The following is a 40,520-nucleotide window of genomic DNA, read 5'->3' as shown; positions in this document are numbered from 1 at the left end:
GTGTAAATAGCAACAAATATTGCGAAAACAGTCAAATGTCAAAACCTCAAGTCCTTTCGAATCGTGAATCCCGTGGATTTTCTGATATTTGATGAAATTCGGCTCATTTTTCGCATAAACACTTTTCTATTTCCGAGCTGATTGATGCTTGAAAACTTTTATTGGCGAAGTTCACAACTTTATTAGCGAAAATCGGATTTTATTGGCGAACTGGAAATTACGTGAGTTTATTTCCAGTTTTCGCTGAGTATATCTCCACAAAAAAAGACTCCCAACCAATGGTTGAGAGTCTTTGAAGCGTAAAAATTAACGCTTTGAGAACTGAGGTGCACGACGAGCGCCTTTAAGACCGTATTTCTTACGTTCTTTCATACGAGCGTCACGAGTTAATAGTCCTGCACGCTTAAGTGCTGGACGGAATTCTGGGTCAGCTTGAAGTAACGCACGAGCGATACCGTGGCGGATTGCGCCAGCTTGACCAGTGTATCCACCGCCATTTACGTTTACAAGAATATCGTAGCTTCCTACAGTTTCAGTAGCAACAAGTGGCTGCTTAACTACTTCACGTAATGCTGCGAATGGGATATAGTTTTCAATTTCACGATCGTTGATTGTAATTTTTCCAGTGCCTGGTACTAAACGAACTCGTGCAACGGAGCTCTTACGACGACCAGTACCGATATATTGAACCTGTGCCAAGTCAATTACCTCCTTATTAATTATCCGCGAAGTTCGTAAACTTCAGGTTGTTGTGCTTGATGTGGATGCTCGTTACCAGCATATACATGAAGCTTTCTGAACATTTGGCGTCCAAGAGAGTTCTTTGGAAGCATACCTTTGATTGCAAGTTCAAGCATCTTTTCAGCGTAGTTCGTACGCATTTCAAGAGCAGTTCTTTGCTTCAAACCACCTGGGTGCATTGTGTGGCGGTAGTAGATTTTGTCAGTAAGTTTCTTACCTGTAAGTTCAATCTTAGAAGCATTGATAATGATGACATTGTCACCAGTGTCAACATGTGGTGTGAAAGTTGGTTTATGTTTACCACGTAGAATAGCTGCAACTTCAGTTGAAAGGCGACCAAGAGTCTTGCCTGCAGCGTCAACTACGTACCATTTACGCTCGATATTGTTGGCATTTGCCATAAACGTTGTACGCATGAGTTTCCCTCCTAAATAGTCAAAAAAAATCATTTTCATTTGTGGTATATTTTCAAACACGATAAAGCTCTTCCGGGGCTGATCGTGGGTTTAAAATACATACATATGATATATTAACCTGTGGTTGAGAGATTGTCAACACCAGGAATAGTTGTCATAATGATTTTTTCAAATTTATTTCCTATTTTCTAATGAATCGTCTTCATAGAAAACCTTCCAAAGATACAATCCGTGCCCAGGCGCTGTCTTGCCCGCCAGTGTGCGGTCTTTTTTTTCAAGGAGCTCAGGAATCGAATCTGCTGATCTCCTGCCTGTGCCGATCTCCAGAAGCGTACCTACGAGAATCCTTACCATGTTGTACAGGAAGCCGTCCCCGACAAACCTGAAGACAAACTGGCCGTTCTCTTCGAAAAAATCTATTTCCTTCAATGTCCGGACCCTATCCTCAACTTCAGTTTTAGCAGAGCAAAAACTAGTAAAATCATGAGTCCCGAGCAAATGTTCGCTAGCCTCCCTCATCACCTCTAAATCAAGGCTAAAAGGAAACTGATACGCAAAGTTCCTTTGGAACGGATCTCGATGTTTTGATAGCAGCATAAAGTATCGATATTCTTTGCTGACAGCGTTAAAGCGCGCATGGAAATCAGCTGCCGCCAATTCAACAGTATGAATGGCAATATCAGCAGGCAGCAAGGAATTAAGCGCAATCTGCCACCTGACAGGCTCAATTTCAAGCATTGTATCAAAATGGATAACCTGACCTCGCGCATGCACTCCCGCGTCTGTACGGCCCGATGCGCTTATTCTGATGCTTGTACCCTTATTAAGCTTCTCAAGAGCCTTTTCAATTTCTCCCTGGACCGTCCTTTTGCCAGGCTGTACCTGATAGCCGGAAAACGTCGTGCCATCGTATGAAATTGTACATTTTAATCGCGGCATGTTAATACCCTACCCTCTTAATACAATCAATAGAATCGTGACGAGCGCCAAAAATAGAATCATGCTCGTATCAGCAGTTCCCCACTTAAGCTGGCGATACTTTGTCCGGCCTTCCCCGCCTTTGTAGCCTCTTGCCTCCATGGCGACAGCAAGCTCCTCAGCCCGCTTGAATGAGCTGATGAACAGCGGGATCAATAACGGTACAATTGCTTTGATTCTCTCTTTGACCGGGCCGCTGTTATACTCGACGCCCCTTGCCGTCTGGGCCTTCATGATTTTGTCTGTTTCCTGCATGAGCGTAGGAATGAATCTCAATGAAATGGACATCATCAAAGCCAGTTCATGAACAGGGAAGTTCACTTTTTTCAAAGGATTAAGCAAAGTTTCCAAGCCATCTGTTATTTCAATCGGTGTCGTGGTCAGTGTTAAAAGTGAAGTGATAAGAATAAGCAGGAAAAAGCGCAATGAAATAAAAATCCCTTGTCTGATTCCTTCTTCATAGATTTTCAGCCAGCCTAAATCTAAAACGAGCTCTCCACCCTTTGTCATAAAAACATGCAGTAGGAATGTGAAGACTACTAGCAGTAAAATGGGTTTTAACCCACCGTAAAGGAATCGCGCTGGTATTTTTGACATACCTACCATCAAAAGCGTATAAATTGCTAAAACACCATAAGTCCATGCGTTATTTGCAATGAAAACAACACAAACAAAAAGAAATACAATGATCAGCTTCGAACGGGGATCCATCCGATGTAAAATTGACTCTCCTGGCACATATCGGCCAAAGATCATGTTCTCCATCATTTCTGGCTGCCCCCTTCCAATAAGCCCGCTACCATCTCGGCTAACTCATCCTCAGAAAGGCTAATCCGGCTGAACTTAGTCTGAAAGGCTTTTTCAATCCTTAACTGCAGACCTACTACCTCAGGAACATCCAAACCTAAATCAATCAGTGCCTGCGGATTTGAGAAAATCTCTTCAGGTGTCCCTTTTGTAAACACCTTCCCTTGATGCATGACAACAATCTTATCGGCATAACGCGCAGCGTCTTCCATGCTATGTGTTACCAGGATCGTAGATAGATTTTTCTTTTTATGAAGTGTATAAAATAAGTCCATAATTTCTTTTCTGCCCCGAGGATCAAGTCCTGCGGTCGGCTCGTCCAATACGATAACCTCAGGTTCCATCGCCAATACCCCAGCAATCGCAACGCGGCGCATTTGGCCGCCAGAGAGGTCGAATGGGGATTTTTCAAGAATGTCTTCAGACAGACCGACCAGCTGAATGGCTGACCTCGCACGTTCTTTGGCTTCGATCTCTGAAACACCAAAGTTCATCGGTCCAAAGCAAATATCCTTTTCCACTGTTTCTTCAAATAGCTGGTGTTCAGGGAACTGAAAAACAATTCCAACCTTTTCACGAACACCCTTTAAATTCTTTTCTTTTCGGTTCGCCTTAATCTCCCTGCTGCCAATCAGTACAGATCCTTTTGTCGGCTTCAGGAGAGCGTTCAAATGCTGCAGTACGGTAGACTTCCCTGACCCAGTATGCCCTATGATCGCCAAATACGTTCCTGAAGGAATGTCGATGGATACGTCAGAAACGGCAAGACGTTCGAAAGGAGAATTAGCCTGGTAACGATATTCTACATTTTTGAGTGAGATGTCCATAATTCCGTCACCAGCTCTTCTTCAGTTAAATATGATTTTGATAGCCCAATTCCTTTTTCCCGCAATAATTTGCTCATTTTAACGGGGAACGGAATATCCAGGCCAAGTTTGATTAATTCTTCATCCATCTGAAAAATTTCTTCGGGTGTTCCTTCACGATACAGCTTCCCTTTATTCATGACGAGGATTCTGTCAGCCTTGGCTGCTTCCTCAAGATCATGTGTAATCGAAATGACCGTAATATTTTCCCGGCTTTTTAATTCACGTACGGTTTCAATGACCTCTGCACGGCCTCGAGGGTCCAGCATTGAGGTAGCCTCATCAAGGATGATGATTGAAGGCTGCAGGGCAAGTACACCTGCAATCGCTACACGCTGTTTTTGGCCGCCGGACAGATGGTGCGGCTCTTGATTTAGAAAGGTTCCCATTTTGACTTTTTCAAGTGAATTTTGGACGCGCTCCACCATTAATTCTCTTGGCACGCCGTGATTTTCCAGACCAAAAGCCACATCATCCTGAACAGTTGTTCCAACGAACTGGTTATCAGGATTTTGAAAAACCATTCCGACATTCTTCCGTATATCCCAGACTGTGTCCTCCGAAAGAGTAATACCGCATACGGATATTGAACCTTCCTGTGGAAATTGCAGACCATTTAACAATTTGGCAAGGGTCGACTTACCCGAACCATTATGTCCTACGATGGCCAGCCATTCCCCTTCAAATATATCAAAACTGACATTATTTAAGGCAGGAGTATTTTGTCCATCATAGCTAAAAGATACATCTTGGATGCTAACAAGGAGCTTTTTCATCTCCGTCCTCCTCTCAACTCTTCTTAACTAGCTCTTCTCTAATTTATTGCGTCCACATTTATATAAAAAGTTTTAGAATATAAAAAAAGCCTGCACCTCTTCCCGGGCGGAAACGTTCCGCGAATTGCTGGGGTCCTTAAAGGACTGGGAAGAAGTGCATGAGCTAGACGAGACAGGCAGGAAAAGCTCCGCGAGTGAATCTGGCATCAGATCCTCGCAGCAGGACGTCAATTGCATCCTGGCGTTCCTGACCTAATGGACAGTGAGCAATCCCTCTTTTAATGCCTGCTCATCATAACGCTCGTTTTGGCTTGTGCTGCTTTTTTCAGTTTTCGAAGTGTAAGAAAAAAAGGGGATGAAACAAGTTTGTATAAACTGTCCATCGCCCTTGCCCGAGTGTTTAAAGATATTAAACTAACTCGATAATTACCATTGGCGCACCGTCACCGCGGCGAGGTCCAAGTTTCATAATACGAGTGTATCCACCTTGGCGCTCAGCATAGCGTGGAGCGATGTCAGCGAATAATTTTTGAACTGCATCTTGGTTTGTTTCAGCGTTTGCAACTTCGTTACGAACCCAAGCAGATGCTTGACGGCGAGCATGAAGATCTCCGCGCTTCCCAAGAGTAATCATTTTTTCAACAACTGAACGAAGCTCTTTAGCACGTGTTTCAGTAGTTTCAATACGCTCATTGATAATCAAATCTGTTGTTAAGTCACGTAGCATTGCTTTACGCTGAGCACTTGTGCGTCCTAACTTTCTGTATCCCATGAGTGTTTCCCTCCTTTGTTGAAGTCATAAGCTGGCATTTTCAGTCTGACAGCAAAATGCCTAGTTAATCTGCAATTAACTAGTCATCTTTACGTAAGCCTAAGCCTAGCTCTTCTAGTTTTGCTTTTACTTCTTCTAATGATTTTCTGCCTAGGTTACGAACCTTCATCATATCTTCTTCTGTCTTATGAGCAAGCTCTTGGACAGTGTTGATTCCAGCGCGCTTCAAGCAGTTATATGAACGAACAGAAAGGTCTAGTTCTTCAATAGTCATTTCAAGAACTTTTTCTTTTTGATCTTCTTCTTTTTCAACCATGATTTCAGCATTTTGAGCTTCATCAGTCAAACCGACAAAGATATTCAAATGCTCAGTCAGGATCTTAGCACCGAGTGCAATAGCTTCCTTAGGACCTGTGCTGCCATCTGTCCATACGTCAAATACCAGCTTGTCATAATTCGTCATTTGCCCTACGCGAGTGTTTTCTACCTGATATGATACACGTGAAACCGGTGTGAAGATTGAGTCGATTGGAATAACTCCGATCGGCTGGTCTTCCCGCTTGTTTTGAACAGCAGGAGTATAACCACGGCCTCTTCGAGCAGTCAAACGCATACGCAATGATCCCTTATTGGAAAGAGTCGCGATGTGAAGATCTGGATTTAAGATTTCAACATCACTGTCATGCGTGATACCAGCTGCTGTAACAGGACCTTCTCCCTGTAAATCGATTTCTAGTGTCTTCTCTTCATCAGAGTAGATTTTCAATGCTAATTTCTTAACATTTAAAATGATTGATGTAACATCTTCTACGACGCCTTCAATTGTTGAGAACTCATGAAGTACTCCATCGATTTGAATCGATGTAACAGCTGCACCTGGGAGTGAGGATAATAGGATACGACGTAAGGAGTTACCCAAAGTTGTACCATATCCACGCTCAAGCGGTTCTACGACAAACTTGCCGTACTTGGCATCATCGCTGATCTCAACCGTTTCGATTTTTGGTTTTTCTATTTCGATCATCAAATATACCCTCCTTCAAAACGTCGAAACCCCGGCTGGTTATTCACCACACCGAAAGTCCCCCATGTATACGTTCCCGTTTGTGCACAACAACTGGATTAATGATTTCTGTATACTAGAAAATATTTGTATCATATCCCATTATAGACAGGACTACAAATTCTATACAGAAAAATTAAACACGGCGACGTTTTGGCGGGCGGCAGCCGTTATGTGGAACTGGAGTTACATCTTTGATCGCTGTAACTTCAAGACCTGCTGCTTGTAAAGCACGGATAGCTGCTTCACGGCCAGCACCTGGTCCTTTAACAGTTACCTCTAAAGTTTTCAAACCATGTTCCATAGAAGTTTTAGCTGCAGTTTCTGCTGCCATTTGTGCTGCAAATGGAGTGGATTTACGTGAACCCTTGAAACCAAGTGAACCAGCACTAGACCATGATAATGCATTACCATGTACGTCTGTAATTGTTACGATTGTATTGTTAAAAGTTGAACGAATATGCGCAATTCCTGCTTCAATATTCTTTTTGACGCGGCGTTTGCGTGTATTAGTTTTACGAGCCATTTAAATGTTACCCTCCTTTACGGATTATTTTTTCTTGTTAGCTACAGTCTTACGAGGACCTTTACGAGTACGTGCGTTGTTCTTCGTGTTTTGTCCGCGAACAGGCAATCCACGACGATGACGCAAGCCACGGAATGAACCGATTTCCATTAGACGTTTGATGTTTAATGAAACCTCACGGCGAAGGTCACCTTCAACCTTTAATTTATCGATAAGATCACGAATCTTAGTAAGTTCTTCTTCAGTAAGATCGCGAACACGAGTGTCTTCAGAAACACCAGCTTCAGCAAGTACTTTTTCAGCAGTTGGTCTGCCGATTCCGAAAATGTATGTTAAAGAAATAACTACACGCTTTTCACGTGGAATATCTACACCAGCAATACGTGCCATCTAGATGCGCACCTCCTTTTTTATTAACCTTGTTTTTGTTTATGTTTAGGGTTTTCACAGATCACCATAACTTTGCCTTTTCTGCGAATAACTTTACACTTTTCGCAGATTGGCTTAACAGATGGTCTCACTTTCATTACTCTAACCTCCTTGATAGTACGGAGTCACGGTTTATTTAAAGCGGTAGGTAATTCTTCCGCGAGTCAAATCATATGGAGAAAGCTCAACTGTTACTTTATCTCCAGGCAGGATCCGAATAAAGTGCATTCTGATTTTGCCGGAAACATGAGCCAACACTGTATGACCATTCTCTAATTCTACCTTAAACATTGCATTAGGCAAAGTTTCAGTTACTGTGCCTTCAATTTCAATTACATCATCTTTCGCCATAAACTGGTCTCCCTTCTTAATTCAAATACGTATTTAAAATCTTATGCCCCGCGTTAGCGAAGCTTAGCTTTCCATTTTTGCCACGGCCTATACAGCAATGCAATTAAGATAATTGCTGAGAAAAATACTCAACCTTATGATTATATCATAAAGCTGGCATCCCGTCCGCATAGAAATTACATTTTGGCCTATTTTAAGACTAAAAACAGAATCAGGTGTCCGAACACTTCGATCAAGCTTTAGTTAATATCTCAAAGCCAGTTTCAGTGATCGCGATTGTATGCTCAAAGTGAGCACACACTTTACCGTCAACCGTTACGACAGTCCAATCATCGGCTAACGTTTTCACATAGCGGCTTCCTGCATTCACCATCGGTTCTACACATAGAACCATTCCAGGCCTCAGCCTTGGACCCTTGTTAGGAGGGCCGTAATGAGGAATTTGCGGGTCCTCATGCAATTCTTGCCCAATTCCATGGCCTACATACTCGCGAACAATAGAAAAACTTTCAGATTCCACATACGTTTGAATAGCATGGGAGATGTTCGAAAGATGTTCTCCTGGCTTGGCTTCTTTCAAGCCCCTGAACAAAGCCTCTTCCGTCACGTCTAAAAGACGCTGAGCTTCTTCATCAATCTTGCCTACCGGATAAGTCCAAGCAGAGTCCCCGTGGTATCCGTTGTACTTCGCACCGATATCGATACTGATGATGTCGCCTTCTCTGAGAACCCGTTCACCAGGAATCCCGTGAACTAGTTCGTTATTGACAGATGCACAGATGCTGCCGCGAAAACCATTATAACCTTTAAAAGAAGGAGTAGCACCTTGTTTGCGGATAAAATCTTCGGCAATGGCATCCAATTCTTTAGTTGTAATGCCAGGAGCAACATGCTTCTTCAACTCCTGGTGAGTCAACGCTACAATGCGACCTGCTTCTCGCATAATTTCTATTTCACGAGGGGTTTTACAAATGATCATTAATATAAGCCCCCAAGCAATTCTTCGATATCAGCGAACACTTTATCAATATCCTGCTGACCGTTGATATTGCGTAAGTAACCTTTATCCTCATAGAAGTTTAACAGAGGCTTTGTTTGCTGGATATTAACATCCAGGCGATTTTGAACTGTTTCGGCATTATCATCAGCACGCTGATAAAGTTCTCCGCCACAACGGTCGCATACGCCTTCCTCAGAAGGTGGGTTGAACACGAGGTGGTAAGTAGCCCCACAGTTTTTACAAATCCTGCGTCCGGTTAAACGCTCCATTAGTATACTTTGATCTACATCAATATTGATGACAAAATCTATTTTTTTATCAAGATCAGCAAGCATAGTGTCCAGTGCCTCAGCCTGGGCAACAGTGCGCGGGAATCCATCTAAAAGGAAACCTTTGCCACAGTCATCCTTGCTTAAGCGCTCACGGACGATCCCAATTGTTACTTCATCAGGAACTAGCTCTCCCTTGTCCATAAACGATTTTGCTTTTAATCCAAGTTCCGTTCCTTCTTTGATAGCTGCACGGAACATATCTCCTGTTGAGATATGAGGGATGTTGTATTTCACAACAATTTTATCGGCTTGCGTGCCCTTACCGGCACCCGGAAGCCCCATCAGAACCAAATTCACAAGATTTCCCCCCTCAGTCTCTATTTAAAGATTCAGGGAACTTAGGGTCCCCTAAATCTTATTTAATAAAGCCTTTATAGTGGCGTTTTACAAGCTGAGCTTCAAGCTGCTTCATTGTTTCAAGCGCAACGCCGACAACAATCAGCAAACTTGTTCCGCCAATCTGTACTGATTGAGGCAGACCAGCAAATTTAATGAATAATACTGGCAGCACAGAGATTACTGATAGGAAGATCGCGCCAACCAAAGTCAGGCGATACAGAACCTTAGTCAAGTATTCTTGTGTGTTTTTGCCAGGACGGATGCCTGGGACATATCCACCTTGCTTCTTCAAGTTTTCAGCAACCTGTTCAGGATTCACCTGGATGAACGCATAGAAATACGTGAACGCAATGATCAGAGCCACATACACGACCATACCGATCGGCTGTGTATAATCGAACGTCTTCTGAATCCAAAGTGTAACATCATTGGTGCCGAAGAACTGAGCGATTGTCGGAGGTGTAACGACAAACGAGATTGCGAAGATAACCGGGATAACACCAGCTGCATTCACTTTCAATGGAAGGTGAGTGTTCTGGCCGCCAACCGAATTATTTCCTGCACTCATACGTTTAGCGTACTGAATAGGTATTTTACGTGTTGCCTGCTGAATGAAAATGACACCAACGATAATAGCGATAACAGCTATCAGAATTAACAGGACAGTAACAATGCGAAGGAACAACGCATCACCTGCATCTTCAAATTGCTGAGCATAAATCTGGTTTGCCATAGTCGGAATTCCAGCAGCAATACCTGCAAAGATAATGATTGAGATACCGTTTCCTACTCCCTTTGCCGTGATCTGCTCCCCTAACCACATTAAGAATGCAGTTCCGGCAGTCAAGACCGTAGCGATCAGCAAGTAAGTTCCGATACCTGAGCTTTGGATTAATAATCCGCCAGCCATATTATTAAAGCCATAAGACATACCGAGGGCCTGGATAAAACCAAGAACGATCGTGAAATAGCGAGTAAACTGAGCTAATTTACGGCGTCCGACTTCTCCTTGTTTGGACCATTCGGTAAACTTAGGCACAACATCCATCTGTAATAGTTGAATGATGATAGAAGCGGTGATGTAAGGCATGATTCCCATTGCGAAAATGGAGAAATTCTTCAGCGCACCGCCGCCAAATGTATTTAGCACTCCGAAAACACTCATGTCATCTTGTGCTCTTAAAATATCTGCATTTACGTTCGGAACAGGAATAAATGAGCCGAAACGAAATACAATCAACATTAAAAGGGTGAAGAAGATTTTATTTCTAATTTCACCCACGCGCATAAAATTGGAGATTGTCTGGAACATTAAATCACCTCAGTTTGACCGCCAGCAGCTTCGATAGCTTCTTTGGCTGTTGAGGAGAACTTATGAGCTTTAACAGTTAGTTTCTTGTCTAAGCTTCCTTTAGCAAGTACTTTCACACCTGCTAATTCTTTCTTAACAAGACCTGTTTCGATTAAAAGTTCTGGAGTCACTTCAGTTCCATCTTCGAATACGTTTAGAGCATCAAGGTTAACGACTGCATATTCTTTGCGGTTGATGTTTGTGAAACCGCGTTTTGGCAAGCGTCGGAATAAAGGAGTTTGACCACCTTCAAAACCAAGGCGAACACCGCCGCCAGAACGTGCGTTTTGACCTTTATGACCCTTACCAGCAGTTTTACCTTGACCAGAACCGATACCACGTCCAAGACGTTTACGTTCTTTACGAGAACCTTCTGCAGGCTTTAATTCATGAAGTTTCATGTTGGCACCTCCTTATTTTAAAGAAGAATATAATTATTTTTCGTTTACTGTAACAAGATGAGAAACTTTGTTGATCATGCCACGGATTGCTGCATTATCAGCTTGCTCAACTGTTTGGTTCATTTTACGTAAACCAAGAGCCTTAACTGTTTCGCGCTGATCTTGCGGACGGCCGATCAAGCTGCGAGTGAGGGTAATTTCTAATTTGTTAGCCATTTGATTTCCCTCCTTATCCTAACAGTTCTTCCACAGATTTACCGCGTAACTTTGCTACGTCTTCTGCACGCTTAAGTTGTTTTAATCCGTCAAGAGTTGCACGAACCATATTAATTGGTGTGTTTGTTCCTAATGATTTAGAAAGGATGTCAGCAACACCAGCTAATTCTAGAACCGCACGAACTGGTCCGCCAGCGATAACTCCTGTACCTTCAGAAGCAGGCTTCAGAAGGATTTCACCAGCACCAAAGTGTCCGATAACCTGGTGTGGAATTGTAGTACCAACCATAGGTACTTGGATTAGGTTCTTCTTCGCATCTTCGATAGCTTTGCGAATCGCTTCAGGTACTTCTTGTGCTTTACCAGTACCCATGCCGACATTACCGTTTTTATCTCCTACTACTACAAGAGCAGAAAAACGGAAACGGCGTCCACCTTTAACAACTTTCGCAACACGGTTAATCGTAACTACGCGTTCTTCAAGTTCAAGTTTGTTTGGATCAATACGACGCATCTTTTTGTGTCCCTCCTTTTTTTATTAAAATTCTAAGCCGTTTTCACGAGCAGCATCAGCAAGAGCCTGAACGCGGCCATGATAGAGGTATCCGCCTCGGTCAAATACTACAGATTTGTAACCTTTTTCAACAGCACGCTTAGCGATAAGTTCACCAATTGTCTTAGCTGCTTCAAGGTTATTGCCTTCAACATTAACTTCTTTATCTAAAGTAGAAGCACTTGCTAAAGTTACTCCCTTTACATCGTCAATTAATTGAGCGTAAATGTGCTTGTTAGAACGGAACACATTTAGACGAGGACGAGCTTCAGTTCCGCTAAGTTTCGCACGAACACGACCATGTCTTTTACGGCGAGTAGCGTTTTTATCAGCCTTCGTAATCATTTACGTCACTCCTTTCGTTAACCTATGCGGCCTTACTTACCTGTTTTACCTTCTTTACGGCGTACAAATTCGCCTTCATAACGAATACCTTTACCTTTGTAAGGCTCTGGCGGACGTACGTCACGGATGTTAGCAGCTAATGCGCCAACACGCTCTTTGTCAGTTCCTTTTACAATAATCTTAGTGTTTGCAGGAACTTCGACCTCGATGCCAGTTTCTGGCTCGATTTCTACTGGATGAGAATAACCTACGCTAAGTACAAGCTTGTTGCCTTGCTTAGAAGCACGGTAACCAACACCTACTAGCTCAAGAGTTCTTTCAAATCCTTTAGATACACCTTCAACCATGTTCGCAAGGACTGCGCGAGTCGTTCCATGCAATGCACGGTGTTCCTTTGCGTCAGATGGACGAGAGATATTGATTACGTTATCTTCAACCTTAATTTCGATATCAGCGTGAAAAGTACGAGACAATTCACCTTTTGGTCCTTTAACTGTTACGTGATTATTATCAAGAGTAACAGTTACACCAGCTGGAATTTCAATTGGTTTTTTACCTACGCGTGACATTTGTTGCACCTCCATTCATTCAGAAAATCTATTACCAAACGTATGCTAAAACTTCTCCGCCAACTTGCTTTGCGCGAGCTTCTTTGTCAGTTAAAACGCCGTTTGAAGTTGAAACAAGAGCAATACCTAAACCGTTAAGTACCTTAGGTACTTCAGTTGATTTTGCATAAACGCGAAGTCCTGGCTTGCTGATTCTCTTAAGACCAGTAATAACACGCTCGTTGTTAGCACCGTACTTCAAGAAGATACGGATGATACCTTGTTTGTTATCTTCGATATATTCAACGTCACGTACGAAGCCTTCACGCTTAAGGATCTCAGCGATTTCTTTCTTCATGTTAGAAGCAGGTACTTCTAATTTTTCGTGACGTACCATATTCGCATTACGAATACGAGTAAGCAAATCTGCAATCGGATCTGTCATGACCATTTAATTTACCTCCTTCCAGAGCTTTCAGTTTTACCAGCTAGCTTTTTTCACACCAGGAATTTGTCCTTTGTATGCTAATTCACGGAAACAAATACGGCAAAGCTTAAATTTACGGTATACAGAGTGCGGACGGCCGCAGCGCTCACAGCGAGTGTACTCTTGTACTTTATATTTAGGCGTGCGTTTTTGTTTCGCAATCATTGATTTCTTAGCCACGTTTTCGCCTCCCTCTTATTAGAGATTACTTTTGAAATGGCATTCCGAATTGTGTTAATAGTTCACGAGCTTCTTCATCAGTGTTAGCAGTCGTTACAATAACAATGTCCATGCCACGAACTTTATTTACTTTATCGTAATCAATTTCAGGGAAGATCAATTGTTCTTTAACACCAAGTGTGTAGTTACCGCGTCCGTCGAAAGACTTTTTAGAGATACCGCGGAAGTCACGTACACGTGGTAAAGAAACTGAAATTAACTTGTCGATGAATTCGTACATGCGCTCTCCGCGAAGAGTTACTTTCGCGCCGATTGGCATACCTTCACGAAGGCGGAAACCAGCGATTGATTTCTTAGCGCGAGTCACGACTGGCTTTTGGCCTGTGATTGTTGCTAATTCTTCAACTGCAGTATCAAGAGCTTTAGCATTGGCAACAGCTTCACCAACACCCATGTTGATTACGATCTTTTCAAGCTTTGGTACTTCCATAATTGATTTATAGTTGAATTTGCTCATTAGAGCAGGAGTCATTTCCTTGTTGAACTTTTCTTTTAGGCGGTTCATCGATTGTACCTCCCTTCTTCAATAGACTATTTATCTAGAACTTCACCGGATTTTTTAGCAACGCGTACCTTCTTGCCGTTTTCAACTGTGTAACCAACTCGGGTCGGCTTACCAGACTTCGCATCGATAGGCATTACGTTTGATACATGGATTGGTGCTTCCTGGTTAAGGATTCCACCCTGTGGATTAACTTGTGAAGGCTTAGCGTGCTTTTTCACGATGTTGATTCCTTCAACAAGAACACGGCTTTGCTTAGGAAAAGCTTCAAGGATGATCCCTGTTTTGCCTTTGTCCTTACCAGAGATGACCATTACTTTGTCACCTTTTTTTACATGCATCTGTGTGCACCTCCTTAAAGGCATTTGAAATAGATTATAGTACTTCTGGTGCTAATGAAACGATTTTCATGAAGTTGTTTTCACGAAGCTCACGTGCAACCGGTCCAAAGATACGAGTTCCACGAGGACCTTTATCATCACGGATGATTACACAAGCATTCTCGTCAAATTTGATGTATGAACCGTCTGTACGGCGCATACCAGTCTTTGTACGAACAATTACTGCTTTAACAACGTCACCTTTTTTAACAACGCCACCTGGTGTTGCTTGTTTCACTGTGCAGACGATAATATCACCAATATTAGCAGTCTTACGGCCAGAACCGCCTAGAACTTTAATAGTTAGTACTTCACGAGCACCTGAATTATCAGCAACTTTTAAACGTGTTTCCTGTTGGATCATGCGAGTAACCTCCCTTCGGAATAAACCTTAATCCGAACAATTAGATAATAACAGCTTTTTCCACCACTTCTACAAGGCGGAAACGTTTTGTGGCAGATAGCGGACGAGTTTCCATGATACGTACTACGTCGCCGATTTTTGCCTCATTTTGCTCATCATGAGCTTTGAATTTCTTAGAGTATTTAACACGCTTGCCGTATAAAGGATGCTTTTTGTATGTTTCAACAAGAACAGTGACAGTTTTGTCCATCTTATCAGAAACTACGCGTCCAGTATAAACTTTGCGTTGGTTGCGTTCACTCATTGTGAGAACCTCCTCTCAATTATCTGTTAACGCCGATCTCTCGTTCACGAATTACAGTTTTCATGCGAGCAATCGCTTTGCGTACTTCACGAATGCGAGCTGTGTTTTCAAGTTGTCCAGTCGCTAATTGAAAGCGCAGGTTGAAAAGCTCTTCTTTTAAAGATTTAACTTTTTGTTCAATTTCAGCAGTGGTAAGGTCACGAAGGTCATTAGCTTTCATTAGATTCACCACCAATTTCTTCTCGTTTAACAAACTTACACTTGATCGGAAGCTTGTGTGCAGCAAGGCGTAATGCTTCGCGTGCGACTTCTTCAGAAACGCCAGCGATTTCGAACATTATTTTGCCTGGTTTAACAACTGCTACCCAGCCTTCAGGTGAACCTTTACCGGAACCCATTCGGACTTCAAGAGGCTTTGCAGTATATGGCTTGTGAGGGAAAATTTTGATCCAAACTTTTCCTCCACGTTTCATGTAACGAGTCATCGCGATACGAGCAGATTCGATCTGGCGGTTTGTGATCCAAGAAGCTTCTAAAGCTTGAAGGCCAAATTCACCAAATGTTACTTCTGCGCCGCCTTTCGCTTTTCCGCGCATTTTTCCGCGGTGCTCACGACGATATTTAACGCGTTTAGGCAATAACATATTATTTGCCTCCTTCCTCAGATTTCTTCTTTGTAGGAAGGACCTCTCCACGGTAAATCCATACTTTTACGCCAAGTTTTCCGTAAGTTGTATCTGCTTCAGCAGTAGCGTAATCGATATCAGCACGAAGAGTATGAAGTGGAACTGTTCCTTCGCTGTAATGTTCAGAACGAGCGATATCTGCTCCGCCAAGACGGCCGGATACCATTGTCTTGATCCCTTTAGCGCCTGCACGCATAGCACGTTGGATAACTTGCTTTTGAGCACGACGGAAAGATACACGGTTTTCCAATTGGCGCGCAATGTTTTCAGCAACCAATTTCGCATCGATATCAGCTTTTTTGATTTCAAGAATGTTTATATGAACACGTTTGCCAGTAAGTTGGTTTAACGCTTTGCGAAGAGCTTCAACCTCAGTACCGCCCTTACCGATAACCATTCCTGGCTTAGCAGTGTGGACAGTTACATTTAAACGGTTTGCAGCACGTTCGATCTCTACTTTAGAAAGAGAAGCATCGCGTAAACGCTTTGTGATGTACTCACGAACCTTAAGGTCTTCGTGTAAAAGATCAGCGTAGTCTTTGCCTGCGTACCATTTAGATTCCCAATCACGGATGATCCCGATACGCAAACCGACTGGATTTACTTTTTGACCCACTGATTATCCCTCCTTCTTTTCTGATAAAACGATAGTAATATGGCTAGTACGTTTGTTAATTGCACTTGCACGGCCCATAGCACGTGGACGGAAACGTTTCAACGTTGGTCCTTCGTTTGCATACGCTTCGGATACGACAAGGTTATTAACATCCATTTCATAGTTGTGTTCTGCGTTCGCTAATGCAGATTTTAACACTTTATCTACGATTGGAGAAGCTGCTTTTGGGGTAAGGTTTAAAATAGCTACCGCTTCACCAACTTGCTTTCCTCGAATTAAATCTAAAACTAAGCGAGCTTTACGAGGAGCAATACGAACTGTTCTTGCAACAGCTTTAGCTTGCATTTGGATGCCCTCCTCTCATTAACGTCTTGTTTTCTTATCGTCATTACCATGCCCTTTGTAAGTACGAGTTGGAGCAAATTCTCCAAGCTTGTGGCCTACCATGTCTTCAGTGACATATACAGGAACATGTTTACGACCATCGTAGACAGCAATAGTGTGTCCGATGAATTGTGGGAAGATCGTAGAACGGCGAGACCAAGTTTTTACAACTTTCTTGCCTTCAGTTTCATTTAACTTTTCGATCTTTGTGATTAAGTGCTCATCAACAAAAGGTCCTTTTTTTAAGCTGCGACCCATGATTGAACCTCCCTTCGTGATTGCCCTACGGTTCCCGCGAACCGTAGCTCAATCCCGTTATTTTTTACGACGACGTACGATAAACTTGTCGGATTTGTTTTTCTTCTTACGAGTCTTGTAACCAAGAGTCGGCTTGCCCCATGGTGACATTGGTGATTTACGTCCGATTGGTGAACGTCCTTCACCACCACCGTGTGGGTGATCGTTAGGGTTCATTACAGATCCACGAACTGTTGGGCGCTTGCCTAACCAGCGTGAACGACCTGCTTTACCGATATTGATCAATTCGTGTTGTTCATTACCAACTTGACCAATAGTTGCACGGCACTCAGAAAGGATCATACGTACTTCGCCAGAGTTTAAACGAACTAATACATATTTGCCTTCTTTACCAAGAACCTGTGCTGAAGTTCCTGCAGAACGAACTAATTGTCCGCCTTTACCAGGCTTCAATTCGATGTTGTGTATTACAGTACCAACTGGGATGTTAGTTAGTGGAAGAGCATTACCTACTTTAATGTCAGCTGTTGGGCCAGACATAACTTCCATACCTACTTCTAGGTTTTTAGGAGCTAGGATATATCTCTTTTCACCATCTACGTAGTTAATTAATGCAATGTTTGCAGAACGGTTTGGATCATACTCAATCGTGGCAACGCGTCCAGGAATGCCATCTTTTGTACGCTTAAAGTCGATGATCCTGTATTGACGCTTGTGGCCGCCACCTTGATGACGAACAGTTAACTTACCTTGGTTGTTACGACCGCCTTTTCTGTGCAACGGAGCAAGCAAGGATTTCTCCGGCTTGTCAGTTGTAATCTCAGCAAAATCAGATGCTGTCATATTACGACGACCGTTGGAGGTAGGTTTGTACTTTTTAATCGCCATTTCGTTTCCCTCCTCTTCTATTCAAGTTTTATACTTCGAAGAATTCGATTTCTTTGCTTTCTTGTGTAAGTTTTACGATTGCTTTACGGCGTTTATTAGTGTATCCGCCGAACTTGCCCATACGCTTAAACTTACCTTTGTAGTTCATGATGTTAACTTTTTCAACTTTAACGCCGAAAATAGTTTCGATCGCGTCTTTAACTTGTGTTTTGTTCGCTCTTGTATCAACTTCGAAAGTGTACTTCTTCTCAGTCATAAGATCTGAAGAACGTTCTGTAATAACGGGGCGCTTAATGATATCGCGTGCATCCATTATGCAAGCACCTCCTCTACTTTTTCAACAGCTGCTTTTGTCATGATCAGCTTATCATGATTTAAAACGTCCAACACGTTAATTCCATCAGCAGCAACAACAGTTACTCCAGGAATGTTACGAGCTGAAAGTGCAACGTTTTCGTCTAATCCTGCTGTTACGATCAGGGCTTTAGTGTTAACTGAAAGACCTTTTAGTACGTTCGTGAATTCCTTTGTCTTTGGAGCTTCGAATGCTAGGCTCTCAAGTACTAGGATGCTTTCAGCTTGTACTTTAGATGATAAAGCAGATTTGATCGCTAAACGACGAACTTTTTTAGGCAATTTATAGCTGTAGCTGCGTGGAACTGGTCCGAATACAGTACCGCCTCCGCGCCATTGTGGGGAACGGATAGATCCCTGACGAGCACGTCCAGTACCTTTTTGTTTCCAAGGCTTACGTCCGCCGCCCGCTACTTCAGAACGAATTTTAGTTTTATGAGTTCCTTGACGTAATGAAGCTCTCTGCATGACAACTGCTTCGAACATTACGTGGTTGTTAGGCTCAATACCAAATACTGATTCGTTTAGTTCGATTTCACCAACTTGTGAACCAGCTTGGTTAAATAATGCTACTTTCGGCATTCTTGTTTCCTCCTTTCCTGTAAAAATTACTTAGCTTTTACAGCACCTTTAATTTTTAGAAGGGCTTTTCTAGCACCAGGAACGTTTCCTTTGATTAGTAGAAGGTTACGTTCTATGTCAACTTTAACGATTTGCAGGTTTTGAACAGTGATTTGCTCTCCACCCATGCGTCCTGGTAATAGTTTACCTTTGAATACACGGTTTGGAGCAACAGGACCCATTGAACCAGGGCGGCGGTGGTAACGAGAACCGTGAGCCATTGGTCCGCGAGATTGTCCGTGGCGCTTGATTACACCTTGGAAACCTTTACCCTTAGAGATTCCTGTAACATCTACCATTTCGCCTTCTGCGAAAATATCAACTTTGACTTCCTGACCAACTTCATACTCTGCTAAGTTAACTCCGTTGATTTCTTTCACGAAGCGCTTAGGAGCAGTGTTTGCTTTGCCAACGTGGCCTTTTTCTGGTTTGTTAGAAAGCTTTTCGCGCTTGTCTTCAAAGCCAAGCTGTACTGCTTCGTAACCATCTGTCTCAACAGATTTCACTTGAAGCACTACGTTTGGAGCAGCTTCTACTACAGTTACCGGGATTAGGTCGCCGTTTTCAGCAAATACTTGAGTCATACCAATCTTTCTTCCTAAGATTCCTTTGGTCATTTAAGTCACACCTCCTGTATGTTTTAATGTTTATTTTTTAAAGTTTGATTTCGATATCTACACCTGATGGCAGGTCTAAACGCATTAATGAATCGACCGTTTGCGGAGTCGGATTGATGATATCAATCAGACGCTTATGCGTACGCATTTCAAACTGTTCACGAGAATCTTTGTACTTATGCACCGCACGAAGAATTGTGTAAATCGTCTTTTCAGTAGGTAGTGGGATTGGACCAGACACCGCCGCACCAGAACGCTTTGCTGTTTCAACAATTTTTTCTGCAGATGTATCAAGAATTCTGTGATCATAAGCTTTTAAACGGATACGAATTTTTTGTTTTGCCATTACTTTCCCTCCTTTTCGCCTATTTTTAAAATAGACATTCTCAGCGAAAATTTCCCACACACTCGCCATGGCAAAGCGGCCGGGTGTGTCAGCAACCTTTCGCATCATCGCAGTCAAAGACCAACATTGTCTATTATACATAAAACATAACTCAAACGCAACATTAATTCCGCAATTTCATTATGTTTAACACACTTTTACTATTATAGCGGGCATTTCGTTATTTTACAAGTCATCTGGAAGAAGTCTAACAATTTCAAACCAGAGAAAATAATTCCTGTTGTTAGTTATGTAGATAATTCGCTTTGTGATTTAAGGAGTTATTTATTATAGAAGAAACTCGCTTGTGATTTAAGGAGTTATATTGAAGAAGCTCGCTTCTTGATTAGGAGTTATTTATATAGAAGAAACTCGTTTTCAATTTGGAGGCTAAATGGGTCATATCTGTTTTAGATGACCAGTGATCGGCGGCTTGAATGCTTTCTTATTTGAAGAAATATTGCATTGTTTCTAACACAAGGCAGATACCTTTGGCGAAGAGGTTATCATATTATGGTTTTTTCTAATATGTTGATTGGCTTGGAAATAATAAAGAAACTCTTTTATCGATGGTCACACTTTTGATGTAACACTTGTAATTGGTCTTACATAACTAACAACCTAGGCACTTAGATGATCTGTTACCTAATTGGAATCATTCTTCTATTTCTAAACGCAATATATTTGAATCCGTTGCCCATTTTTTATCTTCCTCTTACTTTCAGTCACAGCTTCGGGATTTCTGTTACCCTTTTTACATTTCCCCCTTACATTCCGTCACAACTTCCAACTTTCCGTTACCCTTTTTACATCTTCCTCTTACTTTCGGTCACAGCTTCGGGATTTCTGTTACCCTTTTTACATCTTCCCCTTACTTTCGGGCACAGCTTCCAACTTTCTGTTACCCGTTTTACATCTTCCTCTTACTTTCGGGCATAACAACGTTGTAACCTGTAACTCCATACTACCTATCTCATCCTTCAAATCACACACATGCAAAAGTGCCATTTAGATTTCTATTAAAGTATTATAACAATTTGCTATTAGCTGCTTAATAGAAATAAAAAAAACAGCTGGATCGTCATCCAGCTGCTTTGTTTTTATTAAAATTACTCTTGGATAGTCGCAACTACGCCAGCGCCTACAGTACGGCCGCCTTCACGAATAGAGAACTTAGTTCCTTCTTCGATAGCTACTGGAGCGATTAGTTCAACAGTCATTTCGATGTTGTCGCCAGGCATAACCATTTCTACGCCTTCAGGAAGGTTACAGATACCTGTAATATCAGAAGTACGGAAATAGAATTGTGGACGGTAGTTAGTGAAGAATGGAGTATGACGTCCACCTTCTTCTTTAGAAAGAACATAAACTTCAGCTTTGAACTTTGTGTGTGGAGTGATTGATTTTGGCTTAGCCAATACCTGTCCACGCTCGATTTCTTCACGTGCTACACCACGAAGAAGTGCACCGATGTTGTCTCCAGCTTCTGCATAGTCAAGAAGCTTACGGAACATTTCTACACCTGTTACAGTTGTAGATTTAGGCTCTTCAGTGAAACCTACGATTTCGATTACGTCACCTACGCGTACTTGTCCACGCTCAACACGGCCTGTAGCAACTGTTCCACGTCCTGTGATTGAGAAAACGTCCTCAACAGGCATCATGAATGGCTTTTCAGTGTCACGAGTTGGAGTTGGGATGTACTCATCAACAGCGTTCATTAGTTCAACGATCTTCTCTTCCCAAGCAGCTTCGCCTTCAAGAGCTTTAAGAGCAGAACCTTTGATAACTGGGATGTCATCGCCAGGGAAGTCGTATTCAGAAAGAAGGTCACGTACTTCCATTTCTACTAACTCAAGAAGTTCTTCGTCATCAACCATATCACACTTGTTCATGAATACTACAAGGTGAGGTACACCTACCTGACGAGAAAGAAGGATGTGCTCACGAGTTTGTGGCATTGGGCCGTCAGTTGCAGATACAACTAGGATTCCGCCGTCCATTTGTGCAGCACCAGTGATCATGTTCTTAACATAGTCAGCGTGTCCTGGGCAGTCAACGTGTGCATAGTGACGAGTTGCAGTTTCGTACTCAACGTGTGCAGTTGAGATTGTGATTCCACGCTCGCGCTCTTCTGGAGCAGCGTCGATTTGGTCATAACCTTTTGCTTCAGCACCGCCAGCTTTTGCAAGAACAGAAGTGATAGCAGCTGTTAGAGTTGTTTTACCATGGTCAACGTGACCAATTGTACCAATGTTAACGTGTGGCTTCGAACGATCGAATTTAGCTTTTCCCATTAGAAAAATCCTCCTTTAATATATGAAAATTAAGTATATTTTAATGGGCTGTGAAATAGGTATCCCTATTCCACAGCATTATGCTTACATTAGTAGTTATACTTGATTAAAAGGTGAAAATCAATTATTCACCTTTATTTTTTTTGATGATTTCTTCTGAAATTGATTTTGGTACTTCTTCATAGTGGTCGAAGTGCATTGAGAACACACCGCGGCCTTGCGTGCTAGAACGCAACGCTGTAGCGTAACCAAACATTTCAGATAGAGGAATCATCGCACGAACTACCTGTGCGTTACCACGAGCGTCCATACCTTCTACACGTCCACGACGAGCAGTAACTTGGCCCATGATATCTCCTAGGTATTCTTCAGGGATAACAACTTCTACTCTCATGACCGGCTCAAGAATTACAGGCTTACACTTTGAAGCAGCGTTTTTAAGTGCCATTGATGCAGCGATCTTAAACGCCATTTCAGAGGAGTCAACATCATGATAAGATCCATCAAACAATCTTGCTTTAATGTCAACCAATGGATAGCCTGCTAGAACACCACGGTCAAGTGAGTCTTCTAATCCAGCTTGTACAGCAGGAATGTATTCACGTGGAACTACACCACCAACGATGCCGTTCACGAATTCAAAACCTTTTCCTTCTTCGTTTGGAGAGAATTCAATCCAAACGTGTCCGAATTGACCACGTCCACCAGACTGACGAGCGAATTTACCTTCAACAGAAGCTGATTCACGGAAAGTTTCACGGTATGCAACCTGAGGTGCACCAACGTTTGCTTCCACTTTAAATTCACGACGCATACGGTCAACGATGATGTCAAGGTGAAGTTCTCCCATTCCAGCGATGATAACCTGGCCAGTTTCCTGGTCAGTATGAGCGCGGAATGTTGGATCCTCTTCTTGAAGCTTTTGTAGTGCAGTAGTCATCTTGTCCTGGTCAGCTTTTGACTTAGGCTCAACAGATAACTGGATTACTGGCTCAGGGAACTGCATTGATTCCAAGATAACAAGGTTCTTTTCATCACATAGAGTGTCACCTGTAGTAGTATCCTTTAGACCAACAGCTGCTGCAATATCACCCGCGAAAACCTTAGAGATTTCCTGACGGCTGTTTGCGTGCATCTGAAGGATACGTCCGATACGCTCACGCTTTCCTTTAGTTGAGTTCTGAACATAAGATCCAGACTCAAGAGTTCCAGAGTAAACGCGGAAGAACGTTAACTTACCAACATAAGGGTCAGTCATAACTTTGAAAGCAAGAGCCGAGAATGGCTCGCTGTCATCTGAATGACGCTCAACTTCTTCTTCTGAATCCGGAAGAGTACCTTTGATTGCAGGTACATCAAGCGGAGATGGAAGGTAGTCGATTACTGCATCAAGCATTAACTGAACACCTTTGTTTTTGAATGCTGATCCACAGATAACTGGGTAGAATTCAACGTTTGTAGTACCTTTACGGATACCTGCTTTGATCTCTGCGATTGTAAGCTCTTCTCCGCCAAGGTATTTTTCCATTAATTCTTCGTCTAGCTCAGCTACCGCTTCAACTAACTTTTCACGGTATTCTTCAGCTTGTGCTTTGTATTCTTCCGGAATTTCACCTTCAGTAATTTCTGTACCAAGGTCATTACCGTAGAAGATAGCTTTCATTTCGACTAAGTCGATGATTGCTTCGAACTCATCCTCAGCACCGATTGGCAACTGAATTGGGTGAGCGTTAGCTTGAAGACGATCGTGAAGAGTTTTAACAGAATATAGGAAGTCCGCACCTAGTTTATCCATTTTATTAACGAATACTACACGTGGTACTCCGTATGTTGTAGCTTGACGCCAAACTGTTTCTGTTTGCGGCTCAACACCTGACTGTGCATCAAGTACTGCAACTGCTCCATCAAGTACACGAAGTGAACGTTCAACTTCAACTGTGAAGTCTACGTGTCCTGGCGTGTCAATGATGTTAACGCGGTGTTCTTTCCAAGAAGCTGTTGTTGCAGCAGAAGTGATCGTGATTCCACGCTCTTGTTCCTGCTCCATCCAGTCCATTTGAGAAGCACCTTCGTGAGTTTCACCGATTTTATGAATACGGCCTGTATAATATAGAACACGCTCAGTTGTTGTTGTTTTACCAGCATCAATGTGAGCCATGATTCCAATATTACGAGTTTTATCTAAGGAGAACTCTCTTGCCATTTGGTCTTTCTCCTTCCTAGTATAAATGTTTTTAGATTGAAGGTAATTCTACCAACGATAGTGAGCGAATGCTTTGTTCGCTTCCGCCATTTTGTGTGTATCTTCGCGCTTCTTAACAGAAGCACCAGCGTTGTTGGATGCGTCTAGAATTTCGTTAGCAAGACGCTCTTCCATCGTTTTTTCTCCACGAAGACGTGAGTAGTTTACTAACCAGCGAAGACCTAATGTCGTACGGCGATCTGTGCGCACCTCGATTGGTACTTGATAGTTAGCTCCACCTACACGGCGTGCTTTTACTTCTAGAACAGGCATGATGTTCTTAAGAGCTGCTTCGAATACTTCCATAGGCTCTTTGCCTGAACGCTCACGAATGATATCAAAAGCTGAATAAAGGATCTTTTGTGATTTACCTCTCTTACCGTCGATCATCATTTTATTGATTAAACGAGTGATAAGCTTTGAGTTATAAATCGGATCCGGCAAAACGTCTCTCTTTGCTACAGGACCTTTACGTGGCATGTTTATTTCCTCCTTTCAAAAAGGCTAATTAGTTTGTTTTATTATTTTTTTGCTGCTTTCGGTCTCTTAGTACCGTACTTTGAACGACCTTGCATACGGTTGTTTACACCAGCAGTATCAAGAGCTCCACGAACGATGTGATAACGCACACCCGGTAAATCCTTTACACGTCCTCCACGGATAAGAACAACACTGTGCTCTTGAAGGTTGTGCCCGATACCAGGGATATATGCTGTTACCTCAATTCCGTTAGTCAAACGTACACGAGCGTATTTACGCAACGCTGAGTTTGGTTTCTTTGGAGTCATTGTACCAACACGAGTACATACACCACGCTTTTGTGGAGATGAAACGTTTGTTTGTGCTTTTTTGAAGCTGTTATAACCTTTGTTAAGCGCAGGAGATTTTGACTTCTCCTCTTTTGAGCTACGTGGCTTGCGCACTAATTGGTTAATTGTAGGCATGATTTTTTCCTCCCTTCACTTTTTTTGTAAGCCCACACATCCAGGTGGTTCATTTTAAAACAAAAAACAAAGTTCTTGCAGGTCTTCCTACAAAAACAGTTTTTACTTGGTTATCGCTACAGCCGCAGCACTTACTGCAATTCCGCATGCCTTCCCTAGTTTTTTCATAGAGTCGACATAGGTGATAGCGGTTTTCATATCCCTGGCTGTACGCATTAGTTCTGCCGTCACTTTCGCGTCTGCATCCTTTGCAATCACCAGTTCCATTACTTCGCCTGCTTTAAGAGCTTTAACTGTTTGCTTTGATCCTACTATAATCTTATTAGCCTGCGCTACTTTTTCATAAGACATAAAATCCTCCACAGCAACAGGTAAATAGGAGCACCTTTGAAATATTAACATCTCTATCAAATGATGTCAACCTTATTCGTGATTTTTTTATCAAAGTAAAACTCTTTATTCATTTTTACTTTAAAAACGCGGTACTTCCTACATGATAGAAAGCACCGCGCATTAATAAATTTACTCTACAGTAATTGCATCTTCGGCATTTTCTTCTTCCATAACGATCGGTTCAGCTCTTCTGTAGCGCTGCATACCTGTTCCCGCTGGAACCAATTTACCGATGATAACATTTTCCTTCAAGCCAAGAAGCTCATCGCGCTTGCCTTTGATCGCCGCATCGGTAAGTACTCTTGTTGTCTCCTGGAAGGAAGCTGCAGACAAGAATGAATCAGTCTCAAGTGATGCTTTAGTAATACCAAGCAGCACCGGACGTCCAGTTGCCGGCAATTTGTCTTCAAGAAGCGCTTTGCGGTTTGCATCAGTGAACTGGTGGATTTCAAGCAATGTGCCTGGTAATACATCTGTTTCACCTGCATCAATAACCCTTACCTTACGCATCATTTGGCGCACCATTACTTCTACGTGCTTATCGCCAATTTCAACACCCTGCATACGATATACCTTTTGAACTTCTTTCAATAGGTACTCCTGCACGGATTGAACATCTTTTACTCTCAAGAGTTCTTTAGGGTCGATTGAACCTTCTGTAAGCTCTTGGCCGCGTGCTACATGGTCATTTACAGCAACCTTTAAGCGGGCTGTATATGGAGCCGTGTAAGTACGGCTTTCGATTTCACCCTGGACAACAATTTCCTGCTGGCGATCTTTGCCCTCGTTAATGCCAACTACGACACCTTCAAGTTCAGTGATAATTGCTTGCCCTTTAGGATTACGTGCTTCAAACAATTCCTGGATACGCGGAAGACCTTGTGTGATATCGTCTCCTGCAACACCGCCGGTATGGAATGTACGCATTGTAAGCTGTGTACCAGGTTCTCCGATAGACTGAGCAGCGATGATACCGACTGCTTCGCCTACTTCAACTTCCTGGCCGGTAGCAAGGTTGCGACCATAACATTTCTTACATACGCCGTGGCGAGTGTTACATGTAAATGCAGAACGGATCCACACTTCCTCTATTCCAGCATCCACTACTTCTGTAGCAAGATCTTCAGTAATCAAGCCATTTTCAGGAACAATCACAGCCTTCGTTTCAGGATGTTTGATTGCCTTTCTTGCATAGCGGCCAATTAGTCGCTCATCAAGTGGTTCAATTACTTCCGTACCGTCTTTAAGGGACTTGATGAATAGGCCTCTGTCTGTTCCGCAATCGTCTTCGCGGACGATAACATCCTGGGCAACGTCTACAAGTCGGCGAGTCAGGTAACCTGAGTCAGCCGTCTTAAGCGCTGTATCCGCAAGACCTTTACGAGCACCGTGAGTGGAAATAAAGTATTCCAATACTGTTAAACCTTCACGGAAACTTGATTTGATTGGCAATTCAATGATCCGACCAGCCGGGTTGGCCATCAGACCACGCATACCAGCAAGCTGAGTGAAGTTGGACGCGTTACCACGGGCTCCAGAGTCACTCATCATGAAGATTGGGTTTGAGTTATCAAGTGATTTCATCAGTTTGGCCTGGATTACATCCTTAGCAGCACTCCAGATTGAAATTACTCGGTCATAACGCTCATCCTCGGTAATTAAACCGCGTCTGAACTGTTTTAGAACATTATCAACTTTTGTTTGTCCATCAGCGATAATCTCTTGCTTTTCTTTAAGAACCACGATATCAGCCACACCAACCGTAATACCCGCTTTAGTGGAGTATTGGAAGCCTAAGCCCTTCATACGGTCAAGCATTTTTGAAGTTTCCGTGATTTTGAATTTCTTGAACACTTCAGCAATGATGTTTCCAAGAATCTTCTTCTTGAAAGGATCTACCAATTCCATACCTTTGATAACTTCCTTAATATCTGCGCCTTTTTCAACAAAATATTTCTCAGGAGTTTTCTCCTCAAGGTTTTGTTTTGATGGCTCATTGATATAAGGGAATGACGCTGGAAGGATTTCGTTGAAAATCAGCTTACCAACAGTCGTGATCAAGAGTTGGCCATTTTGCTCTTCAGTGAATGTCTGGTTGCCAAGAGCTGAAGCGGCAACTGCAACACGTGTATGAAGATGAACATAGCCGTTTTGGTATGCAATCAATGCTTCATTCGTATCCTTGAAGACCATACCTTCCCCAACAGCGCCTTCTCTTTCCAAAGTCAGGTAGTAGTTACCTAAAACCATGTCCTGGGATGGAGTAACAACTGGCTTTCCGTCTTTCGGGTTAAGGATGTTCTGGGCAGCAAGCATTAATAGACGTGCTTCTGCTTGAGCTTCAGCGGATAGCGGAACGTGAACGGCCATCTGGTCACCGTCAAAGTCAGCGTTATAGGCTGTACATACGAGCGGGTGAAGTCTGATTGCGCGTCCTTCTACTAACGTTGGCTCAAACGCCTGGATTCCCAATCGGTGAAGAGTTGGGGCACGGTTAAGCAATACTGGGTGCTCTCTGATTACATCTTCAAGAACATCCCAAACCTCAGGGCTTACACGCTCAATTTTACGTTTAGCAGACTTAATGTTATGTGCCAGACCTTTTTGTACTAATTCTTTCATAACGAACGGCTTGAACAGCTCAAGAGCCATTTCCTTAGGCAGTCCGCACTGGTACATTTGCAGGTTTGGACCTACAACGATAACTGAACGGCCAGAGTAGTCAACACGCTTACCTAAAAGGTTTTGACGGAAACGACCTTGCTTACCCTTAAGCATATGCGAAAGAGATTTCAATGGACGGTTACCTGGTCCTGTTACCGGTCGGCCGCGGCGGCCGTTATCAATCAATGCATCAACAGCTTCCTGAAGCATTCGCTTTTCGTTCTGGACAATGATGCTAGGAGCACCAAGGTCAAGAAGACGCTTTAGGCGGTTGTTACGGTTGATTACACGACGGTACAAATCATTCAGGTCGGATGTCGCAAAACGTCCTCCGTCTAACTGTACCATTGGACGAAGCTCCGGAGGGATGACAGGAAGTACATCAAGGATCATCCATGATGGCTCGTTGCCTGACCCACGGAATGCTTCAACTACTTCAAGGCGCTTGATCGCACGAGTACGTCGCTGTCCTTGAGCAGTTCTTAATTCTTCTTTAAGCATATCGGCTTCTTTATCTAGATCGAGATCTGAAAGCAGCTTTTTAATCGCTTCTGCTCCCATCGCAGCCTGGAATTTGTTGCCGTACTTTTCACGGTATGCGCGGAATTCTTTCTCTGATAATAACTGCTTCTTTTCAAGGGCAGTATCGCCAGTTTCCGTTACTACGTAAGATGCAAAGTAAATGATTTCTTCCAGTGCACGCGGAGACATGTCAAGAACAAGTCCCATACGGCTTGGAATACCTTTGAAATACCAAATGTGAGAAACAGGAGCAGCAAGCTCGATATGCCCCATTCTTTCACGGCGGACTTTAGCACGTGTTACTTCAACACCGCATCGGTCACAGACTACGCCTTTATAGCGAACTCTCTTGTACTTTCCGCAATGACATTCCCAGTCCTTTGTTGGTCCGAAGATTCGCTCACAGAATAAGCCATCTTTTTCTGGCTTTAAAGTACGGTAGTTGATTGTTTCTGGCTTCTTAACCTCACCGAAAGACCATGAACGGATCTTGTCCGGTGATGCGAGGCCGATTTTCATGTACTCAAAATTATTGACATCTAGCAAGGGGCCTACCTCCCTTTTAATCTAGGGTTTTACCCTTATGGCCATCCAAAAAGGAACACACGTGGACAATACTGTTATTCAACTGTTTGTACACGTGTGCCAATTAGATGGACCTATTCTTTCATTCCTACTTTTTCAGAATCCATTCCTTCTGGTTCTGGAGCAATTGTCAATGTTTCAGCATGCTGCAATTCTTCGTCTTCATCGAAGTCGCGCATTTCGATTTCTTTTTCATCGCCTGACAGGATCTTAACGTCCATACCAAGACTCTGAAGTTCTTTCATCAATACCTTGAATGACTCAGGAACACCTGGTTCAGGTACGTTTTCACCTTTTACTATTGCTTCGTATGTTTTAACACGTCCGACAACATCATCGGATTTGACTGTTAGAATTTCTTGCAATGTGTAAGCAGCGCCGTATGCTTCAAGCGCCCATACCTCCATCTCCCCAAAACGCTGTCCGCCGAACTGGGCTTTACCGCCAAGTGGCTGCTGCGTAACAAGTGAGTAAGGTCCAGTAGAACGAGCGTGAAGCTTATCGTCTACCATGTGGGCAAGCTTGATCATGTACATGACACCGACAGATACACGGTTATCAAATGGCTCGCCTGTACGTCCATCGTATAGGATCGTTTTCGCATCACGAGCCATGCCAGCTTCCTGGATCGTTGACCATACATCTTCCTCACGGGCACCGTCAAATACAGGAGAAGCAACATGGATTCCAAGGTAGCGTGCCGCCATACCAAGGTGGAGTTCAAGCACCTGACCGATATTCATACGTGATGGTACCCCTAGTGGGTTAAGCATGATATCGACTGGTGTGCCGTCTGGAAGATAAGGCATATCTTCTTCTGGAAGGATTTTCGAGATAACCCCTTTGTTACCGTGACGTCCGGCCATCTTATCACCTTCAGAAATCTTACGCTTCTGAACGATGTAAGCACGTACTAGCTGATTTACTCCCGGAGGAAGCTCATCGCCATCTTCACGGTTGAACACTTTGACGTCAAGGACAATCCCGCCGCCGCCGTGTGGCACACGCAATGATGTATCACGGACTTCCCTTGCTTTTTCACCGAAGATTGCGTGAAGAAGGCGTTCTTCAGCTGTCAATTCCGTAACCCCTTTAGGTGTTACCTTACCAACAAGAAGGTCTCCGTCTTTCACTTCGGCACCAACACGAATGATTCCGCGTTCGTCAAGATTTCTTAATGCATCTTCCCCGACGTTAGGAATATCACGTGTGATTTCTTCAGGTCCAAGCTTTGTATCACGTGACTCTGATTCATATTCTTCTATATGGATCGATGTATAAACATCGTCTTTAACAAGGCGTTCACTCATGATGATGGCATCTTCATAGTTATAGCCATTCCATGTCATGAATCCAACAAGAACGTTACGTCCTAATGCAAGTTCACCTTTTTCCATTGATGGTCCGTCAGCAAGGATTTCTCCTTTAACTACGCGGTCACCCAGGCTTACGATTGGGCGTTGGTTATAACAAGTACCCTGATTGGAACGAATGAACTTAAGCATACGGTATTTATCAAGGTCACCCTTAACTTCCTGACCGTCTACTTCAGTAACACGGCGAACCCATACCTGACGCGCTTCAACGTGTTCAACAATTCCTTCATGCTTACAGATTACTGCCGCACCGGAATCCTTTGCATTCACGTGTTCCATTCCCGTACCTACGATTGGTGCTTCCGGCTGCATTAATGGAACAGCCTGACGCTGCATGTTCGCACCCATTAGCGCACGGTTGGAGTCATCGTTTTCTAAGAACGGAATACATGCAGTCGCTGCAGATACAACCTGCTTAGGTGATACGTCCATGTAATCGACGCGGTCACGTTTGACGACTGTGTTTTCACCACGGAAACGGGCAATTACTTCATCATCAATGAATGATCCGTCTTCAGCAAGGCGTGCATTCGCCTGTGCTACAACATAGTTGTCTTCTTCATCAGCAGTTAAGTAATCAAAGTGGCTTGTCACTTTTCCTGTTTCAGGGTCAACACGGCGGTATGGAGTCTCGATGAATCCAAAGCGGTTTACCTTCGCGAAGCTGGAAAGTGAGTTGATCAAACCGATGTTCGGACCTTCCGGCGTTTCAATTGGACACATACGTCCGTAATGGGAGTAGTGAACGTCACGCACTTCAAATCCAGCACGTTCACGTGTAAGACCACCGGGTCCCAATGCAGAAAGACGCCTTTTATGTGTTAATTCAGCAAGCGGGTTCGTCTGGTCCATGAACTGTGAAAGCTGTGAGCTTCCAAAGAATTCTTTAATGGACGCGATAACCGGGCGAATATTGATCAATTGCTGTGGTGTAATCGTGTTTGTGTCCTGGATGGACATTCTTTCACGGACTACACGCTCCATACGGGACAGACCAATCCTGAATTGGTTCTGAAGCAGTTCACCTACAGAACGAAGGCGTCTGTTTCCTAAATGGTCGATATCATCCGTATCGCCTACACCATGCAGCAAGTTAAAGAAGTAGCTGATGGAAGAAATAATATCAGCAGGCGTGATATTCTTGATCGGTTCTGGAACATATGCATTTCCAAGAACATTGATCTCTTTCTCGCCTTCATCATTTGGAGCATAGATTTTAATGGATTGCAGAGTGACATCCTCTTCAACCACGCCGCCATAAGGGCTGAAATTCTTGAAACCAACATTCTTCTCCAGAGCAGGCAGGACCTTATCCAAAGTACGACGGTCCAAAGTCACACCTTTATCAGCGATGATCTCTCCTGTTTCAGGATCTACTAGTGGTTCAGCAAGTTTCTGCCCGAATAAACGGTTTTTAATATGAAGCTTTTTATTAATTTTATAACGCCCTACATTTGCAAGGTCATAGCGTTTTGGATCAAAGAATCTTGACACCAGCAAGCTCTTGGCGTTATCTACTGTAGGCGGTTCGCCCGGACGGAGACGCTCATAGATTTCCAGAAGAGCTTTTTCCGTGCTTTCTGTATTGTCTTTTTCAAGTGTGTTTCGGATATATTCGTTATCACCGATCAAATCAATGATTTCTTGATCAGAACCGAACCCTAATGCACGCAAAAGAACCGTAACAGGGAGCTTCCTCGTACGATCTATCCTTACATATACAACATCCTTGGCGTCTGTTTCATATTCAAGCCAAGCGCCGCGGTTTGGAATAACGGTAGCGGAGAATCCCCTCTTCCCGTTCTTATCCAGTTTCCCGCTAAAGTATACGCTCGGTGAACGCACTAGCTGGGAAACGATAACCCTTTCAGCACCATTGATAACAAACGTTCCAGTTTCTGTCATAAGCGGGAAATCGCCCATGAAGACATCCTGGTCCTTAACTTCACCTGTTTCTTTATTAACAAGGCGGACCTTGACTCTTAATGGAGCAGAGTACGTAACGTCTCTTTCCTTAGATTCTTCCACTGGATATTTCGGTTCGCCAAGACTGTAATCGATAAACTCTAGCGATAAGTTACCAGTAAAGTCTTCAATCGGTGAAATGTCCTGGAACATTTCCCGGAGGCCCTCATCAAGAAACCACTGATAGGAAGAGGTTTGAATTTCAATTAAATTCGGCAATTCCAAAACTTCACTGATGCGAGCATAACTTCTACGTTGGCGGTGTCGTCCATACTGAACAAGTTGACCTGTCAACTGATTCACCCCTCAAATCAAGCGTTATTATTCATCTATCCATGTCTTGTCCATGAAGTTTCCTTCATTTCAAAAGACAAAAAGAAAAAGGGTTTTCACCTAAAAACCACATTTCCTGCAACGAACAATTATTTTGTTAGTTTTCCCTTAATGCCCAAAATTATACAACTTTTCGATGAAATTAGCAGACGAAAGGAAACTAATATATTGGCATTTTATAATATTAACATAGCGGTTTTCTCGCGTCAACATTTTACAGATTTGAGAATAAAGTAACCTTTACTTTTTGCCGCTACCTCTACCTCACCAAATAACTCTTTCATTTTTTCCATCGCGGATGGCGCACCCTGCTTCTTTTGGATAACCACCCAAAGTTCACCACCCTCAGCTAAATGAAGAAGGCTTTGTTCAAAAATATCATGAACAACCTTTTTTCCGGCACGGATCGGAGGGTTTGTAAGAATTGCATCGAAACCCTTCTCTTCCACTCCTAAAAGGCGGTCACTTTCATAGATTTCCACATTTTCTATTTTGTTCTCCGCTGCATTTTCCTTCGCAAGCAGAATCGCTCTTTCATTAACATCCACCATATGAACCACCGTGTCAGGAAAAGCTTTCGCAAGGGAAAGTCCAATAGGCCCATATCCACAGCCAACATCCAGGATGATTCCTGCATCTTCCTTCAGTTCAAAAGTATCAATTAATAATCGGGAACCAAAGTCGACTTCGCTTTTCGAAAAAACGCCGCTGTCCGTTTTGAAGCGGAAGTTATTCCCTTTTAATTCACTTTGCCACTTTACAGGATTGCTTTCGGTATTGGGTTTGCGGGAGTAATAATGTTCAGTCAAAATCTCTCACCTCCACGGGGAATCAATTGAAGAATGCGATCGCGGATTGCATTGCTACTGCGGTATTATAAAATAATAAATTACAAAAAGCAAAAATTGCAGAGGAAAACTCACAACTAACATGTCTATATAGTTTTCACACTGACCCTTTATATGCTTTAAAGTAAAAAAAGCTCGCTGTAGCAGCGAGCTTTTAATGTAAGATGATTACTTAACTTCGACGTTAGCGCCAACTTCTTCAAGTTTAGCTTTGATTGCTTCAGCATCTTCTTTAGAAACGCCTTCTTTGATAGCCTTTGGAGTGTTGTCAACAAGTTCTTTCGCTTCTTTAAGGCCAAGACCTGTGATTTCACGAACAACTTTGATAACCTTGATTTTTTGGTCTCCTGCGCTAGCAAGAACTACGTCAAACTCAGTTTTTTCTTCAACAGCAGCAGCGCCAGCTCCGCCCATCATTGCTACTGGAGCAGCAGCAGTTACGCCGAATTCTTCTTCGATTGCTTTTACTAGGTCGTTAAGCTCTAAAACAGTCATGCTTTTAACTGCTTCAATGATTTGTTCTTTAGTCATGATTTGTTTCCTCCTTGATATTGGTTAGTTTTTTTTATTGTTAAACCGTAAATATTAACTTACGCGCCTTGTTCTTCTTTCTGATCCGCAACTGCTTTTGTAGCAAGAGCAAGATTGCGAATTGGTGCTTGAAGTACGCTGAGTAGCATAGAAAGTAGACCTTCGCGAGACGGTAGGTCTGCAAGTGCCTTGATTTCTTCTACTGTAACGATGTTGCCTTCAACCACGCCCGCCTTGATTTCAAGAGCGTCATGCTTTTTAGCGAATTCGTTAAGAATCTTTGCTGGTGCAATTACATCTTCAGCACTGAACGCGATTGCGTTAGGACCAGTTAGTGATGCGTTTAGGTCAGCAAGCTCAACAGCTTCAGCAGCACGGCGTGTCATAGAGTTTTTGTAAACCTTGAATTCAACGCCAGCTTCACGAAGTTGCTTACGAAGTTCAGTTACTTCAGAAACTGTAAGTCCGCGATAATCAACAACAACTGTTGATTTGCTTTCTTTAAGTTTGCCAGCAATTTCGTCAACGATTTGCTTTTTTACTTCAATAACTTTGCTCATCATTACACCTCCTGTAGATTTTTGCATTTATACCGATCAAATAAAAACCTCCGCATCAAGACAGACACGGAGGAAGTATACAATAGCAAGTAGTGTTGCTCTATCGTATGACCTCGGCAGGTTATTAAGCTATATGCCCCTGCTGTCTGCGGTACAAATGTTATTTTATTATCACAACAAGAAACATTATAAGTGAATGCCTCTTAAATTGTCAAATACTATTATTTTACAGTTGAAGGATCTACTTTAACGCCAGGTCCCATAGTAGTAGAAACCGTAACGTTCTTCATGTAAGTTCCTTTAGCTGCAGATGGCTTTACCTTCATCATAGTTTCGAAGATCGTGTTGAAGTTTTCAACAAGCTTTTGGTCTTCGAAAGAAACTTTTCCGATAGGTACATGGATGTTACCTGATTTATCAACGCGGTATTCTACTTTACCAGCTTTGATTTCGTTAACAGCTTTAGTTACATCGAAAGTAACTGTTCCTGTTTTAGGGTTTGGCATTAAGCCTTTAGGTCCCAATACGCGACCAAGCTTACCAACTTCACCCATCATGTCAGGTGTAGCAACGATTACATCAAAGTCAAACCAACCTTGTTGGATTTTGTTGATGTATTCTGCATCGCCAACATAATCTGCGCCAGCAGCTTCTGCTTCTTTCATTTTTTCGCCTTTAGCGAATACTAGAACACGCTGAGTTTTACCAGTTCCGTTTGGAAGCACAACTGCTCCACGGATTTGCTGGTCAGCTTTCTTAGGGTCTACGCCCAAACGGAAAGCAGCTTCAACAGTCGCGTCGAATTTCACAGTGCTTGTCTTTTTAGCAAGCTCAACTGCTTCTTGGATTGTATATGCTTGAGAGCGATCTACAAGCTTAGCAGCTTCTAGATACTTTTTGCCTTTTTTAGCCATTTTTATTTCCTCCTATATTGTGGTTTTAACGGAATAACCTCCCACGATGAAAAGCGGAGGCGCCTCGTTCAGCCCCGACAAGCGCTGGAGGACCGACCGATGAAGTCGTTCTTTGACTTCAGTCGGGCGGGCCGAAGCGACTCGAGGGGCTAGGCGCCGGAGCTAGACAACGAAAAAGCGGAGGCACCTGGGTCAGCCCCGACAGGCGCTGGAAGACCAGACAGTAAAGTCGTTCTTTGACTTTATTGGCTGGGCTGAAGCGTCCCGAGGGGCTAGGTGCCAAAGCTAGACACGATGAAAAGCAGAGGCGCCTCGGTGGCGCCGTGCTAGACAACGAAAAGCGAAGGCGCCTTAAAGGCGCCATATCGGACAGATAAAAGGTTGCGAGTGAAATCTAATTCAGCTTCGCAACCCCATCAATCCTTTGCAGCAGAAATTAGTCTTCGATCGTGATACCCATGCTGCGTGCAGTACCTTCAACCATGCGCATTGCTGCTTCAACGCTTGCTGCGTTTAGGTCAGGCATTTTCTGTTCAGCAATCTCACGTACCTTATCACGTTTAACTGTTGCTACTTTATTACGGTTTGGTTCACCAGAACCAGACTGGATTCCAGCTGCTACTTTCAAAAGAACTGCAGCAGGAGGAGTTTTCGTAATAAATGTAAATGAACGGTCTTCAAAAACCGTAATTTCAACAGGAATGATTAGTCCAGCTTGATCAGCTGTGCGAGCATTAAATTCTTTACAGAATCCCATGATATTAACACCGGCTTGACCTAGTGCAGGTCCAACTGGTGGTGCCGGATTGGCTTTACCAGCAGGGATTTGCAATTTAACCATTTTAATTACTTTTTTAGCCACGAGACACACCTCCTTAAAGTCCGTGATGTGGTAATAGGGGATTACCCCTCCCACTCAAAACAAAAGTCTTTATATTAAATAAAGAACTTGACATATAACTGTCAATCGTCCAAGACATACTGACCTATGAAATATTAACACTTTTTAAACTTGATTTCAAGCTATTTCGATTTATAATTTTTTAATCTGTGAAAATTCAAGCTCTACCGGGGTATCACGGCCAAACATATTGACAAGGACTTTAAGCTTCGCCTTATCTTTATCAATTTCTTCAATCGTGCCAGTAAAGTTATTAAATGGCCCTTCGCTGACCTGGACAGTTTCGCCAAGCTCGAAGTTAATGTCGATTTTCTTTTCTTCAACACCCATGCGCTTAAGGATAAATACGACTTCTTCATCCAATAGCGGTGTTGGTTTTGAGCCTGCACCTGAAGAGCCGACAAAACCCGTCACACCCGGTGTATTACGCACTACATACCAGGAATCATCTGTCATGACTATTTCAACCAGAACATACCCAGGGAATGTTTTGCGCTTAACTACTTTCTTTTTGCCATTTTTGAAATCTGTTTCTTCTTCTTCAGGTACGATCACGCGGAAGATCTTATCTTGCATGCCCATTGTTTCAACACGCTTTTCAAGATTCATCTTTACCTTATTCTCGTAACCTGAGTAAGTATGAACTACATACCAGTTTTTTTCCATTATTGAGGACTAAATCGTCCGTCCCTCCCCACTTCAAAATGCATAGACGCATCGTTAAACGAAACGCTGCAGCCAGAACAGTAAAGCGCAGCGGCCACGCGCCGAGGCTAGACAATCTGAATGCGATTTTTTCAACCAAATAAAAAACCCGTTATCCGGGCTTTTAACTTGTCCTGCGTTTTATATTCTCCATTATACCATGAGTGCTCAGTGGTTATTCAAGAATTAAGCGAATCAATTCAGAAATACCAAGGTCCAACACTGCAAAGAAAAGAGCAGCAAAAGCAACAGTAGACAAAACCGTAATTGTATAACGAGTCAGCTCTTTGCGCTTTGGCCAGCTGACCTTTCTCATTTCACGTCCAACTTCACTGAAAAAATTAGTGATGCGCTGCATTTTGTAACCTCCAACTTATCGGAATTCCATATGATGATGATCTATCTGAAAACCTTATTTAGTTTCCTTATGAACCGTATGGGCACCGCAATTGCTGCAGTACTTTTTCAGCTCCAAGCGTTCTGTTTGCGTTTGCTTATTGCTCGATGTAGAATAATTCCGCGAGCCGCATTCTACACAAGCAAGAGTCACTTTTTTATTCATATCGACACCTGCTGACTAGCTCTCTCATAAATCTTGGTGGTATACAGTCTTATTAAAGAGTAAACTACCAATACGAAATAGCCATCTATTATATCTTTAAAAATGTAACACGGCTGCTAGATTGTGTCAATAAGTGGTTCTAAGATTAAAAGTCAGTTTTGTGGCTATTTTTCGTCAATTCAGCCTACACTGACAGCTCTCTCAGCTCAAGATATCTCTCAAGCTTACGCTTTACTCTCTGGAGGGCGTTATCAATTGATTTCACATGCCTGTTAAGTTCTTCGGAAATCTCCTGATAGGATTGACCATCCAAATATAACGCAAGTACTTTTCTTTCCAGGTCACTCAGCAGCTCAGCCATTTTCACTTCAATTTGGTCGAATTCTTCCTGGTTAATAAATAATTCCTCGGGGTCCATCACTTTTGCGCCAGATAAAACATCCATCAGCGTCCTGTCAGATTCCTCATCGTAAATCGGCTTGTCCAAAGAAACATAGGAATTCAAAGGGATATGTTTTTGCCTCGTGGCAGTCTTGATTGCCGTAATAATTTGTCTGGTAATACATAGCTCGGCAAACGCTTTGAAAGACGTCAGCTTGTCCTCGCGGAAATCACGAATCGCCTTATATAAGCCTATCATTCCTTCTTGCACGATATCTTCTTTATCGGCACCGATCAAAAAATAGGAACGTGCCTTAGCTCGAACAAAGTTCCTGTATTTGTGAATCAGATAATCAAGTGCATCACTTTCTCCTCTGTGCACCGCTTCTACAATCTCTTCATCCTCTAATAATATATAGGCTTCATTCAAACGATTACCGATGTCAGCACTCATCTTGACCCCCCCGCCCCGTACATACAGATAGAAATATTATACAGCAGGCTTTTTTAAGGCGTCAACAGGTCATTGCTCTCCTCTGCGCCATTTTTCAAAAATTTCTGCCACTTCTTGTGTAAGGGGTATCTTGGAACTGGGTTTTTTTTCTTGAATGACCTTCACTCGTTTTTCGATTTTTTTCTCAATCAAATTTGTTTCTGTCAGCAGCTCCCTTGCTGATTTCCTTAAGGCACCCTGTCCAAAAATCGCCCATTGTTCGGTATAATCTGAGGTCGCTACATGGACCTGTGTTTTTCGATTGTTGAGTGTGATCGCTAATTTTTCGATTCGTTCATCAGCCGTTTCACTTTCTTTTGTAAAAATAACTTCAACCTTGTAGTTTTGATATTTCTTTTGTGTCCCTGAAACAAAATGCGCGTCGAACACAATGATAACTCGATAGCCTGTATAGGCTTGATACTCAGCCATGATTTCCACCAGCCGGTCCCTGGCGGCAGAAAGCTCTTTCTTCTTCAAGCTGTTCAATTCCGGCCAGGCACCGATAATGTTGTAGCCGTCAACAAGCAGGATGTCCATGTCTATTCCCCTAGCGGGTGCCGTTTACGGTGTACTTCATACATCAGCAACGATGCAGCAACAGATGCGTTCAAGGACGTTACCTGCCCAACCATCGGAAGACTTAACAGGAAATCACATTTATCGCGGATGAGTCTGCCCATTCCTTTTCCTTCACTGCCGATCACGAGGCCCAGAGGCAATGTCCCATCCAAAGCTCGGTAGTCTTGTTTCGCCGAAGCATCAGTCCCGGCAATCCAGACACCTTTTTCTTTTAATTCATCGATTGTCCTTGCCATATTTGTCACTCTTACGACCGGTATATACTCGATCGCTCCAGTGGAGGCCTTGGCAACCGTTGCAGTCAGACCAACTGCTCTTCTTTTTGGAATAATAATTCCATGAGCTCCTGACGCGTCCGCAGTTCTCATGATTGATCCTAGGTTATGAGGATCTTCAATCTCATCTAATAGCAAAAAGAACGGTGCCTCATTTTTCTTTTCTGCGGCTGCAAATAAATCCTCGATCTCCGCATATTCATAGGCTGCCACCTGGGCAACAACACCTTGATGATTGCCATCGGCAATTTGGTCGATTTTCTTCTTCGGAACGAATTGGACGATGACATTTGCTTCCTTTGCCATCCCAATAACCTGCTGCATTTGTCCGCCCTGGGAACCTTCAGCAATAAGAATTTTATTAATATCCCGCTCAGATTTCAGCGCTTCAATGACGGGGTTTTTCCCGATAATGTAATCCTGGTTCGGGTCCTGGGTTTCGAATGGGTTCTGGTTCTGGTCATGCTGCTGCCTTGGGTTCTTATCTTGTCGTTGCCCCTTGTATTGATCCTGTTTTTGATATGGCTTCTTGTCCCGTTCCTGGCTTTGTT

The 40,520-nt window shown here is 43.0% G+C and carries 54 protein-coding genes and 1 other annotated feature; all 54 genes read right to left on the bottom strand.

Annotated features, from left to right (window positions below):
- Positions 1–306: 306 nt before the first annotated feature.
- On the bottom strand, positions 307–699 hold the full coding sequence (gene rpsI / locus WB217_RS08385; RefSeq protein WP_423992467.1) for a 30S ribosomal protein S9: 393 nt from the start codon (positions 697–699) through the stop codon (positions 307–309).
- Between the two features lie 20 nt (positions 700–719).
- Positions 720–1,157, bottom strand: coding sequence for a 50S ribosomal protein L13 (gene rplM / locus WB217_RS08380; RefSeq protein WP_423992465.1), 438 nt, complete (start codon positions 1,155–1,157; stop codon positions 720–722).
- 174 nt (positions 1,158–1,331) lie between these two features.
- Positions 1,332–2,096, bottom strand: coding sequence for a tRNA pseudouridine(38-40) synthase TruA (gene truA, locus WB217_RS08375; RefSeq protein WP_423992463.1), 765 nt, complete (start codon positions 2,094–2,096; stop codon positions 1,332–1,334).
- A gap of 9 nt (positions 2,097–2,105) precedes the next feature.
- Positions 2,106–2,903, bottom strand: coding sequence for an energy-coupling factor transporter transmembrane component T family protein (locus WB217_RS08370; protein WP_423992461.1), 798 nt, complete (start codon positions 2,901–2,903; stop codon positions 2,106–2,108).
- Complete coding sequence (locus WB217_RS08365) at positions 2,900–3,769, bottom strand: energy-coupling factor ABC transporter ATP-binding protein (RefSeq protein WP_423992459.1); 870 nt, start codon at positions 3,767–3,769, stop codon at positions 2,900–2,902. Before WB217_RS08365 ends, WB217_RS08370 begins: the two co-directional genes overlap by 4 nt.
- The gene (locus WB217_RS08360) at positions 3,745–4,584 is read right to left on the bottom strand and encodes an energy-coupling factor ABC transporter ATP-binding protein (RefSeq protein WP_423992457.1); all 840 of its coding nucleotides are present in this window, start codon (positions 4,582–4,584) and stop codon (positions 3,745–3,747) included. The genes WB217_RS08365 and WB217_RS08360 overlap by 25 nt, the downstream gene beginning before the upstream one ends.
- Before the next feature lie 409 nt (positions 4,585–4,993).
- The gene (gene rplQ, locus WB217_RS08355) at positions 4,994–5,356 is read right to left on the bottom strand and encodes a 50S ribosomal protein L17 (protein WP_041966509.1); all 363 of its coding nucleotides are present in this window, start codon (positions 5,354–5,356) and stop codon (positions 4,994–4,996) included.
- Positions 5,357–5,435: 79 nt separating this feature from the next.
- A complete protein-coding gene (locus WB217_RS08350) occupies positions 5,436–6,380 on the bottom strand; it encodes a DNA-directed RNA polymerase subunit alpha (protein WP_423992455.1) in 945 nt (314 codons plus the stop codon).
- Between the two features lie 175 nt (positions 6,381–6,555).
- Complete coding sequence (rpsK, locus tag WB217_RS08345) at positions 6,556–6,945, bottom strand: 30S ribosomal protein S11 (RefSeq protein WP_423992453.1); 390 nt, start codon at positions 6,943–6,945, stop codon at positions 6,556–6,558.
- Positions 6,946–6,969: 24 nt separating this feature from the next.
- The gene (gene rpsM, locus WB217_RS08340) at positions 6,970–7,335 is read right to left on the bottom strand and encodes a 30S ribosomal protein S13 (protein ID WP_423992451.1); all 366 of its coding nucleotides are present in this window, start codon (positions 7,333–7,335) and stop codon (positions 6,970–6,972) included.
- A gap of 23 nt (positions 7,336–7,358) precedes the next feature.
- The gene (gene rpmJ, locus WB217_RS08335) at positions 7,359–7,472 is read right to left on the bottom strand and encodes a 50S ribosomal protein L36 (protein ID WP_003156543.1); all 114 of its coding nucleotides are present in this window, start codon (positions 7,470–7,472) and stop codon (positions 7,359–7,361) included.
- A gap of 34 nt (positions 7,473–7,506) precedes the next feature.
- On the bottom strand, positions 7,507–7,725 hold the full coding sequence (infA, locus tag WB217_RS08330) for a translation initiation factor IF-1 (RefSeq protein WP_075980338.1): 219 nt from the start codon (positions 7,723–7,725) through the stop codon (positions 7,507–7,509).
- A 232-nt stretch (positions 7,726–7,957) separates the two neighbouring features.
- Positions 7,958–8,704, bottom strand: a complete 747-nt coding sequence (gene map, locus WB217_RS08325; protein WP_423992379.1) for a type I methionyl aminopeptidase — start codon at positions 8,702–8,704, stop codon at positions 7,958–7,960.
- Positions 8,704–9,354 (bottom strand): adenylate kinase, encoded by a 651-nt coding sequence (locus WB217_RS08320; protein WP_423992377.1) that lies wholly within the window; start codon positions 9,352–9,354, stop codon positions 8,704–8,706. Before WB217_RS08320 ends, map begins: the two co-directional genes overlap by 1 nt.
- A gap of 58 nt (positions 9,355–9,412) precedes the next feature.
- Positions 9,413–10,708 (bottom strand): preprotein translocase subunit SecY, encoded by a 1,296-nt coding sequence (secY, locus tag WB217_RS08315; RefSeq protein WP_423992375.1) that lies wholly within the window; start codon positions 10,706–10,708, stop codon positions 9,413–9,415.
- Positions 10,708–11,148, bottom strand: coding sequence for a 50S ribosomal protein L15 (gene rplO, locus WB217_RS08310; protein ID WP_207503069.1), 441 nt, complete (start codon positions 11,146–11,148; stop codon positions 10,708–10,710). Before rplO ends, secY begins: the two co-directional genes overlap by 1 nt.
- A gap of 33 nt (positions 11,149–11,181) precedes the next feature.
- Positions 11,182–11,364 carry a 50S ribosomal protein L30 gene (rpmD, locus tag WB217_RS08305; RefSeq protein ID WP_335376677.1) on the bottom strand — a complete coding sequence of 61 codons (183 nt, stop codon included), beginning with the start codon at positions 11,362–11,364 and terminating at the stop codon, positions 11,182–11,184.
- A gap of 13 nt (positions 11,365–11,377) precedes the next feature.
- Positions 11,378–11,878, bottom strand: coding sequence for a 30S ribosomal protein S5 (gene rpsE / locus WB217_RS08300; protein WP_335376678.1), 501 nt, complete (start codon positions 11,876–11,878; stop codon positions 11,378–11,380).
- A 24-nt stretch (positions 11,879–11,902) separates the two neighbouring features.
- Entirely contained in the window at positions 11,903–12,262 is a 360-nt protein-coding gene (gene rplR, locus WB217_RS08295) for a 50S ribosomal protein L18 (RefSeq protein ID WP_335376679.1), read from the bottom strand.
- Between the two features lie 32 nt (positions 12,263–12,294).
- Entirely contained in the window at positions 12,295–12,831 is a 537-nt protein-coding gene (gene rplF, locus WB217_RS08290; RefSeq protein ID WP_423992372.1) for a 50S ribosomal protein L6, read from the bottom strand.
- 31 nt (positions 12,832–12,862) lie between these two features.
- Positions 12,863–13,261, bottom strand: a complete 399-nt coding sequence (rpsH, locus tag WB217_RS08285) for a 30S ribosomal protein S8 (RefSeq protein ID WP_335433247.1) — start codon at positions 13,259–13,261, stop codon at positions 12,863–12,865.
- Between the two features lie 30 nt (positions 13,262–13,291).
- Entirely contained in the window at positions 13,292–13,477 is a 186-nt protein-coding gene (rpsN, locus tag WB217_RS08280; protein WP_009499044.1) for a 30S ribosomal protein S14, read from the bottom strand.
- 25 nt (positions 13,478–13,502) lie between these two features.
- Positions 13,503–14,042 (bottom strand): 50S ribosomal protein L5, encoded by a 540-nt coding sequence (gene rplE, locus WB217_RS08275; protein ID WP_423992367.1) that lies wholly within the window; start codon positions 14,040–14,042, stop codon positions 13,503–13,505.
- Positions 14,043–14,068: 26 nt separating this feature from the next.
- On the bottom strand, positions 14,069–14,380 hold the full coding sequence (rplX, locus tag WB217_RS08270) for a 50S ribosomal protein L24 (RefSeq protein WP_335433249.1): 312 nt from the start codon (positions 14,378–14,380) through the stop codon (positions 14,069–14,071).
- Positions 14,381–14,414: 34 nt separating this feature from the next.
- Complete coding sequence (rplN, locus tag WB217_RS08265) at positions 14,415–14,783, bottom strand: 50S ribosomal protein L14 (RefSeq protein ID WP_423992365.1); 369 nt, start codon at positions 14,781–14,783, stop codon at positions 14,415–14,417.
- A gap of 40 nt (positions 14,784–14,823) precedes the next feature.
- Entirely contained in the window at positions 14,824–15,087 is a 264-nt protein-coding gene (rpsQ, locus tag WB217_RS08260) for a 30S ribosomal protein S17 (RefSeq protein WP_023626421.1), read from the bottom strand.
- A gap of 19 nt (positions 15,088–15,106) precedes the next feature.
- Positions 15,107–15,307 (bottom strand): 50S ribosomal protein L29, encoded by a 201-nt coding sequence (gene rpmC, locus WB217_RS08255; protein WP_423992363.1) that lies wholly within the window; start codon positions 15,305–15,307, stop codon positions 15,107–15,109.
- Complete coding sequence (gene rplP / locus WB217_RS08250; RefSeq protein ID WP_207503077.1) at positions 15,297–15,731, bottom strand: 50S ribosomal protein L16; 435 nt, start codon at positions 15,729–15,731, stop codon at positions 15,297–15,299. The genes rpmC and rplP overlap by 11 nt, the downstream gene beginning before the upstream one ends.
- Before the next feature lies 1 nt (position 15,732).
- The gene (gene rpsC / locus WB217_RS08245) at positions 15,733–16,389 is read right to left on the bottom strand and encodes a 30S ribosomal protein S3 (RefSeq protein WP_423992360.1); all 657 of its coding nucleotides are present in this window, start codon (positions 16,387–16,389) and stop codon (positions 15,733–15,735) included.
- 3 nt (positions 16,390–16,392) lie between these two features.
- Entirely contained in the window at positions 16,393–16,734 is a 342-nt protein-coding gene (gene rplV, locus WB217_RS08240) for a 50S ribosomal protein L22 (protein WP_023626425.1), read from the bottom strand.
- 18 nt (positions 16,735–16,752) lie between these two features.
- Positions 16,753–17,031 carry a 30S ribosomal protein S19 gene (gene rpsS, locus WB217_RS08235; RefSeq protein ID WP_044393904.1) on the bottom strand — a complete coding sequence of 93 codons (279 nt, stop codon included), beginning with the start codon at positions 17,029–17,031 and terminating at the stop codon, positions 16,753–16,755.
- Between the two features lie 57 nt (positions 17,032–17,088).
- Entirely contained in the window at positions 17,089–17,919 is an 831-nt protein-coding gene (gene rplB, locus WB217_RS08230; RefSeq protein ID WP_423992357.1) for a 50S ribosomal protein L2, read from the bottom strand.
- Between the two features lie 28 nt (positions 17,920–17,947).
- A complete protein-coding gene (gene rplW / locus WB217_RS08225; RefSeq protein WP_423992355.1) occupies positions 17,948–18,232 on the bottom strand; it encodes a 50S ribosomal protein L23 in 285 nt (94 codons plus the stop codon).
- On the bottom strand, positions 18,232–18,855 hold the full coding sequence (rplD, locus tag WB217_RS08220) for a 50S ribosomal protein L4 (protein WP_335433255.1): 624 nt from the start codon (positions 18,853–18,855) through the stop codon (positions 18,232–18,234). Before rplD ends, rplW begins: the two co-directional genes overlap by 1 nt.
- Positions 18,856–18,881: 26 nt before the next feature.
- Positions 18,882–19,511, bottom strand: coding sequence for a 50S ribosomal protein L3 (gene rplC / locus WB217_RS08215; RefSeq protein WP_423992353.1), 630 nt, complete (start codon positions 19,509–19,511; stop codon positions 18,882–18,884).
- A 37-nt stretch (positions 19,512–19,548) separates the two neighbouring features.
- Positions 19,549–19,857 (bottom strand): 30S ribosomal protein S10, encoded by a 309-nt coding sequence (gene rpsJ, locus WB217_RS08210; RefSeq protein WP_207503082.1) that lies wholly within the window; start codon positions 19,855–19,857, stop codon positions 19,549–19,551.
- Positions 19,858–21,005: 1,148 nt separating this feature from the next.
- Positions 21,006–22,193, bottom strand: coding sequence for an elongation factor Tu (gene tuf / locus WB217_RS08205; protein WP_335433257.1), 1,188 nt, complete (start codon positions 22,191–22,193; stop codon positions 21,006–21,008).
- 124 nt (positions 22,194–22,317) lie between these two features.
- Complete coding sequence (gene fusA / locus WB217_RS08200; RefSeq protein WP_423992350.1) at positions 22,318–24,396, bottom strand: elongation factor G; 2,079 nt, start codon at positions 24,394–24,396, stop codon at positions 22,318–22,320.
- 48 nt (positions 24,397–24,444) lie between these two features.
- Positions 24,445–24,915 (bottom strand): 30S ribosomal protein S7, encoded by a 471-nt coding sequence (gene rpsG, locus WB217_RS08195; protein WP_423992348.1) that lies wholly within the window; start codon positions 24,913–24,915, stop codon positions 24,445–24,447.
- Positions 24,916–24,956: 41 nt separating this feature from the next.
- Entirely contained in the window at positions 24,957–25,379 is a 423-nt protein-coding gene (gene rpsL, locus WB217_RS08190; protein WP_023626436.1) for a 30S ribosomal protein S12, read from the bottom strand.
- Positions 25,380–25,481: 102 nt separating this feature from the next.
- Positions 25,482–25,730, bottom strand: a complete 249-nt coding sequence (locus WB217_RS08185; RefSeq protein ID WP_423992345.1) for a 50S ribosomal protein L7ae-like protein — start codon at positions 25,728–25,730, stop codon at positions 25,482–25,484.
- A 171-nt stretch (positions 25,731–25,901) separates the two neighbouring features.
- Positions 25,902–29,504, bottom strand: coding sequence for a DNA-directed RNA polymerase subunit beta' (rpoC, locus tag WB217_RS08180; RefSeq protein ID WP_423992343.1), 3,603 nt, complete (start codon positions 29,502–29,504; stop codon positions 25,902–25,904).
- Between the two features lie 113 nt (positions 29,505–29,617).
- Positions 29,618–33,178, bottom strand: coding sequence for a DNA-directed RNA polymerase subunit beta (gene rpoB, locus WB217_RS08175; RefSeq protein ID WP_423992341.1), 3,561 nt, complete (start codon positions 33,176–33,178; stop codon positions 29,618–29,620).
- A gap of 245 nt (positions 33,179–33,423) precedes the next feature.
- Positions 33,424–34,026, bottom strand: coding sequence for a class I SAM-dependent methyltransferase (locus tag WB217_RS08170; protein ID WP_423992339.1), 603 nt, complete (start codon positions 34,024–34,026; stop codon positions 33,424–33,426).
- Positions 34,027–34,233: 207 nt separating this feature from the next.
- Entirely contained in the window at positions 34,234–34,596 is a 363-nt protein-coding gene (gene rplL / locus WB217_RS08165) for a 50S ribosomal protein L7/L12 (protein WP_335433266.1), read from the bottom strand.
- Between the two features lie 59 nt (positions 34,597–34,655).
- Positions 34,656–35,156, bottom strand: a complete 501-nt coding sequence (rplJ, locus tag WB217_RS08160; RefSeq protein ID WP_423992337.1) for a 50S ribosomal protein L10 — start codon at positions 35,154–35,156, stop codon at positions 34,656–34,658.
- 32 nt (positions 35,157–35,188) lie between these two features.
- Positions 35,189–35,326: a sequence feature (ribosomal protein L10 leader region), on the bottom strand.
- 51 nt (positions 35,327–35,377) lie between these two features.
- A complete protein-coding gene (gene rplA / locus WB217_RS08155) occupies positions 35,378–36,070 on the bottom strand; it encodes a 50S ribosomal protein L1 (RefSeq protein ID WP_207503090.1) in 693 nt (230 codons plus the stop codon).
- Between the two features lie 436 nt (positions 36,071–36,506).
- Complete coding sequence (gene rplK, locus WB217_RS08150; RefSeq protein ID WP_023626445.1) at positions 36,507–36,932, bottom strand: 50S ribosomal protein L11; 426 nt, start codon at positions 36,930–36,932, stop codon at positions 36,507–36,509.
- A 171-nt stretch (positions 36,933–37,103) separates the two neighbouring features.
- A complete protein-coding gene (gene nusG, locus WB217_RS08145; RefSeq protein WP_423992335.1) occupies positions 37,104–37,637 on the bottom strand; it encodes a transcription termination/antitermination protein NusG in 534 nt (177 codons plus the stop codon).
- A gap of 214 nt (positions 37,638–37,851) precedes the next feature.
- On the bottom strand, positions 37,852–38,034 hold the full coding sequence (gene secE, locus WB217_RS08140; RefSeq protein ID WP_207503091.1) for a preprotein translocase subunit SecE: 183 nt from the start codon (positions 38,032–38,034) through the stop codon (positions 37,852–37,854).
- 54 nt (positions 38,035–38,088) lie between these two features.
- Positions 38,089–38,238: a 50S ribosomal protein L33 gene (gene rpmG / locus WB217_RS08135; protein ID WP_423992332.1), complete on the bottom strand. Its 150-nt coding sequence runs from the start codon at positions 38,236–38,238 to the stop codon at positions 38,089–38,091.
- 184 nt (positions 38,239–38,422) lie between these two features.
- Positions 38,423–39,073, bottom strand: coding sequence for an RNA polymerase sporulation sigma factor SigH (gene sigH / locus WB217_RS08130; protein ID WP_335433269.1), 651 nt, complete (start codon positions 39,071–39,073; stop codon positions 38,423–38,425).
- 69 nt (positions 39,074–39,142) lie between these two features.
- The gene (locus WB217_RS08125; RefSeq protein ID WP_423992330.1) at positions 39,143–39,652 is read right to left on the bottom strand and encodes an NYN domain-containing protein; all 510 of its coding nucleotides are present in this window, start codon (positions 39,650–39,652) and stop codon (positions 39,143–39,145) included.
- A gap of 2 nt (positions 39,653–39,654) precedes the next feature.
- The gene (rlmB, locus tag WB217_RS08120) at positions 39,655–40,383 is read right to left on the bottom strand and encodes a 23S rRNA (guanosine(2251)-2'-O)-methyltransferase RlmB (protein ID WP_423992469.1); all 729 of its coding nucleotides are present in this window, start codon (positions 40,381–40,383) and stop codon (positions 39,655–39,657) included.
- Positions 40,384–40,520: the final 137 nt, after the last annotated feature.

It is taken from the genome of Mesobacillus sp. (assembly GCF_049588175.1).
In the GTDB taxonomy this organism is placed as follows: Bacteria; Bacillota; Bacilli; order Bacillales; family Cytobacillaceae; genus Mesobacillus.
Note: the sequence above shows the minus strand (reverse complement) of the source record. Positions and strands in the feature narration are given on the sequence as shown.

Excerpts from the sequence above, each read along its gene's own strand:
- rplQ (WP_041966509.1), bottom strand. The coding sequence starts at position 5,356 with ATGGGATACAGAAAGTTAGGACGCACAAGTGCTCAGCGTAAAGCAATG.
- rpsG (WP_423992348.1), bottom strand. The coding sequence starts at position 24,915 with ATGCCACGTAAAGGTCCTGTAGCAAAGAGAGACGTTTTGCCGGATCCG.
- WB217_RS08185 (WP_423992345.1), bottom strand. The coding sequence starts at position 25,730 with ATGTCTTATGAAAAAGTAGCGCAGGCTAATAAGATTATAGTAGGATCA.
- rplP (WP_207503077.1), bottom strand. The coding sequence starts at position 15,731 with ATGTTATTGCCTAAACGCGTTAAATATCGTCGTGAGCACCGCGGAAAA.
- rplJ (WP_423992337.1), bottom strand. The coding sequence starts at position 35,156 with ATGAGCAAAGTTATTGAAGTAAAAAAGCAAATCGTTGACGAAATTGCT.
- rpmC (WP_423992363.1), bottom strand. The coding sequence starts at position 15,307 with ATGAAAGCTAATGACCTTCGTGACCTTACCACTGCTGAAATTGAACAA.
- map (WP_423992379.1), bottom strand. The coding sequence starts at position 8,704 with ATGATCATTTGTAAAACCCCTCGTGAAATAGAAATTATGCGAGAAGCA.
- rpsK (WP_423992453.1), bottom strand. The coding sequence starts at position 6,945 with ATGGCTCGTAAAACTAATACACGCAAACGCCGCGTCAAAAAGAATATT.
- rpmJ (WP_003156543.1), bottom strand. The coding sequence starts at position 7,472 with ATGAAAGTGAGACCATCTGTTAAGCCAATCTGCGAAAAGTGTAAAGTT.
- rplB (WP_423992357.1), bottom strand. The coding sequence starts at position 17,919 with ATGGCGATTAAAAAGTACAAACCTACCTCCAACGGTCGTCGTAATATG.
- rplC (WP_423992353.1), bottom strand. The coding sequence starts at position 19,511 with ATGACCAAAGGAATCTTAGGAAGAAAGATTGGTATGACTCAAGTATTT.
- WB217_RS08350 (WP_423992455.1), bottom strand. The coding sequence starts at position 6,380 with ATGATCGAAATAGAAAAACCAAAAATCGAAACGGTTGAGATCAGCGAT.
- rplX (WP_335433249.1), bottom strand. The coding sequence starts at position 14,380 with ATGCATGTAAAAAAAGGTGACAAAGTAATGGTCATCTCTGGTAAGGAC.
- rplN (WP_423992365.1), bottom strand. The coding sequence starts at position 14,783 with ATGATCCAACAGGAAACACGTTTAAAAGTTGCTGATAATTCAGGTGCT.
- WB217_RS08365 (WP_423992459.1), bottom strand. The coding sequence starts at position 3,769 with ATGGACATCTCACTCAAAAATGTAGAATATCGTTACCAGGCTAATTCT.
- fusA (WP_423992350.1), bottom strand. The coding sequence starts at position 24,396 with ATGGCAAGAGAGTTCTCCTTAGATAAAACTCGTAATATTGGAATCATG.
- rplV (WP_023626425.1), bottom strand. The coding sequence starts at position 16,734 with ATGCAAGCTAAAGCTGTTGCAAGAACAGTTCGTATTGCTCCTCGTAAA.
- rplW (WP_423992355.1), bottom strand. The coding sequence starts at position 18,232 with ATGGATGCACGCGATATCATTAAGCGCCCCGTTATTACAGAACGTTCT.
- secE (WP_207503091.1), bottom strand. The coding sequence starts at position 38,034 with ATGCAGCGCATCACTAATTTTTTCAGTGAAGTTGGACGTGAAATGAGA.
- tuf (WP_335433257.1), bottom strand. The coding sequence starts at position 22,193 with ATGGGAAAAGCTAAATTCGATCGTTCGAAGCCACACGTTAACATTGGT.
- WB217_RS08370 (WP_423992461.1), bottom strand. The coding sequence starts at position 2,903 with ATGATGGAGAACATGATCTTTGGCCGATATGTGCCAGGAGAGTCAATT.
- rpsH (WP_335433247.1), bottom strand. The coding sequence starts at position 13,261 with ATGGTCATGACAGATCCGATTGCAGATTTGCTTACTCGTATTCGTAAT.
- rpsS (WP_044393904.1), bottom strand. The coding sequence starts at position 17,031 with ATGGGTCGCAGCTTAAAAAAAGGACCTTTTGTTGATGAGCACTTAATC.
- rplO (WP_207503069.1), bottom strand. The coding sequence starts at position 11,148 with ATGAAACTTCATGAATTAAAGCCTGCAGAAGGTTCTCGTAAAGAACGT.
- rplD (WP_335433255.1), bottom strand. The coding sequence starts at position 18,855 with ATGCCGAAAGTAGCATTATTTAACCAAGCTGGTTCACAAGTTGGTGAA.
- nusG (WP_423992335.1), bottom strand. The coding sequence starts at position 37,637 with ATGGAAAAAAACTGGTATGTAGTTCATACTTACTCAGGTTACGAGAAT.
- rplA (WP_207503090.1), bottom strand. The coding sequence starts at position 36,070 with ATGGCTAAAAAAGGCAAAAAGTATCTAGAAGCTGCTAAGCTTGTAGAT.
- truA (WP_423992463.1), bottom strand. The coding sequence starts at position 2,096 with ATGCCGCGATTAAAATGTACAATTTCATACGATGGCACGACGTTTTCC.
- WB217_RS08125 (WP_423992330.1), bottom strand. The coding sequence starts at position 39,652 with ATGGACATCCTGCTTGTTGACGGCTACAACATTATCGGTGCCTGGCCG.
- rpsM (WP_423992451.1), bottom strand. The coding sequence starts at position 7,335 with ATGGCACGTATTGCTGGTGTAGATATTCCACGTGAAAAGCGTGTAGTT.
- rplE (WP_423992367.1), bottom strand. The coding sequence starts at position 14,042 with ATGAACCGCCTAAAAGAAAAGTTCAACAAGGAAATGACTCCTGCTCTA.
- rpmD (WP_335376677.1), bottom strand. The coding sequence starts at position 11,364 with ATGGCTAACAAATTAGAAATTACCCTCACTCGCAGCTTGATCGGCCGT.
- rplR (WP_335376679.1), bottom strand. The coding sequence starts at position 12,262 with ATGATTACGAAGGCTGATAAAAACGCTACTCGCCGTAAAAGACATGGT.
- rpsL (WP_023626436.1), bottom strand. The coding sequence starts at position 25,379 with ATGCCTACAATTAACCAATTAGTGCGCAAGCCACGTAGCTCAAAAGAG.
- rplM (WP_423992465.1), bottom strand. The coding sequence starts at position 1,157 with ATGCGTACAACGTTTATGGCAAATGCCAACAATATCGAGCGTAAATGG.
- rpsQ (WP_023626421.1), bottom strand. The coding sequence starts at position 15,087 with ATGAGTGAACGCAACCAACGCAAAGTTTATACTGGACGCGTAGTTTCT.
- rplF (WP_423992372.1), bottom strand. The coding sequence starts at position 12,831 with ATGTCACGCGTAGGTAAAAAACCAATTGAAATTCCAGCTGGTGTAACT.
- rpsJ (WP_207503082.1), bottom strand. The coding sequence starts at position 19,857 with ATGGCAAAACAAAAAATTCGTATCCGTTTAAAAGCTTATGATCACAGA.
- WB217_RS08360 (WP_423992457.1), bottom strand. The coding sequence starts at position 4,584 with ATGAAAAAGCTCCTTGTTAGCATCCAAGATGTATCTTTTAGCTATGAT.
- sigH (WP_335433269.1), bottom strand. The coding sequence starts at position 39,073 with ATGAGTGCTGACATCGGTAATCGTTTGAATGAAGCCTATATATTATTA.
- rpsE (WP_335376678.1), bottom strand. The coding sequence starts at position 11,878 with ATGCGTCGTATTGATCCAAACAAACTTGAACTTGAAGAACGCGTAGTT.
- secY (WP_423992375.1), bottom strand. The coding sequence starts at position 10,708 with ATGTTCCAGACAATCTCCAATTTTATGCGCGTGGGTGAAATTAGAAAT.
- rplL (WP_335433266.1), bottom strand. The coding sequence starts at position 34,596 with ATGACTAAAGAACAAATCATTGAAGCAGTTAAAAGCATGACTGTTTTA.
- rpmG (WP_423992332.1), bottom strand. The coding sequence starts at position 38,238 with ATGAATAAAAAAGTGACTCTTGCTTGTGTAGAATGCGGCTCGCGGAAT.
- infA (WP_075980338.1), bottom strand. The coding sequence starts at position 7,725 with ATGGCGAAAGATGATGTAATTGAAATTGAAGGCACAGTAACTGAAACT.